Consider the following 57,671-nt stretch of genomic DNA (forward strand, 5'->3'; position numbering starts at 1 on the left):
TTCGGCGTGGGTTTTCTTTTTCCAAGACTTGAAAGCTTCCGCAGCTGCATGGATTGCCGCGCGGGTTTCCTTTCCACTCATATCTGGGATCGTGCCCAAAGTGCTTAGGCTTGCAGGATTGGTAACATCAACAGTCGCGCCGGACGCTGCCTCCTGCCAGATGCCACCAATGAGACCCTGTTGGCGAAAAAGCGATTGATCTTTTAAAGTGTGCATGACGACCTCTTATACCAGAGCTGAAAGCACGGCCTGCGTAATCGCATCCGTCTTGTCTTTGCGAGCGACAGTTCCGATACCCTGAGCCGTCGCTGTTTCAATTGCAGCCATCACATCTTTTGCAGCCTGATACTCGCCAAGATGCTCAAGCATCATCGCGCCCGACCAGATCGCGGCAATCGGATTGGCAATGCCTAGATGCGCAATGTCAGGCGCAGAGCCATGAACCGGCTCAAACATGGAAGGTGCTGAGCGATCGGGATTAATGTTGGCAGACGCCGCATAGCCAAGACCGCCCTGAATGGCGGCTCCCAAATCAGTCAAAATATCGCCAAAGAGGTTGGAAGCTACGATCACATCGAGGCTTTCCGGTGCCATAACCAAGCGAGCCGCCATGGCGTCAATATGGTAGTGCGAGACTTCCACATCGGGATATTCCTTGGCGACATCCTTCGTCACCTCGTCCCAGAAAACCATGGAATATTTCTGAGCATTGGATTTTGTCACTGATGCCAGTTTCTTACGACGCGCACGTGCCTGTTCAAAGCCAAAGCGGATAATGCGCTCTACGCCGGTGCGTGTGAAAATCGCAGTTTCGACTGCCACTTCATCTTTCGTCCCCGAATGCACCCGTCCACCAGCGCCCGAATATTCGCCTTCCGTATTTTCACGAATGCAAAGAATATCAAAGCCTTCAGACCGCAGCGGGCCTGTCACCCCGGGTAGCAAGCGATGTGGACGAATATTGGCATATTGCACAAACGCCTTACGGATCGGCAGCAGCAGTCCGTGCAGAGACACAGAATCCGGCACTTTCGCAGGCCAGCCAACGGCACCTAGATATATCGCATCGAACTTACGCAGCGTCTCGATACCATCTTCTGGCATCATGGCCCCAGTTTCACGATAATATTCGCAGGACCAGGGGAAACTTGTGCCTTCCAGCAAAAATCCATCGCGCTTCGCTGCTTGTTGCAGAACCTGCCACGTTGCATCGGTAACATTCTTACCGATGCCGTCACCCGGGATAAGTGCAATCGAATAGTTTTTCATTGTTCGTTCCCCGAAGAGCGCATCCCAAAGAGCCTGAAGCGGTTTTCGGGCAAAATACGCGTTAAAACAAATGTCTAGAGATCAATAAGTACGCTTTTGGTTTTGCGATTTGCGAGATAGGCCTCGCGTCCGAGATCTTTGCCAATGCCTGAGCTTTTATAACCGCCGGTCGGCAAGATATGATCACGCGAACGGCCATAGCGATTGACCCAGATAGTACCTGCCTGCAAAGACTTGGTGACGCGCATTGCACGCGATAAATTGCGTGTGAACAAACCTGCTGCCAATCCGTAAGTCGGATGATCTGCAAGTGCTAAAGCTTCGTCTTCCTCGCTGAATGTCTGGATCGTGAGAACAGGACCGAAGATTTCTTCCGTAACCGCTGGAGAGCTTTCATCGACACCGCGAAGCAATGTTGGCTCATAAAAATAGCCTTCTCGGTCCATCCGCTTTCCACCCACAACACTTTGTGCGCCAAGCCTGACAGCCTTCTGCACAATCTCATCAATACGACAAATCTGGCGTTCGGAAATAATCGGCGAATATTGCGTGTTCTCGTCCCACGTCACACCTGGTTTGATATTACCCATATAACGGGCGATCGCTTCGCTCAATGCATCGGCAATTTCTTCTGCTACAATCAGGCGCGAACCGGCGACACAGGCCTGCCCGGCATTGCTGAGAATTCCACGCGTGATAGCAGAAGCAGCCAGTTCGAGATCAGCATCGGCAAACACCACTTGCGGACTTTTTCCACCAAGCTCCAACGTCATCGGCTTGACAGCGGAACGAGCGATGTTTTCCATAATGGCCGCACCCGCCACCGTCGACCCGGTAAAGCTTACCTTGGAAATATCCGGATGACCGGTAATCGCATTGCCGGTAGTTGGTCCATCACCCAGCACAATATTGATAAGACCTGCGGGAATGCCAGCCTTAACCGCAAGTTCTGCGATATAAAGCGTGGTAAAAGGCGTTATCTCTGAAGGCTTTAGAACAACGGCATTGCCTGCCGCGAGCGCCGGTCCAAGCTTCCAGCCAGCCATAGAGATCGGAAAATTCCACGGTGTAATCGCGCCAATAACACCGTAAGGCTCGCTTAACGTCATGCCAAATGTGTTGTTGCTGGTTGGGACAACCTCACTACCTTCCTTATCAGCAAATTCGGCAAAGAAGCGAATTTGCTCAGCCGTGACAGCGATGTCGCCTTCAATAAGCTGTGCAATCGGACGTGTTGAGGAAACCGCTTCCATGCGCGCCAGTGTCAGCGCGTCTTGCTCGATAAGGTCTGCCCAGCGGTGCATTGCGTTAAGTCGTTCACGCGGGCGACTGTCGGCCCATCCGCTTGCTTTCAAAGTGGCCTTAGCAGTCTGTACAGCGCGATCAACTATCACATCATCGGCAATAGGGCAGTCGCCATAGGCTTTACCGTCCGAGGGCCTGTGCATTCCCATCTCGCCAGTAGCATCGATACGTTCTCCGGCGATATAATGATAAAACGGCAGATTAAGCGTTTCAGGATCAAAGCTTAATGTCATGGCGCACCTCGCACTTTCTCTCATCAAACGATAGTGCTGAACGCGCCGCATTTTTGATTGAGAATAACCCGCCTGACGGTTTTGAATCGCGTCAGACGGGTTTAAAGCGGCGGATTATTCTGGATAGGAAATGCTTATTCGTAAACGCAGACGTAAATCTTGCGTACGGTTTCAATCGTGCGCCATACGCCGACAAAGCCCGGCTTCATGACAAAGCTGTCACCTGCACGATAGGTCTTGGTTTCGCCGCCCTTCTCTTCAATTTCGACCAGACCCGACAAGATATGACAAAACTCAAGCATGTTGCCCTTGATTGAGTGGGTTTCACCCGGTGTTGCTTCCCAAACACCTGTCAGAACCTTATCATTCTTCGATGCATCCTGCGCCCAGGTTTTAAACGATGGCGCACCAGAGATCAGGCGATCCTCAGTTGGCAAAGCCTCTTTTGGGGCAAAATCAGGATCGGGATCAATTGTAATCAGAAGTGACATAGCATTCCCCTTTTAGGTTAATAACCAAGTGTGCGATCGATCAGGCCGATCAGTTCTTCTCCAGCTAAATGACGCTGAATATTTTCAATGACGGATTTAGCCGCGGTATGCGGTTGCGTGACCGATGCAATGTGCGGTGTAATCAGCACTTTCGGATGCGACCAAAGCGGATGTCCAGATGGAAGTGGCTCGGGATCGGTCACATCAAGCATGGCCGCAGCAAGATGACCGCTATCAAGTGCCTCTATAAGCGCATTTTGATTAAGTTGCGGTCCGCGTCCCGCATGCAGCAAACGTGCGCCTTTCGGCAGCAAGGCAAACCGATCGCCGTTCAAAATATCGCGCGTTTCATCCGTCAACGGCAGTAAACAGATCAGAATATCCGACTGACGAAGGAAGCTCGCAAACTGGTCTTCACCATAAAAACATACGACACCATCAATATCTTTTCGGCTACGACTCCAACCAGAAAGTGGAAACTGGAATGGCTTTAGACGCTCGATTGCGGCCTGCGCCAGCATACCCAGCCCTAAAAAACCTATTCTTCGTTCCGATACTTGCGGCGTGGCAATCGCTCGCCACGTTTCCGTCTGTTGCTGTTGCCGATATGCTATTGCTTCGCGATGCAGGGTTAGTACCCCAAGCACCACATATTCCTGCATCATGCGAATAATGCCATCTTCCACCATGCGCACGAGCTTAACATGCTCAGGCACGCTGTCGGGCTTGAACTGATCAACGCCTGCCCCAATAGAAAACAGGATTTCAAGATTGCGATAGCGTGCGACGTCATCAGGCGCGACCCAGCTAATCAAATAGCGAATTTTTTCAGGATCGATAATGTCGCCGACCTGAAAAAACTCGATATCAGGAAGGGTTTTCGAAAACGCTTCACGGAAAACGGTGCCACGGGCTGTGTCGGAATTGAAGAAAAATGCCATGAGATTATATCGCTTTCCGAATTCAGGTCGTGAGACGCGCGGCAAGATTTTCGATCATCTTCTGACACGCATTTAATTCTTCAATTTCGATATATTCATTTGGACGATGCGCACGGCTGATATCGCCGGGGCCACAGATGATTGCATCAACGCCTGCCTGCTGAAAAAGGCCAGCTTCCGTACCATAGCTGACAGCGGCCATAGTTTCCTGCCCAGTTAACTTGACCATCAACTGAGAGAGTGCGCTCTCATCTGAGAGCGAAAGAGCCGGGTAAGCACTCAATTCATGCCACAGAACTTCAAATCCTCTATGGCGCAGAGCGAATAATTCTGCCTTTACGGGTTCAAGCAATGCGGTGGGGGATATATCAGAGATTGCACGCACCTCAATATCGGCCGCGCAACGATCAGGAATGATATTAACCGCCTGTCCGCCAGTGATGACACCAAACTGCAAGGAAGAGTAAGGCGGCTCAAAATTCGTATCGAAAGGCCCGGTTGCCAGCGTTTGCCCATAGGCGGCAGCTTTTGCAATCACCCCTGCCATCGCATGAACCGCGTTCAGTCCCAAATCCGGTCGCGACGAATGACCCGAACGTCCAATGACTTTGAGGCGGGCAGCAGCCTTGCCTTTGTGCGCACGGACAGCCTGCATTAGGCTTGGCTCGCCAATGATGGCTCCAAGCGGCTTTGCACAAAGATCAGGAAGCGCTTTGAGCAAATGTGGCACGCCACGACAACCCGCTTCTTCGTCATAAGAGAAGGCCAGATGGACAGGCCGTTTCAGCGAGCGTGAGGCGAGCAGAGGCAGCGCAGCAAGCGCGCAGGCCAGAAAGCCTTTCATGTCAGTGGTGCCGCGTCCATAAAGCCTGTTGCCATCCTTATGCAGCTTAAACGGATCAGTAGACCACTCCGCTTCTCCAGCTGGAACAACATCCGTGTGGCCAGAAAGAATATAGCCCGATAAATCACGAGGACCAACGGTAATGAAAAGATTCGCCCTGTCGCCTTCAGGTCCCGTCAAAACAGATACCTCAGCTCCGACTGCCTTTGCATAAGAACTGATCCATCCGACAATCGCATTGTTGGGAGTGCCAACAACGGATGAAAAGCCGACCAAGGCTGCAAGGATTTCTTCGACGTTCATAAATACCACATTCAAAGTCAGGCTCTCTGATTGATATTAGAATATGATCATGGAGAAGCGTTCCGTGCCGAATATGATGCCGCTTCGAACAAAGATTGCGAATACAGGCAATCAAGAAGCAAATCCTGCGGCAGTACCCATGGAATGATACCGCAAAATACGCCTGCCAAACGGATTGCATTCGGAGGCATGATCACAAACACTGTGTCTTAAGGGCTGCAGGTCCACAAATGAGCTTAGGCAGCGGATAGGAACGGATTGGCTGATATGCAAAAATCAGTACGGCTGAAATCTTTTGAATTGATTGCGCATGACATATCTAACGTGGATAAAAGCCTGCTTCATGGTCTTTCGATGGGCGTTCGCTGGCCGCACCGTCCCAATGATTGGGATATTCTGTTAAAGACAGGGCAAGGGCTTGTCGCTGTAGACGGTATTGGTCGGGTATTTGGCAGTGCTATGTGGTTTCCCTATGGTGACGATTTTGCAACCATCGGCATGGTTATCACCTCACCACGCACGCAGGCGCAGGGCACTGGGCGGTGGTTGATGAAACAAGTTCTAGAGCGCTGCAAAGGCCGCAACCTCAGTCTCAATGCAACCCAGGCTGCGTATAGTCTATACCTTTCTCTTGGCTTTATCGATGAGGCGACAGTTTATCAGCATCAAGGAGAAGTCTGCCATGAACTTCCAGCAATACCAAGACCCAAAGGCGAACTGGTAGCTCTTCCAGCAGCGGAGCTCGAAAAGATATCAGAACTGGACTGCAAAGCCTTCGGTACAAACCGCATGCATTTGCTTCAGCTCATATCCGATACAGCAGAGATCTATGGCTTGAAAAGAAACGATCAGATCGTCGGCTATTCATTTTGCCGCGAATTCGGCCGAGGAAAGGTGCTTGGTCCCATCGTCGCAAGCAATAGCGAAGACGCTATTCAACTAACCTCAGTTCACCTTCAGAAGCTTAGAGGTAAATTTGCGCGTGTCGACACTCGCGAAAAAGACGGCACTTTCGCCGACTTTATAGAGCAATGCCGACTTAGTGTTTTCGGCACCGTAACAACCATGTCGAAGGGCAAATTGTTTTTGCACAGAGAGGCAAACAAGCCTTGGATATACGGGCTTTCCGCCCATGGCTGGGGATGAGCCGTCTTTTCAAGTAATTTGATTAGAGTGTAAAGCTTCGTCAAGTCCCAACGATGGATACATTGCTGTAATAGCTCGAAGATCATCCATCAACTCCGCGATCAGCCAATCCCGAACCTGCTTCACGATGGGACGCACAGGTTTATCACGCAGACGCACTAAATGACATTTGCGTTTCGTTGGCAGAAGGCGATTGTGCGCTGGGATCAAGGCCTGCGTCCGCAACCAGTGCGCGACAACATTCAGCCAACCAATTGCCACCCCCTGCCCCAGCAATGCTGCCTGAACAACAATCGCATAGTCTGAGAATAGCATTTCGTCGTGAGCCGCCTTTCCTCGCGCGGGCAGGAAAAAGTCCGGCCAATTGGGTTGCGCGTCACTGAGGTTAATGAGCGTCGTCACAGGCTGATCAAGAACAGACGCCGCTTCATCATGCTCTCTTTGATAAGTTGGGCTACAAATTGGCACGAGAATTTCAGGCATGACGAAGGTAGCTTCAAGATTATCATCGCCACCGTCAACAAAACGCATACCAAGATCAACGTCGTTCACTGGGCCCGCCAGTGGTCCCATGATCAATTCAAAACGAAGATCAACGCCCGGAAAACTCTTTTTGAAAGCCGCCATGCGCGGCATCACCCAATGCGTTGTAAAGCCGGTTGAAAGCGATAGCGTTACTGTCTGAACACCGTGCTGGCGGTCACTGATTTCTCTTAATGCTTGTTGGATGCCCGCAAAGCTACGGTCAATCGCATTATGCAAAATTTTGCCATACTCGGTCAGTGTGACGCCATTCGTCGTGCGAATGAAAAGTTGCACATCCAAATGCTCTTCAAGGCGTCCAATCATACGACTGATCGCGGCAGGCGTAACGTTCAGCTCCTGAGCCGCCTTGGAAAAATTGCCGTGCCGCGCTGCTGCCTCAAGCGTAAAAAGTCCATTCATCGAAGGTAGAGCACGTCGCAGAATCGTCATTACATTTTGTAACATTGCCTCAAGCTTTTTTCAATTGCACCTTCGGCTGTTATTTGTTCTCCTACCAAACAAGAAAGGAGAAAATCCTTCATCATCGTCAGGGGAACAAAACATTTGTCTGCGCCAAGTACCAAAGCGGTTAAGTACGCACACAATGTTTAGCTCTTTCATTGAAAGCAGTAGATCGGCCTGATCTGTTTTTTTTGATCGGTCGATAAAATATTTAGTGGAATCCAATGGCTGAAACAAATAGATCGTCAAATATCGGTGTCTCTATCCGTTCAGCTACGAAGAATTATGGAGCTTTCTGCGCGCTTGACTCGGTCAGCCTTGATGTCGCGCCCGGCGAATTTGTTTCAATTCTGGGCCCATCCGGTTCCGGCAAAACTACATTTCTAGGTATTCTCGGCGGATTTGTTCAACCGACATCGGGATCAATCTGGTTGGGCGACCGAGATATTACATTGGAGCCGCCACACAAACGGGAAATTGGCATTGTCTTTCAGAACTATGCTTTGTTTCCGCATATGAATGTCGCAGATAACATCATATTTCCACTACGCGCTCGGCGTATGCCAAAAGCGGACTGGCCGGAAAAACTGCGCGATGCGCTGGCAATGGTTGAGTTGACCGGCCTTGAACGTCGCAAGATAGAAGAACTTTCAGGCGGCCAAAGACAGCGGGTCGCTTTGGCGCGCGCGATGATCTTCGAGCCACGCCTCATTCTCATGGATGAGCCACTGTCGGCACTAGACAAGCAGCTTCGCGAAAATATGCAGATTGAACTCAAGCAACTGCATCGAAAGCTCGGTGCAACGATTGTTTATGTGACACATGACCAGCGTGAAGCACTCACGATGAGTGACCGCGTTGCGATCATGAACAAGGGCAAGATCGTTCAGATCGACACACCTGAGATGCTGCACGACCGTCCGATAAACTCCTTTGTTGCAAGCTTTATCGGTGAGGCCGCCCTGCTGCCGGTAGTGCGCGACGGTGAAAACAGCGTCAAACTTGCAGGAGTGACTCTGCGGTCCGACTATCCGATCCCACAGGGTGAAAAACTCTATCTCGCACTCCATTCTGAGAAATTGATCGTCGGTAGCCAGACAGCAGATGTTCATATGAACCGTCTACGCGGCAAAGTCATTGAAGCGCTTTATCAGGGCGAAAGTATTCGCGTTTTCATGCAGCTTCATACCGGGGAAACCCTCAGTTTTCGTGTTCCGACCAATCACGCTGGCCGTGGGCAATTGCGCGCTCCCGGCGAAGAAATCGATATTGCACTTCACCCGGAAGACACGGTGATTGTGTCCCAATCCAACTAAAGAACAAGCTTAGATCTATGAGGAAAATAGCGATGAAAATCACCGATTTTAAAGTGATGACTTTCGATGTCGTAGGCACTTTGATTGACTTTGAAAGCGGCGTTTTGGATGCGACGCGCAAGGTCGGCGGCGAAAAAACAGCTAAACTGACAGATGATGAGATTTTTGGCCCGTACATTCGTGGACGCGATAAGTTCTACGGTCGCTCTTCGTCGGCAATGAAGGATGTTTACCTTCATATGGCAACAGAGCTGGGCATCAACAACGATCCGGCTTCAGCAGATCTATTTCAGTTTGCAATCCTGCATCATCCCGCTTTTGAAGATTCCATTGCGGCGCTCAAGCGTCTGCGCAAAAATTTCCGCCTCGTCGCGATGACGAATGCTGACCGCACTACTTTTTCGGCATATTCAGAAACTCTCGAAAACCCATTCCATGACAGTGTTACTTGCGATGAAACGGGCTACGCCAAGCCCAATCCCAATTTCTTTGCCTACAATAAAGGCCGTCAGTCAGCTTTCGGGTACAAACAATCCGAAATCCTGCACGTAGCCCAGAGCCAATACCACGACATCGGCATTGCCAAAGAGCTTGGCTATACCACCTGCTGGATCGAGCGTCGTCAGGGGCAGAACGGTTTTGGTGGCACACCGACACCAAAGGGCCTCACGAAGCCCGATTTCCATTTCTCAACCTTAGCGCAACTTGCAGACGCAATCGACGCTGAACTTCTTTCAGCTTCTGTCGCTAACGCAGCGTAAGATCGGAGCGTCACCCGTTATGACGATACGCCCACCCTTCGATGACATTAAATCACTGTGGCAGGCGACCACTACCCAGCGCCCACAGTTTTCAGCGATCGCAGGCGGATGCCAATACGACGTCGCAATCATCGGAGGTGGTTATACGGGTCTCTCAACTGCACGATATCTGGCACGCAAAGGCATGTCAGCAATCGTGCTGGAGGCAAGCCGCATCGGTTGGGGCGCAAGTGGACGTAATGGCGGGGTTATCTCTGCAAAATTCCGGCTGGCATATCGCGAAATTGCCAGCCGCTTCGGCATTGATGTCGCGCGGCGTATGCATGACATCGGCATTGAATCTGTGGAACACGTCCGCGAACTTGTCAGTGATTATGCTATTGAAGGCGCAAACTACCACGCAACTGGCTCTTTACGTTGTGCTCACAATCAGATTTCACTCGATGCAATTAAGGCGGAATGCTCTTGGTTGAAGGAAACGCTCGGCGACAAGGCTTGTTCACTGCAATCAGCCGAACAACTGACTCATGAAACCGGATCAAGTGACTTTGTCGGCGGTATGTTAAATACGCATGGCGGCATCATTCATCCGCTCAATTTCGTATTGGGATTGGCACGCGGCGTACAAGCCGACGGCGTTACAATCTGCGAAAACACGCCTGCAGTCGGCATCAAACGTTACTCAGGCGGCATAATCGTTGAAACCGAAAACGCTGCAATACACGCCAAGACGGTGGTTATCGCTACGAATTCTTATTCTGATCTTACCAGTGCGACTGCTACCGTTAGAAAGTCAATCATCCCATTCCGCTCGGCAATGATCGCAACGCAACCTCTTGCTGGAACAGCGGGCGAACATCTTCTCAAAAATGGACGCAGCTATACTGAAACCCGGCGCATGATGCGCTGGTTCCGCAAGTCGGGCGACAGGCTCATTTACGGTGGACGCGGAGCTTTCGGAAAAACCGATTCAGAAGCAGCCTTTGCAGCATTGCATAAGGCAATGGTAAAGCAGTTTCCTGAACTTCAATCCGTTCAAATCACGCATCGGTGGTCCGGCCTGGTTGCAATGACACTCGACAGCCTCCCACATATTGGGCGTCATGATGATAGAATTGTCTACGCTCTCGGCTACAACGGCACCGGCGTTGCCATGTCGTCGTACATTGGGAAGCATGTGGCTGAGCTTGTTACCGGCAAGCAGGTTGATCTTGGTTTGCTCACACAACTTCCGCTTAAACAAATCCCGTTTTATGGCCTGCGTGCACCAGCCGTTCGTGTGGTCGCAGGCTGGTATCAGTTTCTCGACGTTATTGGACGTTGAGGGAGTTCAAAAGCTGTGCGCCGGAGCAGCTGCTCAATCAAGCCGGTAGACAAGAATGGACCCGGAAAGTCCACACTGAGGAGAACGAACATGCGCATACCAAAACTCGCATTCCTCCTGTCTTCAGCGGCTTTTGCCATTGGCCCCTGCCAAGCATCTGCTGAACAGATCACCTTCGTTTCACAAGGTGGCGCCTATCAGGAAGCTCAGACCAAAGCCATTCTTGATCCCGTCGCCGAAAAGCTTGGCATCACGATCAATCAGGATAGTTCGCCAGACGCATGGCCTGTAATCAAAACACAGACTGAAACAGGAAAGCCGGTTTGGGATGTTATCGACACGCCGGCGAAAGACTGTATTCGTGGCGGCGAGCAAGGCATGATTGAGAAGCTTGACTTTTCCAAACTGCCAAATGTCGAAGATATGCCCGCCGAATATAAATCGCCTTATTCGGTCGCTTACGAATTTTATTCAAGCGTGCTTGCATACAACAAAGACAAGTTTGGCGATAACCCGCCAAAGACATGGGTTGATTTCTGGGACATTAAGAAATTCCCCGGCACCCGTGCCTTGCGCAATCACCCGCTGGCTACCCTCGAGGCCGCTCTGATCGCAGACGGTGTGCCACTCGATAAGCTCTATCCGCTCGATGTTGATCGCGCTTTCAAAAAACTCGAGGAAATCAAGCCATTTGTCACCGTCTGGTGGGCCTCCGGCGCTCAGTCCGCCCAACTTCTTGCCGATGGCGAAGTGGATATGACGATGGCGTGGAACGGGCGCGTATCAGCTGTAGTGAAAGAAGGCCTGCCAGTTGGCTACACTTTCAATCAGGGCTTCCTGCAATACACATCACTTTGCATCCTGAAAGGTGCTCCTAATCTCGAAACCGGCGTGAAGTTCATCAACGCGGCGCTCGATCCTGAAATTCAAGCGAACTTCCCTGCCTATATCGATTACGGACCGGCAAATCCTGCTGCTTATAAGACAGGCAAAATCTCTCCCGAACGCGCTACTGAAATGCCAAGTTCACCGGAGAACGCAGCTAAACAGGTTCTCGTTTCCGATGAATGGTGGAGTTCGCCAGCCGGTGAAAACGCACAGAAACGGTGGGCTGAATTTATCCAGAAATAATCTGAGCAAGCGCGCACGTCTTTGTGGCGTGCGCGCTTCTTACAATTCCGGTGCCACAGCATTTCACGGTGATATTGATGAGAAGTCTGGCCTTAAATCCGAGCGAGCTTTATCAGCGCAAAGAAATGCGACTGATGTTGCTTCTTCTGGCGCCCGCATTAACAGTTATCACGGCCCTGCTGATCGTGCCCCTTGGCTGGCTCGCTTGGCAATCCATCTGGCAAGATGGTGGCTTTACCGCGGTTCACTATCAGCGGTTTCTCACCGACAATGTCTATTGGATGACATTTCTGCAAACTTTCAAAATTGCATTCATCGTAACGATAGCAGCCCTTCTGCTCGGCTACCCGATTGCTTATCTCGCAGCAACAGTCCCTCACAAATGGAGCATCGTCATTCTGGCGATGGTTATCCTGCCATTCTGGACCAGTGTGCTTGTCCGTGCCTATGCATGGCTGATCCTTTTGCAACGAACTGGGTTGGTCAACTCGGCGCTAAAGTCGCTTGGCTTGATCGATGCACCGTTGCTTCTTGTTAATAACGAGTTTGGAACAGTCGTGGCGACAATCCATATTCTGCTACCGTTTATGGTGTTGCCACTTTACGCGACAATGCAGAAAATTCCGCGCGAACTTTCAATGGCTGGTTCAAGCCTCGGCGGCACACCCCTCTATGTTTTCACGCATGTATTCTTGCCTTTGTCGTTGCCCGGCATGATCGCGGGCATGGTGCTGGTCTTCGTTCTAACACTCGGCTTCTATATCACACCGGAACTGCTTGGGGGTGGGCGAACCTATATGGTTTCCATGCTCGTTTCCCGCAACATCGAGGTCTACCATGAGTGGGGCGCTGCATCGTCAATCAGCGTGGTGCTGCTAATCTGCGTTTTCCTGATCTTCCGTTTGACCAGTCTGTTGATCCCGTTTGAACGCATTATGGGGACAAAGTAAGATCATGTCAGTTTCCCGTGCAATTCTCATCACGATCGTATCGTCCATCCTGATCTGGCTGATCATTCCGATCCTGATTATCGTACCAATGTCCTTTTCAGGAACACGATTTCTGACTTTCCCGCCTCCAAGCTGGTCGTTTCGCTGGTATGAGGCCTATCTGGCCAGCAGCGCCTGGATGCAGGCAACCAAGGTTAGTCTGATCGTTGCCATAGCAAGTGCAATTCTTTCCACGATCATAGGCACCGCTGCTGCTTACGCGCTCAATCTAACATCCTCCCGGCTTGTCCGCAGCATGCAGGTAGTTTTACTATTGCCGCTTGTTGTGCCCATCGTCATCACAGCCGTCGGCGTATTCTTCGTCTTTGCAAAGGTCGGCTTGCTGGCGACTCTTTCTGGACTTATCCTCGCCAACGTCATGCTCGGTCTTCCCTATGTGGTCACATCTGTTTTGGTGGGATTGCGCAAATTTGACCCGACACAGGAAATGGTTGCACGCAGTCTTGGTATGAATCGCTTTCGCGCGTTCTTTGCTGTAACGCTCCCGCAGATCAAACCGAGTGTGATTTCCGGCCTGCTCTTTGCATTCATTTCCGCAATTGATGAAACAGTGGTGTCACTATTCATTTCCGGCGGACAGTATCAGACGCTGACCAAGCGCATGTTCACAGCACTTCGTGACGAAATTGATCCAACCATTGCGTCGATCAGTTCGCTTCTGACGGCCGTCTCCTTTATCGTCGTCATGCTCGCAGCCTTGAGTAGCGGTCGACAGCGCAAGGAGCACGCCGCACCATGATTGCCGATCACCTCATACTCGGTGGCGGTTCTGCGGGCTGCGTTCTGGCTGCTCGACTGTCAGAAGACCTAAACCGGCGCGTTATACTTGTCGAGGCAGGCCGTGATATTAGCGCATCTGATATGCCGGATGCCATTCGTAGCCGCTATCCAGGGCGAGCATATCTCGACACAAACAACATCTGGGCGAGACTTAAGGCACATATGGGTGCCAATGGTCGTAATGGTGATAAGCGCGCCTCACGCCGCTATGAACAAGCTAGAATTCTGGGTGGTGGTTCAGCAATCAATGCGCTGATGGCCAATCGTGGTTCACCCTCGGACTACGATGAATGGGAGAGGCTCGGCGCACAGGGGTGGAACTGGGATAGTTGCCTCCCCTACTTCCGAAAGATTGAGGCAGATCGTGATTTTTCAGGCCCTCTGCATGGAAATGATGGTCCAATCTTGATCCGACGTATTGATGGAAAACAGATATCTCCATTCGTTGATCGGGTGATGCAAACAATCGACAAGAATGGCTGGCCTATTGGGGGAGACCAGAATGGTGAATGGCGTGATGGTACCTATCGCGGAGCTGTCGCTGTAAGTGATCAGGGTGAGCGGCTGCCGACTTCCGTAGCATATCTCACCGACGAAGTGCGCAAGCGACCTAATCTGAAAATCATGACCGGCTTTACAGCCATGAAAATCACATTTGACGGCAGAGAAGCCTCGGGAGCCATTGTCAGAAGCACGGACAAAAAAAATCGTGAGATTTACATCAACGCACACGAGGTTATCGTTGCTTCGGGTGCAATTCACTCGCCTGCTTTGCTGATGCGGTCTGGTATCGGCCCCGGCAGTCATCTCGCGAGCTTTGGAATCCCTGTAATCTACGCGCTTGAAGGCGTCGGTCAAAATCTGATGGAGCATCCGTCCATTGCGGTCGCCGCTTATTTGCCACCTACTTCACGTAACAAGAATGAACATGAGCACCACGAACAAGCAATCTGGCGCTACTCATCCGGATTACACGGCACCCCATCCGGTGACATGCATGCGGCAATTCTTGCACGCTCTGGCTGGCACTCCGTCGGCCAACGTATTGGCAGTCTGTTCTTTTGGGTTAATAAATCCTATTCCCGAGGAGCCGTTTCACTGTCGTCTCCTGACGCAGAGGCAGAACCAGATGTCGACTTCCGAATGTTGAGTGACGAGCGCGATCTTTTACGCTTGAAAGATGCTGTCCGAAAAGGTGCGGCAATTCTCTCTAGTCCGCACATGCATGCCTATGCTGGTACTGTTTTTCCGTCCAGCTACACGCCCCGCGTGGCACAAGTTGCAGTCCCCGGCTCTTGGAACGCGGCTCAACGAGGGTTGTTAGCCGCAATGTTGGATATAGCAGGCCCATTGCGCGGAGCACTTATGACGACCCTTATCACATCGGGCGTAAGCATTCGCTCGTTGCTCGAAGATGAAGTTTCTCTGACCGAGTTTGTACGGAAACATGTTGGAGGTACTTGGCACCCTTCATGTACATGTCGCATGGGGATAGCTAGCGATAAAATGGCTGTAACGACCTTTACAGGAAAGGTTAACGGTATCAAAGGGCTCAGAATATGCGATGCGTCACTGATGCCTTCAATACCTTGCGCAAATACCAATATCCCGACGGTGATGATTGCCGAACGAATTGCCGACATGATAAAAAGCAAACTACATCAGTGACGAAGGACCTTCAATCAACGAAGGGCGGCAAGCCAGGTGTCGGAGCGCGGAAGGCCGAATGCGCAGTGGCTCAATGATGAGATTCTGAGTGCTTCACTTATGAACATCTAACGATTATATCCCATGGAAATTTTTGCCAATTCAGCAAAAATGTCCTCATTCCCGGCAATAACGGGATTTCCTCTCCTCAAACCATCGTTAGCAAGGAAATCGTTGGTCTTAAGTCCGGCTGCACGAATGATTGCGATCGCGCCGAGACAATCCCAGGAATTGATATGCGGCTCAATATATCCAATCAGGCGACCGCTTGCAACGTAACAGAGCGTTAATGCTCCCGAACCCTCGCGACTGAACATACCACCTGCCTTTAGCAGCCGTTCAAACATAGGCAGAAACTCGTCGGGTGTCACACGCGGAGAATAACCAACACCCACGATCCCTTCGCGAACAGACCGCGCTGGATGCCGCTCAACCGCTTTATCATTCAAAGTGGCAGCCCGGTTTTCACCGCCGGCGAAGAGTTCATTTCTTGCGGGTGCATATACCATGCCGAACTTGAGCACTCCGTCTTTCACAAATGCGATCGAGACGCACCAACTCGTCATGCCGGAAATAAACGGTTGCGTTCCGTCAATCGGATCAACAACCCAAATACCCTGGTTAGGCTCGAAGGCAGTAATGCCCGTTTCCTCTCCGAGAAAGGCATCCTGTGGAAAAGAAGCAGCAAGTCTTTGTTTGATGAGAAGCTCTGTCTGAAGATCGGCTTCGCTTGCCATATCCTGAAGACGCTTACTCTGAATCGTCAGTGCTTGCCGATTACTAAAATACCGATTTGCAAGATCGCCAGCCTCACGGATCAGAGCGAGTGAAAACTCATATCGTTCATCAATTGCGTCGGAGTCGGTCACAATGGTCTTCCCTTGTTTAAAAGTGCCGCAAAGGCAAAGTTCATCAATCTTTCCAGAGCCAGGCAGCTCCACGCACACCACTGGAATCCCCATGGATAGCCTTGCGAATTGGGGTATGGAACACGGTGGAAAAAGTCCGCTTAGCAAGGGCCGCAGGTAGATCCCGATAAAGTTCGTCGACATTCGACATGCCGCCACCCATAACAAGAATGTCTGGATCAAGCGTGTTGATGACAGTCGCAAGCCCACGCGCTACCCTCTCGATATAACGTGACCACAATAGGCCGCTCAAACGATCCCCTGATCGCATGCGTTCTATGATTTCGCGGGCTTTCAATTCCTCTTGAGTGTGGCGGAAGTATTCCGCCTCAAATGCACGCCCAGAAACCCATGTCTCCATGCAACCATGGCGGCCGCAATAACATGGCTGACCTGGCAATTCCGTTACATCAGGAAACGGCAGCGGATTATGTCCCCACTCGCCGCCGCAATTATTGGGCCCGTGATGAGCTCTTCCTGCGACCGCAATACCTGCTCCCGCGCCAGATCCAAGGATGACAGCAAAGACCACATTGTAACCGGTTCCTGCCCCATCCATAGCTTCTGAAGCAGCGAAGCAATCCGCGTCATTTTCGACCCTGAGGTCACGCTTGAGACAAGCATGGAGATCCTTTTCTACCGGACGCCCTAATAGCCAAGTAGAGCTCGCTCCCTTTCCAACACGACTGACTGGCTCAAGCGATCCAGGAATGCCGATGCCCACGGGGCCGGTTCTTCCTGTCTGCTGCTCCAATGCGGAAATCATTCCCTCAATAACACTAATACACCCAAAATAGTCGTGGCGGGGCGTATCAGCACGCAAGCGCAAAAGCTCCCGCCCATCTTTTTCCATAGCGACACCTTCAATCTTGGTGCCACCCCAATCAATCCCAATAAGCATGCTCCTCCCTTCCGGCAGCTGTATCTCCATCTGCCGCACGCATAAACTTAATTTAGTTTCCGGCTAACTAAAGAGAATATCCCTGTCCCGCGCATAATCGGCAAGAAGGGGCAAGCTCGCAGCACCCAATACACGGGCGTCACTGCCGATATTGCCTTCAACTATTTCGACCGGCGCCACCCCCTGAACTTCCATTTGCGCTACTTTCTCGCGGGTCCGGCAAACCAGCTCAGCACGCACGTGTGACGGGAACCCGCCGTCGATCACCACATTGTGGAAGTCGATTACCGAAATTGCCGAAGCGATGACAAAGGCAAGGCCGTCGGAAGCCTGTTCCGTCCAACGATCAAGAACGCCACCCAGATGACTCCAATCCTCGGATTTATGCCAGATTACGCTGGGATCACCGCCCGACTGCACGATCATGCGTTCAAGCAGATAGATCGACGCGCATTGTATGAGCCGTTTAGGCGCTTCGCCTGCAACAGGTGAAGGTACAGGCGCAGAACCGATCGACCCCGCATAGCCACGGCGCCCCGGGTACAAAGCACCATCGAGTACCACACCACCGCCGACAAGCGTGGCAAAAAACACGTAAAGGAAATCCTGATATTTTCGGCCGACACCAAAGGCCATCTCGGCTGCGCAGGCAGCAGTGGCATCATTATAGGAATAAACTGGCATAGAGAAAACCTGCTCGATGTGCGTCTTGAGATCAAAAGCCTTCCAAGCATCAACAACGGCGTGGGGCGCACCTACCTCTTCTTCCCAGCTCCACATTTCAGATGGCATCGCAATTCCGATGCCCCGTACCCGCCCCAGCTGGATCCTCGTCAAGTTATCGATGATTTCGTTGATCCCTTTGTCAACAAAACCAACCAGCAAAGCCGGTGTGGGATACGCAAAATTAAGACTGATTAGGCGGCGCACCTGCCCTGCCATATCCATCAGCACAAGTTCAGCCGTCCGGCGCCCTACTTTGACGCCGATCGAAAAGGCACCTTCTGGATTAAGTGACATTGGCACGGAAGGCTGGCCAACTTTGCCCCGTTGTGGCTCTCCGCGCAAAAGCAAGCCATCGCTTTCCAACTGGCTCATGATCACCGAACTCGCCTGAGCCGAAAGCCCGGTCATGCGCGAAACCTCGCCTTTTGATAGGGGGCCATGAGAGCGGATGAGCGAAAGAACCAGTCGCTCATTATAAAGCTTCATTCCGGTCTGATTTGTGCCCCGGCTCGGATCACTCAAGCTTGGCGGAAACTCTTCAGGTCCATCCATCTTAAACAAAGCCACCTCCCCAGTTCAAAAATCGCATTATACACGTCAATTGCGCAAAACGGTGCGCCAGTTTCTCGGTGCGCGAACTGAGATCGCATCACGTTCCTACTGCTCTGAACCTTAGCATCCATAATTAGAAATTTCTATCAATACGTCAATATATAAATCATACCGCATGATTTATATGACCATAAATAAGGATTTTTCATTATTTTCTAAGAGTTCGTGAAGTTGCGTTCTTTTTATTAAATCATCCGGTATTATATATTGACACAGGCGCAGATAGCTGATTGCAATTAAGAGCCAGCGCTGCGGAGGAGGAACTGTCAGTCTGGAGGCACTTGTTCGAAGCCGGCTACACCGGCACTGGGAGGAATGATGCGGAAATATTTCACACTTATGGTTTCGACACTCGCATTCACTTCGCTGTCATACGGCAATGCTCGCGCTGATGAAGCAAGCGTCTGCCTGGTAACGAAAACAGAGAATAATCCATTCTTTGTAAAGATGAAGGAAGGCGCGACCGCCAAGGCTGCAGAACTAGGCATGAAACTACTCAGCTATGCGGGCAAAGCGGAAGGAGATGTCGACACACAGATCTCAGCAATTGAGTCCTGTGTCGCGGCGGGAGCAAAAGGCATCCTTTTGGTGCCAAATGACTCAAGCGCACTTGTGCCTGTCGTAAAGCAGGCGCGGGATCAGGGCGTGCTGGTCGTCGCACTCGACACGCCACTCGCGCCAGCCGACGCAGCCGATGCAACCTTCGCTACCGACAATTTTAAAGCGGGTGTTCTGATCGGTGAATGGGCAAAGGGCCGTATGGGAGAGAAAGCCAGCGATGCGAAAATCGCACTTCTCAATCTTAATGCGCAGCAAATTACGGTTGATTACATGCGCAATCAGGGCTTCATGTCTGGTTTCGGGATCGACATCAAAAACAAGACCCGCATTGGCGATGAGGACGACGGCCGAATTATTGGAAATGAAGCCAGTAACTCCAACGAAGAAGGCGGGCGTACGGCGATGGAAAGCCTGCTGCAAGTCAATCCAGAGATAAATCTGGTCTACACCATCAACGAGCCCGCTGCAGCCGGGGCACATGAAGCGATCAAGGCTGCAGGACTTGAAGACCAGATCACCATTGTGTCCATTGATGGTGGGTGTCCCGGCGTCAATAACGTCAAACAAGGCATTATTGGAGCGACATCGATGCAGTTCCCATTGCAGATGGCTTCGATGGGTGTGGAAGCTATCAAGACATTCGTGGATAGTGGAAAGAAGCCACAAACCTCGGATGGGCTGGATTTTGTCGACACTGGCACCGAACTTGTTACCGACCATCCGGTAGAAGGCACAAAATCAATGTCATCGGAAGAAGCGCTCAAAAAATGCTGGGGCTAGTCCAATATTCCGCAAAAATCTGACAAGGAATGCGGGTGGCTCTTCGGTGTCCAACCGCGATCGTCAAGGTCATGAAGAAAGATCGTTGTCATGTCAAACGCCCAGACATCGCAGGAAATCCTGCCTAAAATCGCGACCAGTCAGCCGGATCATGCGCAGTTTGAAACAACCGATGCCGGGCTTCTCGCCCGCATCCAACGCTTCTTTCACAGCTACCCTACCACAGTTCCACTCGTCGTACTCATTCTCTCGCTGATTGGCTTCGGTATTGTGGCTGGGGACCGTTTTTTTTCCGCCTACAACATGTCGCTGATCGTGCAGCAAGTCTCGATTATCGGAATTCTCGCGGCAGCTCAAAGCCTGATAATTCTGACTGCCGGCATCGATCTATCTGTTGCGGCTATTATGGTACTTAGCTCTGTCATTGCTGGAAATCTTGCTGTCAACCTTGGGACTCCTGTCAGTTTCTCACTCATAATCGCCTTTTTGTGCGGCACGGCAATTGGTCTTTTCAACGGATTTCTCATCACCAAAGTCAAGTTGCCGCCTTTCATTGCCACTTTGGGTACCTGGAACATCTTTTATGCACTCAACCTCTATTTATCCGGTGCCCAGTCCATCAGGGGAACCGAGATTGATGTTACAGCGCCAGCACTCAAGTTCTTCGGCAACACCATTTCTATCCTAGGGGCACAGATCAGCTACGGTTCTCTTTTACTGATCGCCCTATTTGCGATCCTCTGGTACGCGCTTTCACGCACGTCTTGGGGGCGTCATGTCTACGCAGTGGGCGATGACCCGGAGGCTGCAAAGCTTGCTGGTATTCGCACTGATCGCGTCCTAATCTCGGTTTACGCTGTTGCGGGCTTCATCTGTGCCCTTGCAGGCTGGTCTGCAATCGGGCGTGTGGGGTCAGTATCTCCTACCAGCTTCTTCGAGGGCAATCTGCAGTCGATTACGGCCGTAGTGATTGGTGGAATATCATTGTTTGGGGGCCGCGGCTCCATTCTTGGTCCTTTGATCGGGGCTCTCATCGTTGGTGTTTTCCAGTCCGGCTTACGCATTGCGGGGGTCGATGTGCTTTGGCAACTCTTCGCAATCGGCTGGCTCATCCTGCTTGCCGTGGCCGTTGACCAGTGGATCAGAAAGGTATCAGCATGACCCTCACTCCCGTACTGCAGGCGAAAGGCCTCTCCAAAAAATATGGACGTGTTGTAGCTATAGACGGCGCTGATTTCGAGCTGATGCCGGGAGAAATTCTGGCAGTCATCGGTGACAATGGCGCAGGCAAATCGAGCTTGATCCGTGCCCTCTCTGGTGCACTTAAAACCGATAGTGGTGAAATCCTGTTAGATGGCAAACCGATAAATTTCTCAACGCCAATGGAGGCTCGACAAGCAGGTATTGAAACAGTCTATCAGACACTTGCCCTGTCACCGGCCCTGTCGATCAGCGATAATATGTTCCTTGGCCGCGAAATTCACAGCAAGGGTTTAATGGGCAAGTACTTTCGACAGCTCGACCGCCAAACCATGGATCGCGTAGCACGCGATAAGCTTAACGAACTGGGCCTGATGACAATTCAGAATATCGCTCAGCCGGTCGAAACTCTTTCGGGTGGCCAACGTCAGGGGATCGCCGTTGCACGCGCCGCAGCCTTCGGGTCAAAAGTCATCATTATGGATGAGCCGACAGCAGCACTTGGTGTCAAGGAAAGCCAGAAAGTTCTCGAATTAATCAAAACCGTGCGCTCGCGCGGGGTGCCAATCGTGCTCATCAGCCACAACATGCCCCACGTTTTCGAATTGGCGGACCGTATCCATATACACCGGCTCGGCAAGCGACTAGCCGTGGTGCGCCCGACAGAATTTTCAATGTCGGACGTGGTGGCAATGATGACAGGCGCCATGCAGCCCCCATCTGAAATGCTGCAGTGATCTCATTGAACAGAACCGCGACGCTCGGACCCTTGCACCAAACCTCCGCAACTTTGCATGCTTAAAAGGTGTACCTTGAAATTTTGCTTCAATACTTTCGCGTTCAGCAGTTTTCCCACATTTTTGCCAACCTATTCCCTTAAAGAGACGATACGCATTCTGGCCGAGATTGGGTATGATGCTGTTGAGATCGGATGTTGTGCGCCCCACGCTTGGCCAGATCATCTTTCCAAAGATGATCGCAAGGAAATCGCCAAGGCGGCAAAGGGTGAAGATATTGCGATATCAAGCCTCTTGCCGGCTATTGGTGGAGGGTTTGGTTGCAACCCCTGCTCAACTCTGGCAGCTGAACGACAGGCTACAATCGATCATTATATGAAAATCATCGATCTTGCACATGACCTTAATGCCGGAATGATAATTTATATCGGCGGGTGGCGCGCGCAGGGCATGTCGCAGTCTGACGGTTGGGCTTATAGTCTGAGTTGTCTACAACAGGTTGCAGCCTATGCTAGCGCTGCCGAAATCCAGATTGCAATTGAACCCACAACAGCCGACACAAATCTCGTTGATAACGCTGCAGACGCGCGGCGCATGATGGCTGAATGCGAAGCCACCAATGTCGGACTTATGTTTGATAGCTGTCATGTAGTCTTTGATGGCCAAAGCCCGCAATCGTATGTCCACGCCATGAGCGACGCGTTGCTACACCTTCACGCTGCCGATACCGGACGCACCGCGATTGGAAAGGGTAAAATCGACTGGGACAGCCTGCTTAAGTCACTGTTAGAGTATCAGTATAAAGGCTATTTCACGGTGGAAACAGGCTTTGGCAGTAGAGACGTCGATCCAGTCGATGTCGCCCGCTTCAGCCTTTCGTATTTGCGAGAACGATTAAGTTTTCTGCACGAATGCCGCTAAGGTCAATTTCTAACGAGCAGATGCATTAGTAACTCGCTGTTTGGTTGCGGAACATGATTGGGATGAGGTAGGATGGGCTATTGCTGAAAATGCGTGGCGTTTCGACACCATGATCAATGAGGCCCTGTGATGATGCAAATCCATCCTCAAGCCCGAACGACCCCTGCGTGCGAGCAGAAATTGCCCGATCAACAGAGCCGACAGGCATCGTCGTCAGACGCTATGGCATCAGTGATGAGACACTCTGCATGAAGTTAAAAGCTTGGCAACGGCATTTTCGTTAGCACGTGCAGCCACTTCATGTTCAGAGTGCCAGTCAAGAATCCTGGCTCCAACCCAAAGCCGACGAACCACGTTGCCAAATGCGTTAAAAGCAGAATTGAAAAAAATTTTGCTTCGACATGCCATAATGGAAGGCATGATGCCCTGGGGGCAGCTTTTCCATGTTGCTAACACTACCCGACTTGCCATTCCCCTGCGTCCTCGGGAATGGTTGGAAGATCGTCGTACACGAATGGAAAATGGGTTGAAAACACTAGCGCGCGCAGCGTGCAACGGGACAATCTCTGGCGGAACCATCAACACGCTACGAGTGAAGGGTTGGATGTTTACGCTTCTGAGCCTGATCTGCAATCTGCGGCGCGTAACGAACAATCCAATGATTCAATGTTGCATGGTCAACGTCCACCCCACGCTCGGCCAGATCTCCTGAAGATCACGATAAGAAACGGAATAACGAACATAGAAGAACACTGCATAAAGGATGACACTTTTGGGGAAATGAAAACCTTTGAAATCAATCGCCATAGCCAGTCACCTCACTCAATTATTCCCACCGAAACGACAATAGCGCAGCAGAAATGAAAATTTCGCGCCAGAACCCGGGGAAGTGCTTCGGCTACAGAGTCCCCCCCGAACTCATTTCCCGATCATTCGCAGAACGGAGCCTGATCTCCCCTTGTGGCGTCTGTCATTGATTTTCACGGAGTGACCTCATTCAGATTCGAAATTCATTGAATAGGATTGGTTTTCATGACACAATGCGAGTGAAAAAGAATTTCATGGGAAAGTATCAAAAATCATGCTTCTTGGGCAAAAGAAGCCATTTTCAGGCCAAGTAAGCTTTTTTCACGACCGTCGCCTGCCGGAACGAGCAATCCCGGTCGGATACGCGTCCCTAATCGACGCTTTCGAGCTCGCTGTTCCCGTGCCGATCAACCTCGCCGCCATCGGTGCGCGCCACAAAGTCTATCAAGCTGACGACTGGAAGCTTTATACGCCACGCCACCAACCAGACGCTAGTCTCACAGGTCATCTGACCTTCGCTTTACGTTACGAAGGTCTGGACCTAGCCGTCCTTAAAGCCCTGTTTCAGGCTACTGGGCCAAGGCCACTTATCGAGATCGTGCATGCAGCGCCGACCGGTGCGTATGCGCGGCGTCTCTGGTTTCTTTATGAATGGCTGCTCGACACCAGGCTCGATCTCGATGATGCAACCCAAGGCACATACGCCCTGGTCGTCGATCCCGATCTGCAGTGGGCAATCGATGGGACGACATCCTCTCGCCATCGGGTGAAGAATAATCTGCCGGGCACACCCGCCTTCTGCCCGATGATCTTCCGCACACCCAAGCTGGATGCTTTTATCGCCCGAGATCTCGGCGAGGAGGCTCGGCGCCTGATCGCTGAGGTGCCGGCCGATTTGCTTGCCCGTACTGCGGCCTTCCTGCTCCTTAAGGATTCACGGTCGAGTTTCCAGATTGAAGGCGAAGACCCTCCCCGGGACCGCATTCAACGCTGGGGACAGGTTATCGCGGAGGCCGGTCGCCATCCAATCGACCGTGCCGAACTGGAACGATTGCAGCGCATCGTTATTGGCGATGCGCGTTTCGTGCACCTTGGCCTGCGCGCTGATAGCGGCTTTGTCGGAGAGCATGATCGCCTGAGCGGCGCGCCCATTCCGGATCATGTCAGCGCCCGGCATGACGATCTGCCAACTCTGATCGAAGGATTGACCGCATTCGACCGCGGTGCAGCACGGCAACTGGACCCGGTATTAGCCGGGGCCACCCTTGCTTTCGGCTTCGTCTATATCCATCCGTTTGAGGACGGAAATGGACGCCTGCATCGTTACGTCATCCATCATGTTTTGGCGGAACGCGGTTTCAATCCGCCTGGGTTGGTGTTTCCTGTCTCGGCAGTCATTCTCGACCGCATTGATGAGTACCGGCACGTGTTGGAGACCTATTCCCGTCGCCTGTTGCCTTTTGTCCGCTGGCGACCGACCGAGCAAGGCAATGTCGAGGTGCTGAACGAGACGGTCGATTTTTATCGATATTTCGACGCAACGCCCCATGCGGAATTCCTGTTCGAATGCGTGGCGCGTACCATTGATATTGACCTGCCAGCAGAGACCGCCTTCCTGAAAACCTATGATAGTTTCAAGAATGAGGTCTCGCGCATGATTGACATGCCGGACAGGCTGCTCGATCTCCTGTTCCGCTTTCTAAGCCAGAATGGCGGTAAGCTGTCGAAGCGTGCTCGCGAAAGGGAGTTTGCCGGCCTAGCTGAAGAGGAGGCTGCGCATATCGAGCTCATCTACACTGAATTGCTGCAGTCCTGATTGGGCTTTACCAACGATACGGCTGGGTTCGCCCGATTAAACGGTGCGAATTGGTTGGCCTGTTTCTGATTTTGAGTTAGAGTCAAGAACATGCCCACAATCTAAGGAAGATTAATTAGCGGCAGCTTCTGCTCTTCCCAATATCTCTGTGATCAGAATAAGCGTTAGAGAGGGTCGCTAATCCAGTCTTCAAATGCATTCCGTATCCTAAGTACAAATACGGATCCGTTTTGTTCGATTTGATAAACAATTAGATGAGCTTTAAACGGATGAATACGAACAGGTGTAGAGATTTCTTCCCGTTCGCGTGCCATTTGTGGATTTTTGGCAATCAGATCCAACGTGTTAAACAGGTCCGAATGATATCGTTTGGCCTGTATAGGTCCGAATATTGCTATGCCGTGCTCTGCAATAGCAATTATATCTTCTTCCGCCTGAACTGAGAGACTGAATATCATTAGTTGCGTTTCAGAGATTTTTCCGCGTTAGCAATTGCAATAGCGAAGAGATCATCACGCGAACGAGTTCCCTTGCCACTTTGTAGGCCATCGTCGACAAATCGCTGCATTGCTGCGATCTTATCGCCACGCATCTGATCCTTACGGATCAAGTCGCGCACATAATCACTTACGTTCGAATAGCGCCCTGTTTTGGCCTGCGCCTCAACCCATTCTTTCATGGGATGAGGGAGCGATACATTCATCGTAGCCATCTAATTCTCCTATCTGTGCAATCCATAATCACAGATTGGCAAAGTTTGTCAATTTATTATCCACTCCTGCCGCTGCGTTGTACGCAAGCCACTTATTATGATTGCCAGTCAAGAACAAAGGCCGTCGAATTGAATTCCGGATCAAACTGAATCGTGCACTTCGCGTTTACTCTCCGAACGTACCTATCCGCATATCGATCTGAATGAGCGTTGCAACAAATCACACATCAATCAGCCCCCCAAGTAAAAGCTGATTCTAGTTTACTTGGGGACTTGAATATTATAGGTCTCCCAGAAGGTCGTTAATTCTGTTTTCTGATTCCGTAAGGGCTTCTTCTATAGGCTTGTTTCCTACGATAGCCGCATTTAGCTCTTCTGCTAAGATATCTTGGATAGCAAATTGCCGTTGAACTTGTGGTGGCAATGTCTGGCCTGTAGTTGCAATTTTCTCGACGTCAGAGCGGTGTGGCATCGCTGCGAATGTTTCTGAATCGATAATGGACTGGATTGCAGGCAAATGCCCGGTGCGTGCCCACTCGGTTTCATTGTCAGCTAGAAACTTAAACAGCTTGCCGATGGCCGCACTTTGCTCATCTGATCTATCTCTTTTCGGAAGAACCCATGCATGCCCATCGGCATAAGTTGCGTTTTTCTCAGGAAACAACTGAGATACCGGATATACGCGATAACCGTCTGAGAGAGGGTTGCCCGGCTTTTTTGCTTGCTCGTCGAATGTACCAATGAGCCACGTGCCATTCACCGCAATACCACCTGCCCCCTGACTAAAGGCTGCCACCGAGGCGGCGTAATCCATATCCTTTGTACTTAGTCCCTCAGTATAAATCTTCTTCATCAGCGAAAGCGCCGCCACACCCTCTGGCGATTTCAGCTTTATCTCGGCTGGATTGGCAAAGAAATCTGAATTCTGTTGCTGCAACCAGGTGTAGAATAGCCTTGCATAGGCCGCGCTTTCGTTCGCCGTGATTTGCACAAAATAAGGTTTTCCAGTCTTCTCCTTAAACTGGGTACCTTGAACAAACAATTCATCGACACTCGTCGGCAGAATTGGCGTGCCATCCGGGTTTACCAAACCCGCTTCTTTCATCAGATTCATATTGATATGAAACAACATTGTCCACGTGTCAAAAGGCAGACCATAAACAGCCTCTTCTTTTGTCACGCCACTTTTGGCCACATCAGTGAAGGTTGACAAATCAACGCCTGCGCTGGTCAAAAGCTCGTCGATCGGCTCGATCAATCCACGCGACTGATAGTCAGGTATGATCGAATAATGCATGCTCACCACATCTGGAGCAGACCGAGAGGCCAACTGTGCATTAAGCTGATCATAACCGGGCCACTCGACGGTAGTGACATTCACTTTTATATCAGGGTTATCTTGCTGAAATTTATTAACCAGAGTGGTTATGATGCCGCATTCACCGACAGCTTTTGAAACATCCGTACTCTTGCCATATTCGGCTTCGCAAGCACCGAAGAAACGTTGCAGATTGATCGTTACTTCCGCTTGCGCAACCGACATCAGGCTATAGAAACCAAATACACTTCCAAGTAAAATTCGTTTCATTTCTCTCTCCCTTTTTTGCTTCGCATGAAAGATCGCTCCTCCGATCCATCATCTGCTATTTGACCGCCCCACCCGACACGGCGGTAACAATGTGTTTTTGAAACAGAACATAGACGATGATCACTGGTAGACTGGCGAAGACAGCCTGAGCCGTTAGAAAGCCAAGACCTTCACTTTGAGCAAAGTTGGTCTGACTGGAAGCAATTCCCACAGTCAGTGTGTACATCTCTTTGTTGGTCGCAGAAATCAAAGGCCACCAGTAATCATTCCAGGCATGAAGAAATGTAAAAATTCCAAGTGTTGCCTGTGCCGGTAGCGTCAGTGGCAACAGAACCCGCCAGAATATCTTAAAGCGCGAGGCGTGATCGAGAAGTGCTGCCTCATCAATTTCAGGCGGTATGGCCTTAAAAAACTGGGTCATCAGGAACACACCAAAAGGTGCTGACAGTCCCGGTAAAATCAAGGCCTGGTAAGTATTATGCCAACCAATCCATGTGAACATCTGATGGCGGGCAATGATAACCGCCTGTTCTGGAACCGCCAAGCCGAACAATACGATGACAAACAAGACTTTTCGAAATGGAAACTCCAGTCGGGCAAAAGCATAACCGGCCAATGATGAGAGCACTAGAACGCCAAACGTCATCCCAACAGCCACGATGAAACTGTTTCCCAGCCAACGGAAGACCATGCTGGATTGGCCAATGTCAGCATAGTTACGCAAGGTATAGGGGAAGCTGAATACCGCTTCTGATCCCAAAGCCAATTCAGCATTCGCCTTAAAAGATAAACCAACGACCCACAGGAACGGTGCGAGCATAATTATTGCAAGTAATGTTACACCAAACAGAATAACACGATCATTGCTTTTATGGGTTGTGATCATGTTCTGCCCTCCTTGCGTCGGGTTAGGAAATATTGCGCCATCGCTGCGAGCAGAATGATCATGAATAACACTTCAGAGGCCGCAGCAGCCTTGCCAATCTCCCAGCGAACAAAACCAGTTTCGTAGATATACATAACGATTGGACGTGACGACCCCGATGGGCCACCATTGGTCATCAGCAAGGCCTGACCGAAAAGCTGAAATTGCATCACAATTTGAATAATCGTCACGAGAATGAGCGTTCGCATGATTTGTGGAAGCGTTATATGTGTCAAAACGCGACGATGTGATGTGTTATCTAGTGCCGCCGCTTCGTAAATGTCACGCGGGATTTGTTGTAAAGCCGCAAGAAACAACATCATCGGCAGTCCAATGCACCACCATACCGTTGCAACCCCAACCGAAAATAGCGACCAACCGGATGTTGACAGAAATCCTATCGGCTCTAATCCAAGTTTGGAAAAGATCATCGCCATCAGCCCTTCATTCGGGATGAAAACAATGCGCCAGATAAGCGTCACAATAGTAACAGATAGTACCGACGACGCAAAAAACGTTCCCCTCAATATGGAGGATAGACGACCAGGTCTATTGAGTGCCAGTGCAAGTCCCAGTCCGATAACTACGAGTGTTGGAACAGAAAACACCACAAAAACGGCCGTATTGCGTAATGCCTGAAGAAAAACCCGATCATTAAAGAGACGTTCGTAATTCCGCAGCTCAACAAACTGTCCGGGCGAAAACAAATCCACTTTCAGCAATGAAAGCCACATGCCCCAAAACAAAGGGATGACAAGCATGACGATGAACATCAGCATGAATGGAGCAACGAAAAGTGTATTGCTGTAACGCTCTTTCATGACGTGCCAACCTTCGTTGGCAGGGTCCTTCCATCTTGAGCAAACAGATGCACAAAATTCAAATTTAATTTCAGATAAATTTCGTCTTTTGCTTTGATTGATGTTCGACCATCGGCCTGCGCGGTCAACTGTGATCCATTGTGCAAGCGTGTATAAAGCAAAGTTCGTTCACCGAGACGTTCAACAATTTCAACTTTTGCCTTTACACAGCCAATTTCCGCCGGGTTTACAACCTTCACATCTTCAGGACGAACACCCATCGTTATTATGTTCGAACTATCTTCACGCATTTGAAGGCGGAGGCTCCCAATGCCACCAACATCTATGATAGTCCGGTCAATGTCTGCCTGCGCAGACAACACTGGTAGGAAGCTCATCGCGGGTGTCCCAACAAACCCCGCCACGAAACGTGTGGCCGGCTTTTGGTAGATTTCTGTTGGCGTACCAATTTGCTCAATTTTGCATGCATTCATGACAACGATACGGTCTGCAAGCGTCATTGCTTCCACCTGATCGTGTGTAACGAAGACCATTGTTGCGCCAAGCCGCTGATGCAAGCTTGCTAATTCAAGGCGCGTCCGGCCACGTAACGCGGCATCAAGATTGGAAAGCGGTTCATCAAACAGAAACGCTTTGGGCTCTTTAACAATCGCACGTCCAATAGCAACACGCTGACGCTGCCCACCTGAAAGCTGTTGTGGCTTTCTGTCGAGACATGTTGAGATTTCCAGAATTTGAGCGGCACTGTTCACGCGCCGATCAATCTCGTTTTTTGGTGCTTTAATGTTTTCAAGACCGAATGACAGGTTCTGTCGAACAGTCATATGCGGATAAAGCGCATATGACTGAAAAACCATGGCAACTCCCCGTGCGCCTGGCTTGAGTTCATCAATCCGCTTGCCGCCGAGATGAACCTCACCAGACGACAAGGTTTCTAAGCCGGCAATCATGCGAAGCAATGTTGATTTTCCGCAACCTGACGGCCCAAGAAATGCAACAAACTCGCCTGCATTAACTTTTAGGGAGATGTCATCGAGAACCGTGACGTTGCCGAAGTTTTTTGTGACATTGCGTATTTCAATCGCTGCCGACATGCTTCGCCTCCAGACGGATCATCCGGTAGCTGAGCGGAGAAATACGCGCCTTTACGCGACCATCAACAGCAACTGTACCTTCACCATTCTGTGGCCCTACAACCTCACTTTGAGGACCGTTCACTGCCCGCAAGTCAGGATGAATGATCATCTTATCTTCCAGCACCCGGAGATCCTGATAGCCATCAAGTGCGATATTGAGATCGATAGCTTCATCTTCGTGACGATTGACGACAAATAGAGAGACGCCTGTGTTATTCTCTACCGCAGAAACATCAAGATACGGCACATTATCGCAGAACTCCGACTTGTAGGTCCGGCATTCTACGTTCAAACGTAAGGCAGTGCCGCGTCCATATTTTGATGCAAAAAGAAAGGGGTAGAAAATGGTTTGCTTCCAAGCCGGCCCACCCGGGACAGTCATGATTGGTGCAATAACATTTACCAATTGTGCCAAACAGCCGATCCGCACGACATCAGAACGCCGAATGAAGCTGTTAATAATGCAACCGACCTGCAAAACATCTTCAAAATTATAGATGTCCTCAAGCAACTCCGGCGCATGGGGCCAGCCATCCCGACCTTCAAGAACCTTGCGGTCAGCTTCGCGGGAGTGATACCAGACATTCCACTCATCAAAGCTGATATAGACATCTTTCTTTGAACGCTTTTTTGCCTTTGTGAAGGTTATAACGCCTGCGATAGTATCTATATATTGTTCCAGACGCGCATTCTGGGCTAAGTATTCAGCCGTATTTCCAGCATGATTATCGAAATACATATGCAGGCTGATGTAATCGACGACGTCATATGTATAATCAAGAACAGTCGCTTCCCATTCAGGATATGTGGCCATTTTGGGTGATGACGATCCGCACACAACCAGCTCAATTGATTTGTCGAAAGCACGCATCGCTTTGGCAGTTTCGAATGCTATTCGGCCATACTCATCGGCAGTCTTTTGACCTATCTGCCATGGTCCGTCCATTTCATTGCCGAGGCACCATAACTTTACATTCCACGGTTCGCTTTGCCCGTTCTTTTGACGCAAATCTGACCAGTAACTTCCACCGGGATGATTAACGTATTCCAGAAAATTGCGTGCTGCATCAAGGCCACGTGAACCAAGGTTCACAGCAAGCATCATCTCAGTGCCTGCGGCTTTTGCCCAATCAGCGAACTCATGAATACCAACTGCATTACTCTCCGATGTGTGCCATGCAAGATCAAGGCGTACTGGGCGGTCCTCTTTCGGGCCGATACCATCTTCCCAATTATAAGCAGATACGAAATTGCCCCCGGGATAACGAACGACCGGAACATCAAGCTCTCGAACTAGATCAAGAACATCTTCTCGGAAACCATGTGCATTTGCTGTTTTATGGTCCGGCTCATAAATACCCGTATAAATGGCTCGGCCAAGATGCTCGATAAAAGAACCGTATAGACGCGGGTCAATTTCCGCGACTTTGAAACCGCGATTTGCGGTAACGTCTGCATGCATTGTAAGTCTTCCTCCAGAGTATCAGATTTTCTGATATATATCTCCCTTACAGATACTCTTATGAAGAGGAAGTTGCGTCAAGAGCCTTTTCTAAATCAAGTGCGAACTCGAAGCTTAATACCTTGATTATAATTACCAAATTCGCGGCCAAAAATATTCACTCCGCCTGGATTTTTAGCTGTATCGGAAACTCCGATACGAATCCTTATTGAACGATGATCTTTCAAGCCAAGGTCATTGATTGTGACTTCAGACATACGCGTACCGTCGATAAACGTACCCGCAGTGGTCACGCGCCATGACTTTAAGACACCATACTGGCTACCATGCAGCTTCCACCAATCTGGCGTATATTTTCCGCGCTGATCGCCGAAATCTCCCGGCGACGTCCAGGTTGCAAGCTTTACTCCATTGAGAAAAACATCAATATCTGAAGGCCATTCTTCTGATGTGCCTGGAACTTCTGATGAGAGCTCCAGTACAAGTTCCAGTTCGGTGATGCTTTTGCCATCAATGCGCGCATTATTGGGAAACTGATAGTCAATATAGCCCCGCGTGAACCAAACCAGTCCTGCCTTCATGCGCTCTGGGTTGAGGAACGTGTCTGGATTATCAAGGTATCCAATGATTTTTTCATCAGAACACATTCCGCACGGTGCCGTGACGTCAAAACCAGTATAAAGCCCGACTGGCATTTCAACTTCGATCCAGTCATTGCTTGGCCTATCCGCATCAGCATTAAAGACCAACATCACCTCTTCGTGCAGAGCTTTGCAGATCTTTTGACTACCCTTACGCGCTTTACGTGTTTCGGTCTGAATCAAACCAACTTCTTCAAGCATCGAAATATTGGCCGATACACTGGACTGCGGCTGTCCTAAACGCTCCGCCAACTCGTTGATATTGAGGGGCCCCCGATTATGTAGGGTTTTCAAAATTTCCAATCGAGCTGCCGATGCGAGCCCACGCAACACCGGCAAGGCATCATCTGCCGTGAGAACAAGAAAATTTTGTGCCATGGTCGCCTACTCAACATATCGAACACCTTGCTTTATATATTGATTATCCGATATGGAGAAACCAATCCACATGTTTTATGGTATCGTTTATGTCAAATATCTTAGCTGAGGCTCAGATATAGACTATTGAGCCATTACCATGTGCATCTTATTGACAGCAGATGTATCCCTGCCGCGATTTCCGATCTCCAGTCAAGAAATTCAACTCATTGGGTACGAGACGTATACTTTTCGTCACTCACGTAAAGGGGTTGCCGCTTCCCGCTTTGTTGGGCTTTCTAATATCTTCGGTGAGTTTCTTTATTAAAAAAATGGGCTTTTGTGGATGCAAAGGATACTTGCAACGACTGACCGACGGCCAAAGAAATGCGCTCACGAACTACCCAAGTTAGTTCCTGGCCTTGGACGTCTAAAACAACGTGCGTTTCAGAGCCGGTAGGTTCTACCACTTTCACAACCGCCTCTACGTCATCAGGGCCACCTGTTGAAATGTTTTCGGGTCTGATGCCAAAAACAACCTTTTTACCAACGGCATCAGACGGCGCGCCAGCGACGTTTACAATCAGGCCGCTTTCCAAATTCAGTTGCTTTGCATCTTTGAGCGTTCCGCTAAAGAAGTTCATTGCAGGAGATCCAAGAAAGCCTGCAACGAATACATTCTTCGGGCGATCATAAAGCTCTAATGGCGATCCGATCTGTTCAACTCTGCCTGAATTGAGAACTACGATTTTGTCAGCCATTGTCATTGCTTCGATCTGGTCGTGCGTCACATAGACAATGGTAGTATTTAGCCGCTGATGCAGCGCTTTAATTTCGGCGCGCATTTTAACGCGAAGCTTTGCATCAAGGTTCGACAGCGGTTCGTCAAACAAAAAGACTTTCGGGTTGCGTACGATCGCACGCCCCATCGCAACACGCTGACGCTGTCCACCAGACAACTGTGCAGGCTTGCGAGCAAGAAGCGGTTGAAGGCCTAAAATCTCCGCTGCTTCATTCACTTTCTTGGCTATATCTTGTTTGCTGGAGCCTGCAAGCTCCAGCGCAAAGCCCATATTCTGGGCAACAGTCATCTGAGGATAAAGCGCATAGTTCTGGAAAACCATCGCAATGTCGCGGTCCTTGGGCTGAAGATTATTAACGACGCGCCCGCCGATGCTGATCTGTCCTGATGTGATGTCTTCGAGACCTGCAATCATGCGCAGCAGCGTCGATTTTCCGCAGCCCGAAGGCCCAACAAGAATGACAAACTCGCCATCGTTAATCTCGACATCGACACCATGGATGATATCGACTGTACCATAAGATTTCTTGACATTCGCAATGCTCAATTCAGACATATGCAAACCTTCCTGATTTATTTCTTACGCCGTACACGCAGTGCCTGATAGGTCTTGCGTGGCAACGATACACCAAAGGCAGCGTCCTGTTTTCCACCACGCACGATTGCGCCATGTCTCACCGGATGGGTGATAGGAGCTGCTATCTTTTTCGCTGGCTGTATCGTCATTTCCCATGTGTCGATCAGATCAACTTCATAGTCGTCACTATCCATTGGCAGCCCGGATGACCACACAACAGGCTGATGTTCACCAAGGTAAATTAGCCTGAAATCACCATCACCATCGCGAGCACCTGAAACGCGTGACCATGGCCACTGTTTTACGGGCGCAATCGGCTCCAGCCCATGCTTGACATCGGCTTCCAACAAGTCACGGAGAAAGCCGATGCGTTTCCATGCTTCGCCGTGCAGCTTGCCGCCCTTTGCCCACCAGATAAGATCATTGGCATCGGAATAGGTTTCACCATGACCGACATATCCGCCCCGCGCCATTGAGATCCAATAACGGTGCACCAGTTCCTGTGGGCTCAAATTACCCCAGGATTCAAGAATATCCCCTTCATATTCAGGTTCGTCATTCACGACTGGCTTGCCGTATGTGTCACGCCATTCCTGTGTCTTCTTCACATCTGGATTCTGAATGCAGACGTGCGTGACCCATGGTTTGCGGTGGTCATAGTTTGAATTGAGATCGCCATTGTGGATCGAACGCAGATGCTGATAAGGGTCGTTCTCTTCCAAAATCTGGAAATATCTGTCCCACTGTTCCATCGGCTTTGTATTGAGCAGGAAGTCATACTCGTTGGCGAGCGACCACCACACATTGCGATAGGCTGACAGGCGGGCAGCGAGATATTCGACATATCGATAATCCTGTTCAGCGCTCATGTCCGCATAGCCCCACCGATCATAGGGGTGGAACATGATAATATCGGCTTCAATGCCCAACTCACACAGCGCTGCAACCTGCTTTTCAAAGTGCCTGAGATGCTCAGGATTTGGCCTGTCGAAGTTCTCTTTACCGTCGGCATCTTTCTCAAAGCAGACATGCAGAGGTTCGTTGGTATTGTAAGGATAGTCTTTCGGGAAAACACCCATGCGGATCTTATTGAAGCGCGCTTTTGCAAGCGTTTCCAGTGTCTCGTCCTGCATATCGAGCGGCTGATGGGTCCAGGCATAGCAGGTCGTGCCGAAGGAAAAGAATGGAGTGCCATCCGCATAGGCGAAATGGAACTTGTTACGCACGCGTACTGGTCCGTGATTATTGGCTGAAGGCTGCCCTGCCTGAAGGGAGCCAGTATGGCCGTTCAGTTCTTTTGTCGCGGAGCGCGTCGTGAATATCCATTCACCTTCAAGATCTGGCATAAAGCGGAGACGATAGGTCCCATCGCCGTCATAGAAACCTGGAACGCGAACTTTACGGCTTTTATGTTTAAAAATGGCATCAAAGGCCACTTCGATATAGGGATTGCCAGCGGAAGGTCCGGCAAAGGATGCTTCAAAAACACCCCATTTTTCCACGGTTGCACCAGACATGCGTTTTCTCCTCAGAATTCACCGAATGCTCGTTAGCCTTTGACCGCGCCAGAGGTCAGGCCAGAAACGAAATAACGTTGGAAGATCAGATAGACGATCGTAGCGGGAAGGACGGTCATCACGATTGCCGCATTTAACTGCCCGTAATCACTGGAGAATTGCCCCTGAAATGACATCAGCCCAAGCGGAAGTGTCCACATGCCCTGATCTTGCAAAAGCACAAGTGCCATCGCAAATTCATTCCACGTCGACACAAAGTCCAGAATGAAAAGCGCTGCGAGAACAGGCAGGCATACAGGCAGAAAAATCCGGCGGAAGATGGTGAAGTGGCTTGCACCATCAATCAGAGCGGCTTCAGACAATTCCTTTGGAATGGCCTTGAAGAAGCCGTGTAGAATAAAGACCTGATAAGGCACGCCGAATGCTATGTAAGGCAGAATTACGCCGATATAGGTATCAATCAGCCCGAATGAATTTACGAGCGTGAACAGTGGAGCGAGCATGACCTGAAACGGGATCATCGTTCCAAAAACAACGACCAGAAGCAGTAATTTATTGAACCGGAGCTTTATCTTGGCCAAAGCATAAGCGGCCATCGCAGACATGAGCAGTCCAATCGGAACTTTGATCGCAGTGATGATTACGCTGTTGAAGAACGAACTTGCAAAGCTGCCACGGTTCCATGCGCTTGAATAATTACCCCATGCCCATTCAACAGGTGGCATGAATGCGCCTGTACTTGTTACGGCAGCTGGTGTTTTCAATGACGTAAAGACAATGAAAACAAAAGGGGCAATCCAGATGATCGCGATCAAAAACAGGCTGGTCCACAAACCGATCAGAACCGGGTCACGCTTTATCTTAGACGTATCTTGAGAGAGCGAAGTGGCTGTCACGATTCCAACTCCTCGTTTTTCTGCATCCAGCGCAGGTACGGAACAACAATTGTCATCGTGATGAGTAGCAGGACGACCGAAATTGCCGCGCCGCGTCCAAAATCGAAAATCTGCATAGCTTGTGTGAATGCCCAAAGTGCCAGCATTTGTGTGCCTTGCGCTGGGCCACCACCGGTAAGGCCATAAACAATATCGAATGCTTTGAGTGATGAGATGATGGACAGCACCAGTACGACGGTCGTTGTCGGGCGAAGTGCAGGCAGTGTTATATGCTTAAAGACTGCCCAACGCCCGGCACCATCTATTCGTGCGGCTTCAATCAGCGTTTGTGACACATTTTGGAGTCCGGCAAGGAACAAGACCATCGAGAAGCCAACGGTTTGCCAGACATAGGCAACAAAGACGGAGTAAAGCGCGATGCTCTTGCTACCGAGCCAATCCTGAATCCATGACTGCAATCCCCAATTGGTCAGTAACTGGTTAAACAGCCCGAAGAACGGATCGTACATCCATTTCCACATCGTCGCGACAGCTATCGGTGCGATGATAACCGGGAGATAGAATATTGCACGCAGGCTGTTTCGCCCGAATATTTTCTGGTTGAGGCTCAATGCCAGCAACAAGCCCACAACAGGAGGAATGATGAGGCTCAACAATGTCCAGATGATGGTATTTTTGAAAGCAACCCAGAACACAGGGTCAGTGGTGAAGATTGCAGAGTAGTTGGAAAAACCAACAAATCGGCGTTCAGGATCAAGCCCATTCCATTTCTGGAAGCTCATGACAATGATGTCGAGCATCGGATAGAGCGCGAACACGCCGTATATTGCCAATGCTGGGATAAGCAGTATTGATGCTTGGTTAAGCGGTGTCTGAATGATTGTTTTCAGCGACATGTTTTCCTCCAGGCAGCAATAAGCCGCCTTGATGATTGTGGTCCTGCGGGCGCCTGAACAATATGCTCAGGCGGCCCGCATCCGGGGAGGATTAGTTTCGGGCCGTGATGAACGTTTGCATTTGTTTTGCTGCTTCATCGGAGGTCATGTCACCAGCAGCAACACTGTTGATAACGCGGAAGTATTCGGTCGTCACATCCAGCGGGAATGCCTGATCGCCGTTCATGTAAACGGTGCCGAATTTGTTAAAGATATCAAGCCACTCAGCTTCGAGCGGAATTTGATTTTCGTATTTTACGTTCTTATTGACCGAGACTGCGCTGATCTGCCCGACGAGATCCTGCTGGACGTCTGTAGACAAGAAATATTCCAGAAACTTCGCAGCAATATCAGGATTTTTGCTTTTTGAGCTGATGTAATTGTACTCGCCGAAGCCGTAAAGGCGTCCGGTGTCGGCCGGGAATGTGAAAATACCATAATCATCCAGATCAACGCCGGTGCCGTTCAACTGACTTACCAGCCAGTCTCCCTCCAGCATCATAGCTGCGCGCCCTGCGGTGAAAAGGCTGTAAGATTGCTTGTTATCGATGCCCATAAATGGCTGAAGCGTATAATCCTTCGTCCATTTGCCGAATTCCTCAAAGGCATCCCTTGCACAAAGCTCGACAGCCCAGTCGGCTTGCATCGCCTTCAAAGCATCATGCTTCTCAGCACCACACTTTGTTTCCAAAATGACATCCATCAGGCGCATAACATGCCAGTTGACCGATCCACCAAATGTAAAGGCGGGAATGCCAGCGTCCTTGAGCTTTCGCGCGGCGGCCAGAAGCTCGTCATAAGTTTTCGGCTCTGCCGTGATGCCAGCTTGTTCAAACAACTTCTTATTGTAGTAAACTGCTTCACCCTTGAAGGTGAAAGGAACGCCGTGTTTGCCACCCGGATACAGATCGGCAAAGGCCGACGAGGCCGGAAGCAGCTCGTCTTTCCACTTATATTCGGTGTAATATTTATCGAGCGGCAACGATAAGCCAGCTTTCACATATTCGCCGCCAAGTCCGAGACCAGCCCAGCTGAAATAGATATCGGGTCCGCGATTGGAACCAGCTGCCACACGAAGCGCTGTTTTGTGCTCATCAATCGCACGCTGCACAATCTCGACCTGCACGTCAGGATTTGCCGCTTCAAAACCAGTCGCTACCTTTTTCAGTGCTACATTGGCGGCGTTATTATCAAAATTAAGCGTCCAGATCATCAGTTTCTCGGCATGTGCCGGCGCGGTTGCGACGCCAAGAGCAAGCACACTGGTCAGGCTTATAGACTTCAGAATTGCGGATAGATTTTGCACTCGGTTTCTCCTCGCAACAGGTGGTTTTCACCCGTCCCATGACTGCACATCACCAAACATTCGATGTCGAAATCAGAGCCCCTTGGTTCTCCTCCATCGCCCCGACCTCCCAACTAATTTCGCTAAACTGTTTAAATCTGTCAATACTTTTTTCGTATACGAAATAAATATTGCGGAAATCGTGCCTTATAGTGATTTGTAGCGTATTGATTGCGGATATTTATTCTAATACGAAATAAGTTGCGTCTATGCGCAATTCGCGTCATGGATACGGCTGGAGGATTAATGGCTGGCTTTAAAGAGATATTTGATGATCACGAATCTCCCGTTGGAAAAATTCTTCGGACGGTCGCCAGCCTTGGTTCAGCAAGTGCAACGGATCTTGTAAAGAAGACGGGTCTTGCACGCTCAACAGTCTCGACAATCCTGACTGAACTTAAAATCAACGAGGTCGTTCTCGAAACGGAAACGCGAAGCAGCGGTTTTGGTCGCCCTACCAAAATTATATCTCTTAACCCATCCCAAGCTTATTGTGCCGGAGTTCTGTTCGGACTCGCGGAAATACGTATCGCGGTCTGTGATCTGGGCCATAATGTCATTGCTGATATCTGGTTCGAGATGCACGGAGATTACACGCCGCAGGAAGCTGCGATCCGTGTGCGAGACCAGTTGGCTATTGAATGTGCAAAGCTTAACATTGCGATTCGTGATTTGCTCGGGGTGGGCTTAGCGATTTCTGCCCCGGTATCTTACGAGGGTACTGTGTTGAACGGGTCTATTCTGCCGACCTGGTGTGGCATTGATATTGCGGAGATATTTTCCGCGCATATCGACTGTCCGCTTTTCGCAGAAAACGAAAGTCATTGCGGCGCGCTTGCTGAAATGACCTGGGGCGCCGCAATTGGTTTAAGCAATTTCGTATTATACAAATTCGATCTTGGTATTGGCGGCGCGATTGTCATTGATGGCATTGTTCAGCGCGGCGCTTATGGCAATGCTGCGGAGTTTGGTCATATTTCACTCAACCCACACGGCCCTCTTTGCAAATGCGGCAATCGCGGATGTCTGGAAACTTATGCGGGTGGCTTTAATCTGATGCAGATGGCAGAGCAGGCCACAGGTGAAAAGCTTACGTTTGATGACTTTATCAGACATGCACAAACGGGTGTTTTACCTTATGATCGGTTGATACAGGATTCCGCTGAAATGGCTGGCTGGGCGATTGGCATCACGTCCACTATACTGAGCCCACCTGATATTATCATTGCTGGCAAGATTGCGGCCATCGGGCCAAGCTTCCTGCGTTCAGTTGAGCAGAGTTTTGAGAAACATGCTGTGCGTCCGCCGACACATGCACCGCACGTTCGCAAACCAAATTTCATTATCGGGAAGTTTCTGCGCAACGATGATACCGTTCTAGGCGCGGTTGCGTTAGTTTTACATCAACATGGGCTGATCAACGGCCGATCCAAAGCCTAACTACATGATTTTTGAATACCGTTTGTGTATCAACTTAACGCTGCAATGAATGCTGCTTTGGAGTTCCCGCTGGCTAAATGTTATCTTAGCTCGACTTTGCACATTAAGCAGCGAAGCAAAGTGCCTCGGCCATACGTTTGATCCGGCCTGGCGGTATTTTAGGTATGTCCGGGTGAAACGCGGACTGTCGATAAATATCCTGGTGCCATAAAACCATACGAACTGCACCGATGGCGTCGGAGAAAGTGCAGCTTGTTTTTTTGTACCAGGCAGCGGTGTACGGAAGACTGTTTTGGCCGAGCAGATCACAAGCCCACAGTGTTACGAGGCTGTAGAGTGCCATCAAAGACGGCGTCGTGCGCAGAATGGCCTTATCGTTCCACTGTCTTTGCGTTTCCACACCAAGATGCGCACGGGTCTCGGCAAAAGTGACCTCGATCTGCCAGCGACGAACGTAGAAGGTAATGATCTCCACAGGATCAAGATCCGTATTCGTACTCATGAAGGCCTGCGGTTCGCGGCGAGATGTTGGATCGCGAACGATGACCCAGCGAATGTGTTTGGGTGGTGTTCCACGTCGATACCAAAGAGCTGTTCCCGACGTGATGTCGAGAACTTTGTTGGTCTGTCTGGCATACCACGACGATACTGCAATCTGCTGCCACGAGGTATTTGTGTCCTTGAGCACAGCTTTTAGTTTTGGCAAGGGTTGCCCCTTTTGCGCGGGTCGTCCGAGCGTGTGTTCATGCCTTTGAGACGGTGCTGCAAAAAGATTAGCATCGAGGCGCAACCGAGTGATGAGCGTAGCCCTGTCTGGAAGTGCTGCGGCCAGTGTATGAACCGCAAAGCTGCTATCGCCGACAAAGATGATCTGGCGACCTGGTAGCCAACGACATATCTGCAGCAGGCCCTGCCTTGCCCAATCGGTCAGCATCTTGTGTCTTCGGAGCATCTTCTGGCTATATCGTTCTGAGGGAGACAGGATTGTCAGCACAGGCATTGCTTTGAGGCATTTGGCCCAGGGGACCGGTGAAAGAACCATAAAACTCAGCCACCGCAATCCACTGGCCTTGACGAAATGACCATGGCTGGAACGTATCGGGTCTCGGTATATACCTCGAGCAGCAATACGCTGACCCCATCGCCGTTCTATTGTATCGTCCATTCCAATGACAACGGGGCCTTCGGGTACAAGCCGTGTCACAACAATGGATAATAAGTGTCTTGCCAACAAGCGTGGGTTCCAGCGAGCCCGATTGAGAAACTGGTGATAAGTGGCAAAGCTGGTCACATCGGCGCGACCCGTAATTCGCAGACACGATGTCACTGTTCGCTTCCCCGGTGCAAGGAGAGCTCCCATGACAAGGACGAGCAGATGACTCCATGTGGGCGCTGTGAACCCGCAACGAAAAGGCTCTAGCCATTGGTGAAGACGATGAGGAACCGCATCCCCGGTCTCATTATTGCATTCATCTGCTTTGGTCATTCAACAGTTCGAATCCGATCAGACGAATGACGCAAGGTCACAAGCTGCGGCGAATTGATTCACCAAAGACGCTCAGTGCGGCACTCAAAATCGATGCCAATTTTGTGCAAAGTCGAGCTCAGACCGGGGAGTGTGACACTTCTACTTTCCAGAAACAGGACATTTTAACTTTGCGGCTACAGTCTTGGCAGGACAATACCAATTATGAAACATAACATCGGATCAAACTGTTAACAGTTCGTCGCGCACCCTAATTCGAATAAGATTGTCCTGAAATATTATAGTTAACGGGGGGTTAGTGCCTGTTAACAAACAAATCTGCTAACGTCGCAGCAAAATTCTGGGCGATATAAGAACGGTTTTTGTCGCTACTTACGTAAATACCCACTATAGCATCGCTTAATTTAGGTAGATGCTGATTATTTCTAATAGGTCGCAAGGATTGCGGCATAATGCGGTCTGCCAACGCAGTAATGCCAAACCCACCAGTTAAAGCTGCTGTAATACCGGTCAGGCTGGGGCTAGTATAAACAATTTCGAAACTCTGTCCCTCACGCTGCAAGGCTGTCAACATACTACGCCGGTATAGGCATCCCTCAGGATAGCAGACAATACGAAGATCACCATTGTTGTCGCTATGTGGCTTTACGGGAAGATCAAGTTTCGCCTCAACCCACGAAAGCCTCTCCTTCCACGTCATGAAAGCGCCTTCCGCAGGTCCGTCTGCCGTCATGGCGACCACAATATCCAGCAAACCCGCACGCAACCCCCGTAAGAGATTGTAAGAAAGATCGCAGGTTATATCAAAAGTCATGTTAGCTGTTTTGTCACTTCGCCCCTCCATTAACTGGGGCAGAAAATGATCGGCGTAATCATTCGGAATGCCGAGACGCAACCTACCGATATTTTCTCGTTTGGAAAGTTTCAACATCATTTCATCATTCAGCGTCAGTATCTGACGGGCATAACTGGCAACCATCTCACCATATTCTGTCAACTGGGCGCCCCCTTCTTTTGAGAACAAGGCAATTCCCAGCAATTCCTGCAAACGTTTCATTTGCAAACTGATCGCAGGCTGTGTTCGTCCGAGTTGCTCCCCGGCACGGCCATATCCACGCAAATCAATTATTGCCACAAACGTCCTGAGAAGATCTGTCGGAATATTGCGCATAACGGCCCGCCTGTAAAACACAGCTGTCACAAATATATGTCGGTTTGTACGACAAAATTATATGTCGACCAAATGACGTAAGCTGATAACATTTATTACATGTCTGACAGACAAAAAATGCATATGCGGCATGAGATTTTTCCCATGCCGCATCTAAACTAGTCCGTGCTGCCTGTTTGAATGAGGGGTATCTTGGGCCTACTCAATTACACAATTTTTCCTAATCAACGAGCGGTTTACCCGCAGTTTCTTTAGCTCCACGCATCGCAATGAGCGACACGGCAGCAATAGCTACAAGATACCATGCCGGAGCCAGTTTACTTCCAGTGACTTCAATAAGGAATGTGGCAATAAGCGGAGCCGTCCCCCCTAAAAAAGCCTGCGCCGTATTAAAACTGAAAGCAAACCCACTGTAACGCACCCGAGTGGGGAATATCTCTGTCAGAAAACAGGGCAGAGTTCCGTCGTTTACCGTCAGCAAAATACCAAAAGCAATTTGAATGAGAATAATGCCCGTAAGGGTCGCGTCGTCCAGCAAAGCAAACAACGGTACTGTTAAAATAATAAATAAAACAGAGGCCGATATCAAAGCAACTTTACGACCAATTCTGTCAGAAATCGCACCCATTGCAAAAATCGAAAAAACATATACTGCCAAAGAGATGCTGACTGTCAAAAAAGCTTCTGTTTCACCAACTTGGAGCTCGGTAATTAAATAAGTCGGCATATAACTCAGGATGAGATAAAAGCCGACCGCATTCAGGCTTGTGACACCAATCGACGTAATAACTTCGCGCCGATATGTCGTGAAAATCTCTTTGGCAGGTGTTTCAATTACACGGTGGTTAGTTTCTAATTCGCGGAATTTAGGGGTATCTTCTATTTTCAAGCGGATATAAATCCCGATAAGCCCAAGTGGTAACGCGAGTAAAAACGGCAAGCGCCAACCGAAAGACTTCATTTGTTCCGGTGTCAGAAGACCAAATAGTCCCGCGGCCATTAATGATCCAGCAAGTAATCCTGCAGCGGTACTAGCCGGTACAAGACTGGTATAAAGCCCTCGTTTGTAAGGTGGCGAATACTCGGCAATAAAAGATGTGGCCCCCGCGTATTCACCGGAAGCAGAAAAGCCCTGTACCATCCGCAATAGCAACAGCAATCCGGGGGCCATTAAACCAATTTGTGCATATGTGGGTAACAGTGCGATTAGCGTTGTAGCACCGGACATGATCAGAATTGAAAAAGACAAAGCCGTACGGCGCCCCAAACGATCTCCGATACTCCCCCAGATAATTCCGCCAATGGGTCTGATGATAAAAGAAATAGCAAAGATGGCAAATGTGGCCATCAAGGCAGCGGAATGAGAAATATCGGGAAAGAATACCACCGCAATAATAGTTGCGAGATAGCCATAAGAGGCATAATCAAACCACTCAACGAAGTTTCCCAGTGAACTGGCGATCAAAACTTTACGTAATGCTTTTTGGGATACGGAAACTTCTTGATCTACATCTATTTCTGTTGTTGTAAATAAGATATTCTTCCCATTCTGGTCAACTATAACTGACATAACCCCTCCAATTGTGGCTGTCACAACAACAGCCACGCTCATGTTCCCACTTTTTTATTTATGATTTTAAGCAAATGTATTTGTCAGATTGACCTATACATTTGTTATGTTGTGCTTACAATATTGTGTTCCGGACCGAACGGAAATCCGGTGATATTTTCGGAACCGTTTTCTGTAATCACCACGATATCATGTTCTCGATAACCGCCCGCACCGCCAATTCCCTCAGGAATTGAAAGCATCGGTTCCATGGATACCACCATGCCCGGTTGCAGCACTGTTTTAACGTCCTCGCGCAATTCGACGCCGCCTTCACGGCCATAATAGTGACACATCACCCCAAACGAGTGCCCGTATCCAAATGATCGGTAGCCCAGAAGATTATGACTTCGGTAAATTTCATTCAACTCTTCAGCAACGTCGCCACAGCAAGCTCCTGGCTTCAAGAGCTCCAATCCACGACGGTGAACAGCACAGTTAACTTCCCAGATTTTCAAACTGTCATTATCTGCATGGTTGAAAAACATCGTACGCTCTAGAGCCATATAATAGCCTCCTATCATAGGAAAGCAGTTCATAGATAGAATATCGCCCTTTTGTATCAACCTTGAAGTTACAGGATTATGGGCGCCGTCTGTATTGATACCCGACTGGAGCCATGACCAGCTATCCATCAGTTCAGCATGTGGCAGTTGTTGTGCAATATAACGGATCATGGCCCGCGTTCCCGCCATTGCAACCTCATATTCGGGTACATTTTCACCAATGCTGTGGAAGATTGCCTCCCCACCCACATCGGCTGCTGCGGTTCCTATTTTAATCAGTGCGATTTCTTCACCCGACTTTATTGTTCTCAACCACATGACAGGCTGGCTGATATCGACAAATTCAACATTGGGAAATGCATCGTTTAATAATTTGCGAAACAGTATATCCACATGGTCATATTCGATACCTATGCGCTTCGCATGTGGCATTGTCTGCTGCAGCGCATAAAAATAATTATCACGGTTCCAATCCGTGTAGGTTATGTTCTCGCCGAACGTGCGGCGCCACGGCTGCCCAGCATCGACACCCGCCGATACGGAAACTGCAATGTTATCAGTGACGACAAAAGCGTAGCGGCGTGCGAAAGAACAATAAAGGTAATCGGCGAAATAGCAGATGTTATGGTAGGAGGTCAGCAAACCTGCGTCCAGACGCAATTCCTGCAATATAGTCCTCAAACCATTTTGGCGGCGGTTCATTTCTCCTACGCTGAAAGTTGGCCTAGCTTTTTCACCATTGTGCATTTTTTGCAAACGCACCAACTCATTTTGTTTATCTGATGCATGAAAATTCATTCTTCTCCCCTCTGCATTTGCGGTTGAAGTGGAGGTTAGGAACTTAGAAACCCTCTTTCCAATAATTAATTCTTATGGGCCGATTACGAACACTAATGGTCGTTCTAGCCACCGGAGAGGTTCGAGAAAACAGTCTGTTCTCCGGGCATCAGAGGTGGTCTGGCGGCGTCCGCAACTATTGACTTCGTGTAGGTTGATCTTGGTAAGTTGCGGATGTCGTATTTACCGGAAAAGTGCGAAGACGTTTGACCGTCATAGTCCAATGGTAACAATCTGCGCAGGAGAGATGTCCTATGACTGCAAACAATCCCAGTGACACACAGGGCGTCCGAGATGATGAAGGCACCGATTTTGGCCGCTTTAGGATATTTCCGCGCCTGCGTATTCTCATGCGCAGCGGGGTCAAGGTCGAGATTGGCCCGCGGGCAATCGACATTTTATGGCTCCTGGTAAGGGCCAACGGCGAGCTTGTTACAAAAGATTATCTCCTCGAAACTGTCTGGTCCGGCGTCGTCGTCGAAGAAAATAACCTGCAAGCACAAATGTCCGCGATAAGGCGTGCTCTGGGTTCCGATCGGGATATGATCAGGACAGAGTTTGGTCTCGGATATCGGCTTGTCAGAAAGCAGAACTCCGAGGCAATCGCGGAACGGGTGCTCGACAAGCTTGTGACGCGAGCGCTTCCTATTCCGCTTACCCCACTGCTCGGCCGAGACCGAGAGCTGCTGGAACTTGGCGGATTATTCGATAAGTCACGCCTTCTAACAATCGTTGGTTCTGGAGGCGTCGGAAAGACCAGATCCGCACTTGAGTTTGCTCAGCGCCTAGCTGATCGAGATGGTCATGATGTGCGGCTGGCGGAGATGGCCAAAATCTTTGACGCTCAACTCGTCGAAGCGTCGCTCGCAAACGCACTCCTGATCCCTAGTCTGGACATTCACCACATCAGGGAGGCTGTTGGTGGCAGCAAGGCAAGTCCGCTCACACTCATCGTCGACAATTGCGAACATTTGTCTGGTGCGATCGCGGAAGCAATCGAAGCGCTGCTGACAAATGCACCCCATATCAAGATTTTGACGACCAGCCAGGAACCACTAGGGATCAGCGGGGAGCAGGTCTATCGGCTTGGTCCGCTGTCCGTGCCGCCGCAAAATATCACCGATATCAAAACTGCTATGCAATTTCCGGCCTTCGAGCTCCTCGTGGAACGCGCTTCGGCCAATATGCAGACCTTTCAAATCGATGTAGAATTGGCGAGCGCCATTTGCCGTCGACTTGACGGATTGCCGTTGGCCTTGGAGTTGGCTGCAGCGCGCGTCGCAACGCTTGGCCTGAATGGCGTTCTAGCAGCGTTGAATGACCGGTTCAACCTGCTAACGGCTGGGCGCAAGACTGCCCTTGCCAAGCACAGAACGCTCAGGGCGACCGTTGATTGGAGCTACCATCTGCTCGATGCAGACGAGCAATTGATGCTCAGACGCATATCGGTGTTTTCCTCTCAATTTGATGTCGCCGCCGTCCGTGCGGTGGCGGCGCAGGAGAAGAGCGATCCCTGGTATGCGGTCGACATTCTGGGACGGCTGGTCAGCAAGTCCCTATTGCTGCTCGATCTGAGCCAGACCAGGCCGCACTATCGATTTCTTGAGTCCATTCGATTTTACGCGTTGGAGAAGCTGGCGGACGATGCAGATCTGAAACGCATAATGGAACGATATGCAGCTCACATCTTGACCGCGGCTCGCCATGCGAACGAAGACTGGAAGACGCTTTCGACGGATGAGTGGCGGTCAACCCACGCCGGCATCATCGATGACCTCCGCGGCGCGCTTGACTGGTCGTTTTCCATCAATGGCGACATACAGGTTGGGACCAGTATTCTGGCATGTGCGACACCGTACTGGGTGCAGCTATCGCTCCATGACGAATGTCGAAATCGTATTTCGGACGCGCTGGAGCGGTTTGCGGACTCCCTAGCGCCTAGCGAGGAGATGGCTCTGCAAGCCGCATTGGGAACCGCACTTAGCTGGGCTGTGGGACCGGTTTCAGAGGCGGACGGCGCGTGGCAAAGGGCGCTTTATCTGGCGCGAACACATCGAGCTTCTGAGATCGAGCTCCAGGCGAGGTATGGTCTGTGGCTTGTCAACCTTAGATCCGGTCGTTTTCAGGCCTCGTTGGACCATTCGCGGGAAATGCTGCGGTGTTCACTTGATGCCGGTGATCCCGAGGCGGCGGCGGTTGCGGAACGAATTGCCGGAGTGTCGCAACATTTCTCAGGCAATCACGATCTTGCGCGTGAGCTTCTCGAGCGAAGCATTCATTGGTTTCAGGTGAACCGGCCGCCACAGAGGTTTCGGTTCGGGATCGACCAAAGCGTCGCCGGAAAATCGTTTCTCGCGCGGACGCTATGGGTGTTGGGACGCGTCGATGAGGCGAAAGACGTTGCCGGTCACGCCGTGTCGGAAGCGATGCAACTCGATCATGCCAATACTCTATGCTGTGCGCTTGCAGAAGGAGACTGCACCGTCTACGGCCTCGAGGGCGACGTCGAGGCAGTGCGGCACGCAGTCGCTGCCCTTCGGCATGCAGCCCGCCAGCACGGATTAGGATTTTGGGACACCTACGCCGCGGTCTTCGACACGTGGGCGACCGTGGAAAGTGGGCAAGTCGTTCCTTCATTTGAACTCTCATCCTTGGTCGAAGCGGTCATCAGAGCCGGATTCCATCCAAAATACTCGAACCTTTTCAGCGACATTCTTCTCGCCGTGGAGCGAAATGCGTGGGATAAAACTCCGCTTTTGCCTATATCCAATATCCACATGCAAGAAACAGATACTGAGCCGTGCTGGGCGGATGTCGAATTCCGCCGCGCCGCATTCCATTTGGCTGGATCGGCGTCGGCGACGATGGTTGACCTTTGGGACGAACTGGAAAAAGCCCGCACCCAGAATGCCCTGTCATGGGCACTAAAGATCGGCATCGACCTTGCGTCCCGTGAAGCCTCCGATGGGCTTCTCGATAAAGCGATCCGCGCGCTTGCCGAACTGATCGAAGAATTTCCTGATCATTCCAGCGGCAGGTACGTCAACGCCGCGCGTTCGATCTGCAAAAAATCCTATACGTGCTGCACTAAGTCAATAAAGTTCGACTGTTAGGCCGCCAGAGCGCCGACCGCCATAGCTGATGGCCGGGTTTAAGAGCGCGCGGGTCCAACGCGCCATTCACATTTTCAGACATCTGAAAATCCTCCCCATAGTCTCTGACCGGAACAAACAATACCGTCACCCTTCAATGAAGCGGTCTCAGTGGCCAGACACTTGATCGCACGACAGAGGAGAATGAAGGCAGTGGCTGAACTTGTTGCAGTATATGCCGTCCCACACACACCAAGCTTTGTCGCCGACGCGCAGCTCAACGGCGAGAATTCGGAGGCGGTGCGTTATTTTACGGTAATTCGCAACCATCTCGAGGCCTCGAAGCCAGATGTTATCGTGACGGTTAACAACGATCACTTTAACACGTTCTTCTTTGACAATTGGCCAACACTTGCCATCGGCACTGCTGAGACGACGGCTGGACCGAACGATCAGACCCCTGGAATGCCCTGGTACAACATTCGTGTGGAGGCGAACGCCGCCAAACATATCTTGTCGAGCCTGATAGGCGCGGGCTTCGATTTCTCTTCCACAGTCGATTTCGAAATTGATCACGGCGCGCTCGTACCTCTCCATTTCCTGACTCCGGAAATGCATCTGCCCATCGTGCCGATCTTCATAAACTGTGTCGTGCCACCGCTCCCTGCAGCGCAACGCTGCTTTGCCCTGGGCCGCGCGCTGGCTGAGTCAATCCGCTCATGGGACAACGACGCGCGCGTTGTGATTGTTACAAGCGGTTCTCTCAGCCTTGAAATCGGTGGGCCAAGAGCTGAGGTAGACAAGACCTTCGGCGTTCCCGATCCGGCATGGGCAGCATGGGTTCTCGAAGAGATCAGAGGGGGGCGGTACGATGAGATCATCTCACAGGCAAGCGAGCCGCGCATGCTGCAGGCGGGCAACGTTGCCGGTGAACTTCTCAACTGGATCATTGCGCTCGGAACGATCGAACCTTCCGTTCCGGCGATCATGATAGACCAGCCGCAACTCGGCAATGCCTTCGCGGCTTGGGACGTGAGGAGCGAGCGATGAATATCTATCTCATCCATACGCTCTGCCGGCGCATTCTTCATGACAAGGAGTTTCGCAAGCTTGTCCTGACATCGCCCGAAGCTGCCCTCCAGACGATGCCATTCACCGAGGATGAGCGGGCAGCGCTTCTATCTGGCGACGTCGGACGTTTAAACCGTGCGGGTGCATCTGGCTTCCTGCTTTTGATCTTATCGCGTTTCGAAGCATTCGGCTTGGCCCTGCCGATTTTCAATCGCCGCATCCGCACCGGGGCACCAGACTAACCCGCTTGGGTGACTTCGAGCAAATTCACAATAATAGATAGACGGATTGGAGCAGCCTTTTCACGAGGCTGTCGCCGGAGGAAATCTCGTCGTCTGCCGGCTCACGATGGAGGATGAAATGAGCGAACGACAAGTTCAAAGCATAGGCCCTGTTCAACGACGAGCACTCTTTAGCAGCTTTATCGGCTGGATGTTCGATGGCTTTGAAACCAGTACCCTGATTTTGGTGGGCGGCGTTGCCGCTATGTCACTGCTGGGTAATCCAACACCCGAAGAAATTAGGGTAGCGGTTGGTATCGCCATCGGCGCTACTCTTTTGGGGTGGGCCGCCGGCGGCACGATCGGGAGCATCATGGCAGACCGTATCGGCCGCAAGAAGATGCTGATGATATCGATCGTCGGCTACTCTGCGCTGACGGCGCTGACCGCGTTCAGCCCTACATGGACGATACTGATCGCTCTGCGCTTTCTGACGGGCATGTTTCTGGGATCTGAGTGGAGCACCGGAACCGCACTTGTGGCTGAAACCTGGCCGGATCGATCACGCGCCAAAGCCCTTGGCATAATGCAATCCGGCTATGGTTTTGGGTTTTTCCTCGCCGCCGGCCTGTGGCTGTGGATCCAGCCACATTGGGGACCGGACGCATGGCGCTTGATGTTCGTCATTGGCGTGCTGCCCGCATTTCTTCTGTTGTACATCCGCCGGAAGGTTCCTGAGTCGAAGCTTTGGTTGGAGGCAGTTCGTGAGCAGGGGTCTGGTGAAACCATATCAGCAAAACGCGAATCCGGCCTGATTAGGCTCTTTGGCGACCCAGAAGGACTGAAGCGCGCAGTTGCTACCTTGGTAATGGCAGCTGTGACCGTATCTGTATTCTACGGGATATCGGCGCTTATCGGCCCCTACATCGGTGCTCTCGCGGCAAAGGAAGGACTGACTGCAAGTTCATGGGCATCCATTAGTGCGCTGGTGTACAATGGCGGATCCATAGTCGGCTACATATGCGCAGGCTTCATCGCCGATCGCATCGGTCGCAAGCCTTACATGCTTAGCATGTTTGGTGGCGCAATCTGTGCAGGCGTGATCCAAGCCTTTGTGCCCGAAACGCTGACATGGTCGTTGGTCTCGGTCTTTATTCTCGGAATGTTTACGCTTGGCGTCTTTTCCTGGATGCCGATCTATCTGCCCGAACTCTTCAAGACGAAAATCCGGTCAACCGCTTCAGGCATCGTCTTCAATCTCGCACGGTTGGTCTCGTTCCCGTTGCCGATCCTGACAGCTTTCCTGTTTTCGACCTTGGGCGGCTTTCACATGACAGTCCTCGCTATGACCCTTCTCTATGTTCTGGCGATCTTCGCGCTCTGGTTCTTGCCGGAAACCCGCGGCAAGCCCCTTCCTAACTGATCACACTAAATTCCAATAAGGAGACGTATTATGAACCTCGAAATCGAAGGTAAGGTAGCGATCGTGACCGGAGCAAGTGCCGGGATCGGCTTTGCCGTTGCGGAAGAACTTTTCACCAATGGCGCGCGCGTGCTGGTTGTCGCGAGAGATGAGGGGCGGCTGGAGGACGCCGCCAATAAGCTCGCGTCGGCGGCCACTGGCCGTGCCGGCGACGTCGTCGCCCTCGCCGCAGACGTCTCGAAGCCGGAAGCAGCTCAGCTCATCGTCGATCGTGCTATCGAGGCATTCGGCAGGCTCGATATTCTGGTCAACAATGCCGGCCGCGCTCACGCCGGCGGGCTCATGACCTCGACAGATAAAGACTGGGAAGAGATGACCGGCGTCAAGCTGACCTCCATGAGGCGGCTTTGCAAAACTGCGGTTCCTCATATGCAGAAGGGCAGATGGGGCCGCATCGTCAATATGTCCTCTATAGGGGGTATCTACCCCAACCCCAAGCTTTTTGTCTCTCACGTTCTGAGCGGAGCCATTAATAACCTGACGAAATCGCTCGCCCTGGAGGTCGCAAAAGACGGCATCCTCGTGAACGCGATCGGAATTGGCGCGGTGGCAACCGACAACTGGGCGAATAACATGGTACCGGCTGTCCGTCGCTCGCGCGCAGAATTTGCGGATCTGTCGGATGACGAAGTGATCGCGCGCATCTCAGCCGAATGCACTCCGGTTGGCCGAGCTGGCTCGGCTCGCGAAATCGCTGCCATTGCAGCATTCTTGAGCTCCAACAGAAACGGCTTCGTGACTGGCGACACAATCGAGGCGTCCGGCGGCGCTGACCGCTTCATGTAGCATTTCCGACCCCGGTCGTCGCTTATCTGAGCTCGCAGGCGCCCGGTAGCTCAATCATCTCTTCGTGCCCGGCCGCCCTTCAGCCGGGCACGCACGAGGCCATTCCACATCACTATTTATTTTTTGGAGTTTCTACGATGAGCAAAATCACTGTCACTGCTGATGAAGCTTTTGCGTATCATCGCGAACCCAGTCCTGGAAAATACCAAATCGTTGCTTCCAAGCCGTTGCTGACACCACGTGACTTGTCGCTCGCCTACAGCCCAGGCGTAGCGCATCCGGTTCATGCCATCGCAAAATGCCCTGACGCTGCATACGACTATACCGTCAAAGGAAACATGGTCGCCGTCATCTCAAACGGTACGGCAATTCTAGGTCTCGGTAATCTCGGCGCCCTTGCTTCCAAACCTGTGATGGAAGGCAAAGCTGCCCTTTTCAAACTCTTCGCGGATATCAATGCCATCGATATCGAACTGGACTCGGAAAAGGTCGAAGAGCTGGTCAAGGCGATCCGCTTGATGCAGCCGACCTTCGGGGGTATTAACCTGGAGGATATCAAGGCTCCTGAATGTTTCCTGATCGAGGAGCAACTAAAGGAAATAATGGACATCCCGGTTTTCCACGACGACCAACATGGAACGGCTGTTATTTGTGCCGCCGGTTTGATCAATGCGCTGATGCTCGCGGGCAAAACAATCGACAACGCTAAAATCGTGCTCAACGGTGCGGGTGCGGCCGGAATTGCATGCTTGAAGCTTTTGCATGCAATGGGTGCTTGTCCGAACAATACCATTCTGTGCGACACACAGGGCACTGTCTGGTCCGGTCGGGAAAATGGTATGAACCGCTGGAAGTCCGAACTGGCGGTCGATACATCCGCAAGAACATTGGCCGAAGCGCTTGTCGGCGCCGACGTATTTATTGGGGTATCGGTCAAGGGCGCACTGACGAAACAGATGGTGGGCACCATGGGCAATGACCCAATTATCTTTGCCTTAGCAAATCCAGACCCCGAGATCACCCCAGAGGCAGCTCTTGAGGCTCGCAGCGATGCGATCATCGCAACCGGGCGATCCGACTATCCCAACCAGGTGAACAATGTGCTTTGCTTCCCCTACATCTTCCGGGGAGCGCTTGATGTGAAAGCAAAAGAAATTAACGACAAAATGAAGATCGCGTGTGCGGTTGCTCTTGCTCACCTTGCACGCGCGGCGGTTCCGGAGAGTGTCAAGCGCCTACACGGCAAAGATCTCTCGTTCGGTAGAGACTATATCATTCCATCGCCATTCGATCCCCGGTTGCTGAGTGAACTCGCCCCAGCCGTTGTGCGCGCAGCTGTTGAAACGGGCACATCGCGAATTGCATTAGACTTTTATCAGTACAAGAATACGCTAAAACTTCGCATACCAGTCCCCGTTGAGCTACTCGAGAGTTAGAGCATTCTGTTGTTTAGTTTCAATGGCCCAATTTTCCACGACCATGATTGGGAAGGCTCTGTCGCGAATTTTATTCGATATGTTTGGTGCGGTGCATGGCTTACGTTCACCAGCTGAAAATGCTTAATACAGGGTATGACAGAACCTAGACCTGAACAAATTGAACAACTCACAATCACTTTCGAGCAATTTACTCGTCGCTTCAAGGTGGCCGAAGCTGCAGCCGCGGCAGAAAACGCTCTTAACGCTCTCGACGTCCAAGCCCTTCTGTTTGTCAGTGAGCATCCTGAATGTAGCCTGGGCGATGTCGCTCAAAATCTCCATGTTGCACTGACGACAATGTCGTCTTCTGCCGACCGCCTCGTCCGCCGGGAAATGATCAAACGACTGCGGCACGAGGCTAATCGGCGTTCGGTCGCTCTAACGATTACGTCGAAGGGGCAAGCGGCAGTCACAGGCTATATGGATGGGTATAGGGATGCCTGCCGGGCGATGCTGGAGGCGCTCGATTCCACCGAGCGGGTCGAGTTTCTGCGTCTTACACAGAAAATTCGATTATACGATCTTTGAATAATACGAATATCGTAGTATTCCTCTGACATCGAAACGATCAGGGATACCGCAATGTCTGAAATAAAATCCGCGCTCATTACTGGAGCCAACAAGGGCATTGGTCTCTCCATCGCACGTCAGTTGGGCATGAACGGCCACTCAGTCTGGCTGGGATGCCGAGACATCTCGAGGGGTGACGCGGCAGCGCGTGAACTGCGCAAAGAGGGCATCATCGCCAGCGCTGTGCAGCTCGATGTGACGGATGACACAAGCGTTGACAACGCCGCCAGAACCATCGAAAACGAGATTGGCAGCCTTGACGTACTGATAAACAATGCTGGTCTCATGTTCGGCCAACCTCCGTCTCTCGCTGAGGAACCGCTCGACGAGATCAGGCAAATGTTCGAGACCAACGTATTTGGCGTATTGCGCGTTACTCAGACCTTCCTGCCGTTGTTGCGCAAATCGAAGTCGCCCCGGATCGTGATGATGAGCAGCGGCCTCAGCTCGCTCACCGATGCTTTGGACCTCCAGAGCGAAACCTGGGCTGTCGGATTTGGTGGATACTGTGCTTCAAAGACTGCGCTCAATATGCTGACTGTCAAACTCGCAAAGGAGCTGGAACACGAGGGGATTAAAGTGAACGCTGCGGACCCTGGCCTGACATCCACTGACATGACCCGGAACGGCCCGGGTCATTCGCCCGAAGAAGGTGCTCGCCCGGCAATCGCACTTGCGACGATCCAAGCATTCGGTCCCTCGGCGGGTTTTTACGCTTGTTCCTCGTCGGGGGAACTTGTACTGAAGAACTGGTAACTGACGATAGTCGTGACAGCGAAACGCGTCGGTGCATTTTCCATTTGTGGATCCGTTTCGTGGCCGCAGATCCATTCGGAATCGAGAGGGGACAATCACGCCTCGGCTTACTCCAAAAGAGATGGATGATTGCAGGCGCAGGCGAGATTAATCTTATGATGACCGCTGAGTCCGAACGGTGAGTTTATGTCCGTCCGGACGCTCCGTGGGCGGCTCTCGAATGCTGTGCCGCCATAGGCGGTTCCGGTCCCATGCCATGCTAGAGCATGATCGCGGCTCGCTGCAGCGATACCAATCGTTCCACCATTTGCTACGGTCGCCGGTTTGCAATCGATCGGTTTCGTGATCATCAGCCGACCACCCTCGTGAGCATAGATCAGCCGGCCTCTGTGTCCGTCTCGCTGGCTGTCCCTCCCAATGCAACGAAGATGGCGTCGTAAAAGCTTCTACTGCCGATCATGCCGTGAGCGAACATCTCTCGACTCCTGTGAAATACCTTTACAGTCTCGGTCCTGCCTCCCGTGCCTAGCCATGGGGCAACCTCCAAAATTTAGGATTAAGTTAAACTTCGTTGCCCATTTGCCACCCTCACAGAATCGGTTCCACAGGCTCGATTTGTCCCAAGCTTTAGGGATATTTTCCCCCATCAAATATGTCTCAGACAGCGAGGAACCCCCGGTGGGTTGCTCGATTGTGGAACGGCTTTGGCGGGAATGAACCAACTGCCTCAACTATCAAGTGATGCGCTGATTGCCAGTCGGGAACGTAACCCTGTCGGCAAAACGCTGCGCCGTCTGGTCTCAAGTTCAAAAGCGCAGTTCCGGTGACGGAATCCGGAGATCAATCCATACATCTTCCGGATCGAGACTCGTAACACCATCATCTCACGCTATCATGACGTTGCTATGGCCATGGGCCAAGGCTGAATGGAGAGCCGTATGCGCTGAAAGGTGCACGTACGGTTTGGGGAGGAGAAGCGCAATTGCGCTTCTCACGCCACTAAAGGTGAAAGGAAAATGGACGGATCTTTACCGGGCTGTTGATCGTGATGGCCAAACTCTTGATTTTATGCTTTCCGAGCGCCGAAACCTGGGTGCTGCAAGACGTTTCTTTAGAAAAGCTATCGTAATCAATGGCATTCCGAACAAGATTGTCATTGATAAAAGTGGAGCCAATTTGGCCGGGCTTCAGTTAGTGAACACGACCCTGAAATTTACCGGTACCGGCGAGATCATTGAACAAGATCACAGGTTTATCAAACGGGTCACCCGGCCGATGATGGGCTACAAAGCATTCCATTCCGCCACAGCAACTATTGCAGGAATCGAAGTGGCTCACATGATCCGCAAGAAACAATTCGCCAACGACAATCAATCGCCATTTCAAGTCTTTGCGGAACTCGCAGCATAGATGTGTCCAGAGATAAGCACACATCTATCCTACTGGAAACTTTGCAACACAGCCAAAGTAAATCCGCGATGTACGACACAATCAAATCGTCCAGCCACCATCGATGTTGTATGCTTGTCCCGTGGTATAGCTTGCGCTGGCAAGATAAACAGCGAGATCAGCAATTTCTTGCGGTTGCCCAATTCGGCCAATTGGTTGTCTCGCGATAAAGGCGGCGCGGGCTGCTTCAAAATCGCGTTGGTCACGAAGCCGCTGTTGCAAGGATGGACTTTCAACCGTGCCTGGGCATATCGCATTGCAACGGATGCCAGCTGAGACAAAATCTGCTGCAGCAGATTTTGTCAGGCCGATGACCGCTGCTTTTGTCAGACCATAGGCAAAGCGGTTCGGCACACCTTTTACGCTCGATGCAACAGAAGACATATTGATGACAGCTCCATCCTTACGGGCAAGCATTCCCGGTAGAACAGCACGTATCGTGCGGATCATTGATCGAACATTAAGATCAATCGCTGCCTCAAGAT

At 50.9% G+C, this 57,671-nt stretch carries 49 protein-coding genes and 5 pseudogenes (2 of these 54 cut by a window edge); 24 read left to right on the forward strand and 30 right to left on the reverse strand.

The window, feature by feature from the left end:
- The 6 genes from CES85_RS23685 to argE form a co-directional block, all read right to left on the reverse strand.
- Window positions 1–216, reverse strand: partial view of an NAD-dependent succinate-semialdehyde dehydrogenase gene (locus tag CES85_RS23685; protein WP_095448281.1) — the start only. It extends 1,239 nt beyond the left edge of the window; only the first 216 of its 1,455 coding nucleotides appear in the window; it begins with the start codon at window positions 214–216; its stop codon lies beyond the left edge, outside the window.
- A 9-nt stretch (window positions 217–225) separates the two neighbouring features.
- On the reverse strand, window positions 226–1,269 hold the full coding sequence (locus tag CES85_RS23690; RefSeq protein WP_095448282.1) for a tartrate dehydrogenase: 1,044 nt from the start codon (window positions 1,267–1,269) through the stop codon (window positions 226–228).
- Between the two features lie 74 nt (window positions 1,270–1,343).
- Window positions 1,344–2,807: an aldehyde dehydrogenase family protein gene (locus tag CES85_RS23695; RefSeq protein ID WP_095448283.1), complete on the reverse strand. Its 1,464-nt coding sequence runs from the start codon at window positions 2,805–2,807 to the stop codon at window positions 1,344–1,346.
- 134 nt (window positions 2,808–2,941) lie between these two features.
- Window positions 2,942–3,298: a cupin domain-containing protein gene (locus tag CES85_RS23700; RefSeq protein ID WP_095448284.1), complete on the reverse strand. Its 357-nt coding sequence runs from the start codon at window positions 3,296–3,298 to the stop codon at window positions 2,942–2,944.
- Window positions 3,299–3,315: 17 nt separating this feature from the next.
- Window positions 3,316–4,239, reverse strand: a complete 924-nt coding sequence (locus tag CES85_RS23705) for a 2-hydroxyacid dehydrogenase (protein WP_095448285.1) — start codon at window positions 4,237–4,239, stop codon at window positions 3,316–3,318.
- Window positions 4,240–4,261: 22 nt separating this feature from the next.
- Entirely contained in the window at window positions 4,262–5,386 is a 1,125-nt protein-coding gene (argE, locus tag CES85_RS23710) for an acetylornithine deacetylase (protein WP_095448286.1), read from the reverse strand.
- Window positions 5,387–5,653: 267 nt separating this feature from the next.
- Here argE and CES85_RS23715 point away from each other — a divergent pair, with 267 nt between their 5' ends.
- On the forward strand, window positions 5,654–6,532 hold the full coding sequence (locus tag CES85_RS23715) for a GNAT family N-acetyltransferase (RefSeq protein WP_095448287.1): 879 nt from the start codon (window positions 5,654–5,656) through the stop codon (window positions 6,530–6,532).
- Window positions 6,533–6,541: 9 nt separating this feature from the next.
- Here the strand turns inward: CES85_RS23715 and CES85_RS23720 are convergent, their stop codons facing one another.
- A complete protein-coding gene (locus tag CES85_RS23720; RefSeq protein WP_095448288.1) occupies window positions 6,542–7,507 on the reverse strand; it encodes a LysR family transcriptional regulator in 966 nt (321 codons plus the stop codon).
- 236 nt (window positions 7,508–7,743) lie between these two features.
- On the opposite strand from CES85_RS23720, the gene CES85_RS23725 reads away from it, so the two are divergent.
- From CES85_RS23725 to CES85_RS23755, 7 genes are all read left to right on the forward strand, one after another.
- On the forward strand, window positions 7,744–8,835 hold the full coding sequence (locus CES85_RS23725; RefSeq protein WP_095448289.1) for an ABC transporter ATP-binding protein: 1,092 nt from the start codon (window positions 7,744–7,746) through the stop codon (window positions 8,833–8,835).
- Between the two features lie 32 nt (window positions 8,836–8,867).
- Window positions 8,868–9,596 (forward strand): HAD-IA family hydrolase, encoded by a 729-nt coding sequence (locus CES85_RS23730; RefSeq protein ID WP_095448290.1) that lies wholly within the window; start codon window positions 8,868–8,870, stop codon window positions 9,594–9,596.
- 19 nt (window positions 9,597–9,615) lie between these two features.
- Entirely contained in the window at window positions 9,616–10,920 is a 1,305-nt protein-coding gene (locus CES85_RS23735; protein WP_095448291.1) for an NAD(P)/FAD-dependent oxidoreductase, read from the forward strand.
- A gap of 90 nt (window positions 10,921–11,010) precedes the next feature.
- On the forward strand, window positions 11,011–12,051 hold the full coding sequence (locus CES85_RS23740) for an ABC transporter substrate-binding protein (RefSeq protein ID WP_095448292.1): 1,041 nt from the start codon (window positions 11,011–11,013) through the stop codon (window positions 12,049–12,051).
- Window positions 12,052–12,128: 77 nt separating this feature from the next.
- Window positions 12,129–13,001, forward strand: coding sequence for an ABC transporter permease (locus CES85_RS23745; protein WP_095448839.1), 873 nt, complete (start codon window positions 12,129–12,131; stop codon window positions 12,999–13,001).
- A 4-nt stretch (window positions 13,002–13,005) separates the two neighbouring features.
- On the forward strand, window positions 13,006–13,800 hold the full coding sequence (locus CES85_RS23750) for an ABC transporter permease (RefSeq protein ID WP_095448293.1): 795 nt from the start codon (window positions 13,006–13,008) through the stop codon (window positions 13,798–13,800).
- Window positions 13,797–15,509: a GMC family oxidoreductase gene (locus CES85_RS23755; protein WP_095448294.1), complete on the forward strand. Its 1,713-nt coding sequence runs from the start codon at window positions 13,797–13,799 to the stop codon at window positions 15,507–15,509. Before CES85_RS23750 ends, CES85_RS23755 begins: the two co-directional genes overlap by 4 nt.
- 107 nt (window positions 15,510–15,616) lie before the next feature.
- On the opposite strand, the gene CES85_RS27940 is transcribed toward CES85_RS23755, so the two are convergent.
- The 3 genes from CES85_RS27940 to CES85_RS23770 form a co-directional block, all read right to left on the reverse strand.
- The gene (locus CES85_RS27940; protein ID WP_095448295.1) at window positions 15,617–16,510 is read right to left on the reverse strand and encodes an inositol monophosphatase family protein; all 894 of its coding nucleotides are present in this window, start codon (window positions 16,508–16,510) and stop codon (window positions 15,617–15,619) included.
- Window positions 16,461–17,357: an ROK family protein gene (locus CES85_RS23765; protein WP_095448296.1), complete on the reverse strand. Its 897-nt coding sequence runs from the start codon at window positions 17,355–17,357 to the stop codon at window positions 16,461–16,463. The genes CES85_RS27940 and CES85_RS23765 overlap by 50 nt, the downstream gene beginning before the upstream one ends.
- Before the next feature lie 63 nt (window positions 17,358–17,420).
- Window positions 17,421–18,635 (reverse strand): ROK family transcriptional regulator, encoded by a 1,215-nt coding sequence (locus CES85_RS23770; RefSeq protein WP_095448297.1) that lies wholly within the window; start codon window positions 18,633–18,635, stop codon window positions 17,421–17,423.
- A 378-nt stretch (window positions 18,636–19,013) separates the two neighbouring features.
- Here CES85_RS23770 and CES85_RS23775 point away from each other — a divergent pair, with 378 nt between their 5' ends.
- From CES85_RS23775 to CES85_RS28365, 5 genes and pseudogenes are all read left to right on the forward strand, one after another.
- Window positions 19,014–20,036: a substrate-binding domain-containing protein gene (locus tag CES85_RS23775; protein ID WP_404904628.1), complete on the forward strand. Its 1,023-nt coding sequence runs from the start codon at window positions 19,014–19,016 to the stop codon at window positions 20,034–20,036.
- A gap of 90 nt (window positions 20,037–20,126) precedes the next feature.
- Window positions 20,127–21,197, forward strand: coding sequence for an ABC transporter permease (locus tag CES85_RS23780; RefSeq protein WP_095448299.1), 1,071 nt, complete (start codon window positions 20,127–20,129; stop codon window positions 21,195–21,197).
- Window positions 21,194–21,973, forward strand: a complete 780-nt coding sequence (locus CES85_RS23785; protein WP_095448300.1) for an ATP-binding cassette domain-containing protein — start codon at window positions 21,194–21,196, stop codon at window positions 21,971–21,973. Before CES85_RS23780 ends, CES85_RS23785 begins: the two co-directional genes overlap by 4 nt.
- 123 nt (window positions 21,974–22,096) lie before the next feature.
- A complete protein-coding gene (locus CES85_RS23790) occupies window positions 22,097–22,894 on the forward strand; it encodes a sugar phosphate isomerase/epimerase family protein (protein WP_157743498.1) in 798 nt (265 codons plus the stop codon).
- Between the two features lie 129 nt (window positions 22,895–23,023).
- Window positions 23,024–23,139, forward strand: a pseudogene (locus tag CES85_RS28365) (IS481 family transposase); the annotation flags it as partial.
- A gap of 344 nt (window positions 23,140–23,483) precedes the next feature.
- On the opposite strand, the pseudogene CES85_RS23800 reads toward CES85_RS28365, so the two are convergent.
- Window positions 23,484–23,701: pseudogene (locus CES85_RS23800) on the reverse strand (IS6 family transposase); the annotation flags it as partial.
- Between the two features lie 274 nt (window positions 23,702–23,975).
- On the opposite strand from CES85_RS23800, the gene CES85_RS23805 reads away from it, so the two are divergent.
- Window positions 23,976–25,517, forward strand: coding sequence for a Fic family protein (locus CES85_RS23805; protein WP_095448302.1), 1,542 nt, complete (start codon window positions 23,976–23,978; stop codon window positions 25,515–25,517).
- 164 nt (window positions 25,518–25,681) lie between these two features.
- Here CES85_RS23805 and CES85_RS23810 read toward each other — a convergent pair whose 3' ends face one another.
- From CES85_RS23810 to CES85_RS23870, 13 genes are all read right to left on the reverse strand, one after another.
- Window positions 25,682–25,975 (reverse strand): type II toxin-antitoxin system RelE/ParE family toxin, encoded by a 294-nt coding sequence (locus tag CES85_RS23810; RefSeq protein WP_095448303.1) that lies wholly within the window; start codon window positions 25,973–25,975, stop codon window positions 25,682–25,684.
- Complete coding sequence (locus CES85_RS23815) at window positions 25,975–26,229, reverse strand: type II toxin-antitoxin system ParD family antitoxin (protein ID WP_095448304.1); 255 nt, start codon at window positions 26,227–26,229, stop codon at window positions 25,975–25,977. The genes CES85_RS23810 and CES85_RS23815 overlap by 1 nt, the downstream gene beginning before the upstream one ends.
- Before the next feature lie 280 nt (window positions 26,230–26,509).
- Window positions 26,510–27,817, reverse strand: coding sequence for an extracellular solute-binding protein (locus CES85_RS23820; RefSeq protein WP_095448305.1), 1,308 nt, complete (start codon window positions 27,815–27,817; stop codon window positions 26,510–26,512).
- A 55-nt stretch (window positions 27,818–27,872) separates the two neighbouring features.
- Window positions 27,873–28,703 carry a carbohydrate ABC transporter permease gene (locus CES85_RS23825; protein ID WP_095448306.1) on the reverse strand — a complete coding sequence of 277 codons (831 nt, stop codon included), beginning with the start codon at window positions 28,701–28,703 and terminating at the stop codon, window positions 27,873–27,875.
- The gene (locus CES85_RS23830; RefSeq protein WP_095448307.1) at window positions 28,700–29,563 is read right to left on the reverse strand and encodes a carbohydrate ABC transporter permease; all 864 of its coding nucleotides are present in this window, start codon (window positions 29,561–29,563) and stop codon (window positions 28,700–28,702) included. The genes CES85_RS23825 and CES85_RS23830 overlap by 4 nt, the downstream gene beginning before the upstream one ends.
- Window positions 29,560–30,657 carry an ABC transporter ATP-binding protein gene (locus CES85_RS23835; RefSeq protein ID WP_095448308.1) on the reverse strand — a complete coding sequence of 366 codons (1,098 nt, stop codon included), beginning with the start codon at window positions 30,655–30,657 and terminating at the stop codon, window positions 29,560–29,562. The genes CES85_RS23830 and CES85_RS23835 overlap by 4 nt, the downstream gene beginning before the upstream one ends.
- A complete protein-coding gene (gene arfA, locus CES85_RS23840; RefSeq protein WP_095448309.1) occupies window positions 30,641–32,161 on the reverse strand; it encodes an arabinosylfuranosidase ArfA in 1,521 nt (506 codons plus the stop codon). Before arfA ends, CES85_RS23835 begins: the two co-directional genes overlap by 17 nt.
- A gap of 95 nt (window positions 32,162–32,256) precedes the next feature.
- Window positions 32,257–33,180 carry an ArsR/SmtB family transcription factor gene (locus tag CES85_RS23845; protein ID WP_095448310.1) on the reverse strand — a complete coding sequence of 308 codons (924 nt, stop codon included), beginning with the start codon at window positions 33,178–33,180 and terminating at the stop codon, window positions 32,257–32,259.
- 278 nt (window positions 33,181–33,458) lie between these two features.
- Complete coding sequence (locus CES85_RS23850; protein WP_095448311.1) at window positions 33,459–34,517, reverse strand: ABC transporter ATP-binding protein; 1,059 nt, start codon at window positions 34,515–34,517, stop codon at window positions 33,459–33,461.
- A gap of 17 nt (window positions 34,518–34,534) precedes the next feature.
- Complete coding sequence (locus CES85_RS23855; RefSeq protein WP_095448312.1) at window positions 34,535–36,055, reverse strand: DUF5060 domain-containing protein; 1,521 nt, start codon at window positions 36,053–36,055, stop codon at window positions 34,535–34,537.
- 32 nt (window positions 36,056–36,087) lie between these two features.
- Window positions 36,088–36,951 (reverse strand): carbohydrate ABC transporter permease, encoded by an 864-nt coding sequence (locus tag CES85_RS23860; RefSeq protein ID WP_244923369.1) that lies wholly within the window; start codon window positions 36,949–36,951, stop codon window positions 36,088–36,090.
- Window positions 36,948–37,847 carry a carbohydrate ABC transporter permease gene (locus CES85_RS23865; RefSeq protein ID WP_095448313.1) on the reverse strand — a complete coding sequence of 300 codons (900 nt, stop codon included), beginning with the start codon at window positions 37,845–37,847 and terminating at the stop codon, window positions 36,948–36,950. Before CES85_RS23865 ends, CES85_RS23860 begins: the two co-directional genes overlap by 4 nt.
- A 91-nt stretch (window positions 37,848–37,938) precedes the next feature.
- Window positions 37,939–39,192, reverse strand: coding sequence for an ABC transporter substrate-binding protein (locus tag CES85_RS23870; protein WP_095448314.1), 1,254 nt, complete (start codon window positions 39,190–39,192; stop codon window positions 37,939–37,941).
- A gap of 285 nt (window positions 39,193–39,477) precedes the next feature.
- On the opposite strand from CES85_RS23870, the gene CES85_RS23875 reads away from it, so the two are divergent.
- Window positions 39,478–40,671, forward strand: a complete 1,194-nt coding sequence (locus CES85_RS23875; protein WP_157743499.1) for an ROK family transcriptional regulator — start codon at window positions 39,478–39,480, stop codon at window positions 40,669–40,671.
- A gap of 103 nt (window positions 40,672–40,774) precedes the next feature.
- Here the strand turns inward: CES85_RS23875 and CES85_RS23880 are convergent, their stop codons facing one another.
- The 4 genes from CES85_RS23880 to CES85_RS23895 form a co-directional block, all read right to left on the reverse strand.
- Window positions 40,775–42,157, reverse strand: a complete 1,383-nt coding sequence (locus CES85_RS23880) for an IS701 family transposase (RefSeq protein ID WP_095448316.1) — start codon at window positions 42,155–42,157, stop codon at window positions 40,775–40,777.
- A gap of 295 nt (window positions 42,158–42,452) precedes the next feature.
- Window positions 42,453–43,328 carry a LysR substrate-binding domain-containing protein gene (locus CES85_RS23885; RefSeq protein WP_095448317.1) on the reverse strand — a complete coding sequence of 292 codons (876 nt, stop codon included), beginning with the start codon at window positions 43,326–43,328 and terminating at the stop codon, window positions 42,453–42,455.
- Between the two features lie 220 nt (window positions 43,329–43,548).
- Complete coding sequence (locus tag CES85_RS23890; protein WP_244923370.1) at window positions 43,549–44,940, reverse strand: MFS transporter; 1,392 nt, start codon at window positions 44,938–44,940, stop codon at window positions 43,549–43,551.
- A gap of 62 nt (window positions 44,941–45,002) precedes the next feature.
- Entirely contained in the window at window positions 45,003–46,241 is a 1,239-nt protein-coding gene (locus tag CES85_RS23895) for an aminopeptidase P family protein (protein ID WP_095448319.1), read from the reverse strand.
- A 293-nt stretch (window positions 46,242–46,534) separates the two neighbouring features.
- On the opposite strand from CES85_RS23895, the gene CES85_RS23900 reads away from it, so the two are divergent.
- The 8 genes and pseudogenes from CES85_RS23900 (at window position 46,535) to CES85_RS23935 (ending at window position 55,737) form a co-directional block, all read left to right on the forward strand.
- A complete protein-coding gene (locus tag CES85_RS23900) occupies window positions 46,535–49,393 on the forward strand; it encodes an ATP-binding protein (RefSeq protein ID WP_095448320.1) in 2,859 nt (952 codons plus the stop codon).
- 192 nt (window positions 49,394–49,585) lie between these two features.
- Window positions 49,586–50,422, forward strand: a complete 837-nt coding sequence (locus CES85_RS23905) for a DODA-type extradiol aromatic ring-opening family dioxygenase (RefSeq protein WP_157743500.1) — start codon at window positions 49,586–49,588, stop codon at window positions 50,420–50,422.
- A complete protein-coding gene (locus tag CES85_RS23910) occupies window positions 50,419–50,685 on the forward strand; it encodes a hypothetical protein (RefSeq protein WP_095448322.1) in 267 nt (88 codons plus the stop codon). The genes CES85_RS23905 and CES85_RS23910 overlap by 4 nt, the downstream gene beginning before the upstream one ends.
- A 118-nt stretch (window positions 50,686–50,803) precedes the next feature.
- A complete protein-coding gene (locus CES85_RS23915; protein ID WP_157743501.1) occupies window positions 50,804–52,087 on the forward strand; it encodes an MFS transporter in 1,284 nt (427 codons plus the stop codon).
- Between the two features lie 30 nt (window positions 52,088–52,117).
- Window positions 52,118–52,933, forward strand: coding sequence for an SDR family NAD(P)-dependent oxidoreductase (locus CES85_RS23920; RefSeq protein ID WP_095448324.1), 816 nt, complete (start codon window positions 52,118–52,120; stop codon window positions 52,931–52,933).
- A gap of 137 nt (window positions 52,934–53,070) precedes the next feature.
- Window positions 53,071–54,363: pseudogene (locus tag CES85_RS23925) on the forward strand (malic enzyme-like NAD(P)-binding protein); the annotation flags it as partial.
- A gap of 141 nt (window positions 54,364–54,504) precedes the next feature.
- The gene (locus CES85_RS23930) at window positions 54,505–54,939 is read left to right on the forward strand and encodes a MarR family winged helix-turn-helix transcriptional regulator (protein ID WP_095448326.1); all 435 of its coding nucleotides are present in this window, start codon (window positions 54,505–54,507) and stop codon (window positions 54,937–54,939) included.
- A 54-nt stretch (window positions 54,940–54,993) separates the two neighbouring features.
- Complete coding sequence (locus CES85_RS23935; RefSeq protein WP_095448327.1) at window positions 54,994–55,737, forward strand: SDR family oxidoreductase; 744 nt, start codon at window positions 54,994–54,996, stop codon at window positions 55,735–55,737.
- A 153-nt stretch (window positions 55,738–55,890) separates the two neighbouring features.
- On the opposite strand, the pseudogene CES85_RS27945 reads toward CES85_RS23935, so the two are convergent.
- A pseudogene (locus tag CES85_RS27945) lies at window positions 55,891–56,212 on the reverse strand (VOC family protein).
- Window positions 56,213–56,730: 518 nt separating this feature from the next.
- Here CES85_RS27945 and CES85_RS23950 point away from each other — a divergent pair.
- A pseudogene (locus CES85_RS23950) lies at window positions 56,731–57,147 on the forward strand (IS6 family transposase); the annotation flags it as partial.
- Window positions 57,148–57,228: 81 nt separating this feature from the next.
- Here the strand turns inward: CES85_RS23950 and CES85_RS23955 are convergent.
- Window positions 57,229–57,671 carry the 3' portion of an SDR family oxidoreductase gene (locus CES85_RS23955; protein WP_095448328.1) on the reverse strand. The gene runs 292 nt beyond the window's last position, so 443 of the gene's 735 nt are visible here — the last part of the coding sequence; the start codon falls outside the window, past its right edge; the stop codon is at window positions 57,229–57,231.

It is taken from the genome of Ochrobactrum quorumnocens (genome assembly GCF_002278035.1).
Classification (GTDB): domain Bacteria; phylum Pseudomonadota; class Alphaproteobacteria; order Rhizobiales; family Rhizobiaceae; genus Brucella; species Brucella quorumnocens.

Bases quoted from the DNA above. Each gene is read 5' to 3' on its own strand.
- CES85_RS23740 (WP_095448292.1), top strand. From the start codon at position 11,011: ATGCGCATACCAAAACTCGCATTCCTCCTGTCTTCAGCGGCTTTTGCC.
- CES85_RS23850 (WP_095448311.1), bottom strand. From the start codon at position 34,517: ATGTCTGAATTGAGCATTGCGAATGTCAAGAAATCTTATGGTACAGTC.
- CES85_RS23835 (WP_095448308.1), bottom strand. From the start codon at position 30,657: ATGTCGGCAGCGATTGAAATACGCAATGTCACAAAAAACTTCGGCAAC.
- CES85_RS23775 (WP_404904628.1), top strand. From the start codon at position 19,014: ATGCGGAAATATTTCACACTTATGGTTTCGACACTCGCATTCACTTCG.
- CES85_RS23705 (WP_095448285.1), bottom strand. From the start codon at position 4,239: ATGGCATTTTTCTTCAATTCCGACACAGCCCGTGGCACCGTTTTCCGT.
- CES85_RS23820 (WP_095448305.1), bottom strand. From the start codon at position 27,817: ATGAAACGAATTTTACTTGGAAGTGTATTTGGTTTCTATAGCCTGATG.
- CES85_RS23695 (WP_095448283.1), bottom strand. From the start codon at position 2,807: ATGACATTAAGCTTTGATCCTGAAACGCTTAATCTGCCGTTTTATCAT.
- CES85_RS23730 (WP_095448290.1), top strand. From the start codon at position 8,868: ATGAAAATCACCGATTTTAAAGTGATGACTTTCGATGTCGTAGGCACT.
- CES85_RS23895 (WP_095448319.1), bottom strand. From the start codon at position 46,241: ATGAATTTTCATGCATCAGATAAACAAAATGAGTTGGTGCGTTTGCAA.
- CES85_RS23845 (WP_095448310.1), bottom strand. From the start codon at position 33,180: ATGGCACAAAATTTTCTTGTTCTCACGGCAGATGATGCCTTGCCGGTG.
- CES85_RS23750 (WP_095448293.1), top strand. From the start codon at position 13,006: ATGTCAGTTTCCCGTGCAATTCTCATCACGATCGTATCGTCCATCCTG.
- CES85_RS23805 (WP_095448302.1), top strand. From the start codon at position 23,976: ATGCTTCTTGGGCAAAAGAAGCCATTTTCAGGCCAAGTAAGCTTTTTT.
- CES85_RS23745 (WP_095448839.1), top strand. From the start codon at position 12,129: ATGAGAAGTCTGGCCTTAAATCCGAGCGAGCTTTATCAGCGCAAAGAA.
- CES85_RS23720 (WP_095448288.1), bottom strand. From the start codon at position 7,507: ATGACGATTCTGCGACGTGCTCTACCTTCGATGAATGGACTTTTTACG.
- CES85_RS23690 (WP_095448282.1), bottom strand. From the start codon at position 1,269: ATGAAAAACTATTCGATTGCACTTATCCCGGGTGACGGCATCGGTAAG.
- CES85_RS23735 (WP_095448291.1), top strand. From the start codon at position 9,616: ATGACGATACGCCCACCCTTCGATGACATTAAATCACTGTGGCAGGCG.
- CES85_RS23865 (WP_095448313.1), bottom strand. From the start codon at position 37,847: ATGTCGCTGAAAACAATCATTCAGACACCGCTTAACCAAGCATCAATA.
- CES85_RS27940 (WP_095448295.1), bottom strand. From the start codon at position 16,510: ATGGGGATTCCAGTGGTGTGCGTGGAGCTGCCTGGCTCTGGAAAGATT.
- CES85_RS23900 (WP_095448320.1), top strand. From the start codon at position 46,535: ATGACTGCAAACAATCCCAGTGACACACAGGGCGTCCGAGATGATGAA.
- CES85_RS23700 (WP_095448284.1), bottom strand. From the start codon at position 3,298: ATGTCACTTCTGATTACAATTGATCCCGATCCTGATTTTGCCCCAAAA.
- CES85_RS23825 (WP_095448306.1), bottom strand. From the start codon at position 28,703: ATGATCACAACCCATAAAAGCAATGATCGTGTTATTCTGTTTGGTGTA.
- CES85_RS23910 (WP_095448322.1), top strand. From the start codon at position 50,419: ATGAATATCTATCTCATCCATACGCTCTGCCGGCGCATTCTTCATGAC.
- CES85_RS23920 (WP_095448324.1), top strand. From the start codon at position 52,118: ATGAACCTCGAAATCGAAGGTAAGGTAGCGATCGTGACCGGAGCAAGT.
- CES85_RS23915 (WP_157743501.1), top strand. From the start codon at position 50,804: ATGAGCGAACGACAAGTTCAAAGCATAGGCCCTGTTCAACGACGAGCA.
- arfA (WP_095448309.1), bottom strand. From the start codon at position 32,161: ATGCATGCAGACGTTACCGCAAATCGCGGTTTCAAAGTCGCGGAAATT.
- CES85_RS23830 (WP_095448307.1), bottom strand. From the start codon at position 29,563: ATGAAAGAGCGTTACAGCAATACACTTTTCGTTGCTCCATTCATGCTG.
- CES85_RS23755 (WP_095448294.1), top strand. From the start codon at position 13,797: ATGATTGCCGATCACCTCATACTCGGTGGCGGTTCTGCGGGCTGCGTT.
- CES85_RS23715 (WP_095448287.1), top strand. From the start codon at position 5,654: ATGCAAAAATCAGTACGGCTGAAATCTTTTGAATTGATTGCGCATGAC.
- CES85_RS23810 (WP_095448303.1), bottom strand. From the start codon at position 25,975: ATGATATTCAGTCTCTCAGTTCAGGCGGAAGAAGATATAATTGCTATT.
- CES85_RS23780 (WP_095448299.1), top strand. From the start codon at position 20,127: ATGTCAAACGCCCAGACATCGCAGGAAATCCTGCCTAAAATCGCGACC.
- CES85_RS23855 (WP_095448312.1), bottom strand. From the start codon at position 36,055: ATGTCTGGTGCAACCGTGGAAAAATGGGGTGTTTTTGAAGCATCCTTT.
- CES85_RS23815 (WP_095448304.1), bottom strand. From the start codon at position 26,229: ATGGCTACGATGAATGTATCGCTCCCTCATCCCATGAAAGAATGGGTT.
- CES85_RS23935 (WP_095448327.1), top strand. From the start codon at position 54,994: ATGTCTGAAATAAAATCCGCGCTCATTACTGGAGCCAACAAGGGCATT.
- CES85_RS23880 (WP_095448316.1), bottom strand. From the start codon at position 42,157: ATGACCAAAGCAGATGAATGCAATAATGAGACCGGGGATGCGGTTCCT.
- CES85_RS23930 (WP_095448326.1), top strand. From the start codon at position 54,505: ATGACAGAACCTAGACCTGAACAAATTGAACAACTCACAATCACTTTC.
- CES85_RS23765 (WP_095448296.1), bottom strand. From the start codon at position 17,357: ATGCTTATTGGGATTGATTGGGGTGGCACCAAGATTGAAGGTGTCGCT.
- CES85_RS23770 (WP_095448297.1), bottom strand. From the start codon at position 18,635: ATGGATGGACCTGAAGAGTTTCCGCCAAGCTTGAGTGATCCGAGCCGG.
- CES85_RS23875 (WP_157743499.1), top strand. From the start codon at position 39,478: ATGGCTGGCTTTAAAGAGATATTTGATGATCACGAATCTCCCGTTGGA.
- argE (WP_095448286.1), bottom strand. From the start codon at position 5,386: ATGAACGTCGAAGAAATCCTTGCAGCCTTGGTCGGCTTTTCATCCGTT.
- CES85_RS23785 (WP_095448300.1), top strand. From the start codon at position 21,194: ATGACCCTCACTCCCGTACTGCAGGCGAAAGGCCTCTCCAAAAAATAT.
- CES85_RS23725 (WP_095448289.1), top strand. From the start codon at position 7,744: ATGGCTGAAACAAATAGATCGTCAAATATCGGTGTCTCTATCCGTTCA.
- CES85_RS23885 (WP_095448317.1), bottom strand. From the start codon at position 43,328: ATGCGCAATATTCCGACAGATCTTCTCAGGACGTTTGTGGCAATAATT.
- CES85_RS23890 (WP_244923370.1), bottom strand. From the start codon at position 44,940: ATGAGCGTGGCTGTTGTTGTGACAGCCACAATTGGAGGGGTTATGTCA.